Origin of the sequence: Embleya hyalina (assembly GCF_003967355.1) — a bacterium.
GTDB classification, from domain to species: domain Bacteria; phylum Actinomycetota; class Actinomycetes; order Streptomycetales; family Streptomycetaceae; genus Embleya; species Embleya hyalina.
In genome coordinates this window covers 588,784-639,333 of sequence record NZ_BIFH01000016.1, presented here as the reverse complement: position 1 = coordinate 639,333, position 50,550 = coordinate 588,784, and the positions used below count along the sequence as shown (strand labels likewise).

General features: G+C 73.8%; 40 protein-coding genes and 2 pseudogenes. 28 read left to right on the top strand and 14 right to left on the bottom strand.

All coding sequences use genetic code 11. The features are described 5' to 3' along the window. The 9 genes from EMA17_RS55320 to EMA17_RS13395 all read left to right on the top strand — a co-directional run. Positions 1 to 940: PucR family transcriptional regulator (locus EMA17_RS55320; RefSeq protein ID WP_174861352.1), on the top strand; the 940-nt coding region annotated here is incomplete at its 5' end. A 369-nt stretch (positions 941 to 1,309) separates the two neighbouring features. Continuing rightward, on the top strand, positions 1,310 to 2,089 hold the full coding sequence (locus EMA17_RS13430) for an LPXTG cell wall anchor domain-containing protein (RefSeq protein WP_126637148.1): 780 nt from the start codon (positions 1,310 to 1,312) through the stop codon (positions 2,087 to 2,089). 232 nt (positions 2,090 to 2,321) lie between these two features. After that, positions 2,322 to 3,248, top strand: a complete 927-nt coding sequence (locus tag EMA17_RS13425) for an SDR family oxidoreductase (RefSeq protein WP_126637147.1) — start codon at positions 2,322 to 2,324, stop codon at positions 3,246 to 3,248. Positions 3,249 to 3,337: 89 nt separating this feature from the next. Further along, positions 3,338 to 4,543, top strand: coding sequence for a CaiB/BaiF CoA transferase family protein (locus tag EMA17_RS13420; protein WP_218042782.1), 1,206 nt, complete (start codon positions 3,338 to 3,340; stop codon positions 4,541 to 4,543). Between the two features lie 26 nt (positions 4,544 to 4,569). Then, positions 4,570 to 6,120: a carboxyl transferase domain-containing protein gene (locus tag EMA17_RS13415; protein ID WP_443093113.1), complete on the top strand. Its 1,551-nt coding sequence runs from the start codon at positions 4,570 to 4,572 to the stop codon at positions 6,118 to 6,120. Positions 6,121 to 6,336: 216 nt separating this feature from the next. Beyond that, positions 6,337 to 7,380 (top strand): carbamate kinase, encoded by a 1,044-nt coding sequence (locus tag EMA17_RS13410; RefSeq protein ID WP_126637146.1) that lies wholly within the window; start codon positions 6,337 to 6,339, stop codon positions 7,378 to 7,380. Positions 7,381 to 7,533: 153 nt separating this feature from the next. Continuing rightward, positions 7,534 to 8,640 carry a barbiturase gene (gene bar, locus EMA17_RS13405; RefSeq protein WP_126637145.1) on the top strand — a complete coding sequence of 369 codons (1,107 nt, stop codon included), beginning with the start codon at positions 7,534 to 7,536 and terminating at the stop codon, positions 8,638 to 8,640. 252 nt (positions 8,641 to 8,892) lie between these two features. After that, positions 8,893 to 9,741, top strand: a complete 849-nt coding sequence (locus EMA17_RS13400) for an SAM-dependent methyltransferase (RefSeq protein WP_126637144.1) — start codon at positions 8,893 to 8,895, stop codon at positions 9,739 to 9,741. A gap of 88 nt (positions 9,742 to 9,829) precedes the next feature. Further along, the gene (locus tag EMA17_RS13395) at positions 9,830 to 10,771 is read left to right on the top strand and encodes a D-2-hydroxyacid dehydrogenase family protein (RefSeq protein WP_126637143.1); all 942 of its coding nucleotides are present in this window, start codon (positions 9,830 to 9,832) and stop codon (positions 10,769 to 10,771) included. A 174-nt stretch (positions 10,772 to 10,945) separates the two neighbouring features. Here EMA17_RS13395 and EMA17_RS13390 read toward each other — a convergent pair whose 3' ends face one another. Together EMA17_RS13390 and EMA17_RS13385 are read right to left on the bottom strand one after the other, a co-directional pair. Beyond that, on the bottom strand, positions 10,946 to 11,392 hold the full coding sequence (locus EMA17_RS13390) for a hypothetical protein (RefSeq protein WP_126637142.1): 447 nt from the start codon (positions 11,390 to 11,392) through the stop codon (positions 10,946 to 10,948). 188 nt (positions 11,393 to 11,580) lie between these two features. After that, complete coding sequence (locus tag EMA17_RS13385) at positions 11,581 to 11,967, bottom strand: SPW repeat protein (RefSeq protein WP_174861351.1); 387 nt, start codon at positions 11,965 to 11,967, stop codon at positions 11,581 to 11,583. Between the two features lie 250 nt (positions 11,968 to 12,217). Between EMA17_RS13385 and EMA17_RS54010 the strand changes: the two genes are divergently transcribed. From EMA17_RS54010 to EMA17_RS13365, 4 genes are all read left to right on the top strand, one after another. Then, positions 12,218 to 12,529, top strand: a complete 312-nt coding sequence (locus EMA17_RS54010) for an ArsR/SmtB family transcription factor (protein ID WP_126637141.1) — start codon at positions 12,218 to 12,220, stop codon at positions 12,527 to 12,529. A gap of 114 nt (positions 12,530 to 12,643) precedes the next feature. Then, positions 12,644 to 13,822, top strand: coding sequence for an MFS transporter (locus tag EMA17_RS13375; protein ID WP_126637140.1), 1,179 nt, complete (start codon positions 12,644 to 12,646; stop codon positions 13,820 to 13,822). Between the two features lie 52 nt (positions 13,823 to 13,874). Continuing rightward, positions 13,875 to 14,207, top strand: coding sequence for a cupin domain-containing protein (locus EMA17_RS13370; RefSeq protein ID WP_126637139.1), 333 nt, complete (start codon positions 13,875 to 13,877; stop codon positions 14,205 to 14,207). A 116-nt stretch (positions 14,208 to 14,323) separates the two neighbouring features. Then, complete coding sequence (locus tag EMA17_RS13365; RefSeq protein ID WP_246126634.1) at positions 14,324 to 14,935, top strand: HutD/Ves family protein; 612 nt, start codon at positions 14,324 to 14,326, stop codon at positions 14,933 to 14,935. A 23-nt stretch (positions 14,936 to 14,958) separates the two neighbouring features. On the opposite strand, the gene EMA17_RS13360 is transcribed toward EMA17_RS13365, so the two are convergent. From EMA17_RS13360 to EMA17_RS52520, 5 genes are all read right to left on the bottom strand, one after another. After that, a complete protein-coding gene (locus EMA17_RS13360) occupies positions 14,959 to 16,710 on the bottom strand; it encodes a chitinase (RefSeq protein WP_126637137.1) in 1,752 nt (583 codons plus the stop codon). Between the two features lie 277 nt (positions 16,711 to 16,987). Beyond that, positions 16,988 to 17,785, bottom strand: a complete 798-nt coding sequence (locus EMA17_RS13355) for a TIGR03084 family metal-binding protein (protein ID WP_126637136.1) — start codon at positions 17,783 to 17,785, stop codon at positions 16,988 to 16,990. Positions 17,786 to 17,890: 105 nt separating this feature from the next. Continuing rightward, positions 17,891 to 18,685: a metallophosphoesterase family protein gene (locus tag EMA17_RS13350; protein WP_126637135.1), complete on the bottom strand. Its 795-nt coding sequence runs from the start codon at positions 18,683 to 18,685 to the stop codon at positions 17,891 to 17,893. An 81-nt stretch (positions 18,686 to 18,766) separates the two neighbouring features. Then, positions 18,767 to 19,966: a PucR family transcriptional regulator gene (locus EMA17_RS13345; RefSeq protein ID WP_126637134.1), complete on the bottom strand. Its 1,200-nt coding sequence runs from the start codon at positions 19,964 to 19,966 to the stop codon at positions 18,767 to 18,769. Positions 19,967 to 20,061: 95 nt separating this feature from the next. Continuing rightward, the gene (locus tag EMA17_RS52520) at positions 20,062 to 20,229 is read right to left on the bottom strand and encodes a hypothetical protein (protein WP_170222150.1); all 168 of its coding nucleotides are present in this window, start codon (positions 20,227 to 20,229) and stop codon (positions 20,062 to 20,064) included. A gap of 225 nt (positions 20,230 to 20,454) precedes the next feature. Between EMA17_RS52520 and pgfA the strand changes: the two genes are divergently transcribed. The 9 genes and pseudogenes from pgfA to EMA17_RS13300 all read left to right on the top strand — a co-directional run bounded on the left by pgfA (position 20,455) and on the right by EMA17_RS13300 (position 32,344). Next, entirely contained in the window at positions 20,455 to 21,519 is a 1,065-nt protein-coding gene (gene pgfA / locus EMA17_RS13340) for a cell envelope lipid trafficking protein PgfA (RefSeq protein WP_126637133.1), read from the top strand. A 245-nt stretch (positions 21,520 to 21,764) separates the two neighbouring features. Continuing rightward, complete coding sequence (locus tag EMA17_RS13335) at positions 21,765 to 22,937, top strand: glycosyltransferase family 4 protein (protein ID WP_126637132.1); 1,173 nt, start codon at positions 21,765 to 21,767, stop codon at positions 22,935 to 22,937. 4 nt (positions 22,938 to 22,941) lie between these two features. After that, entirely contained in the window at positions 22,942 to 23,667 is a 726-nt protein-coding gene (locus EMA17_RS13330; protein WP_126637131.1) for a class I SAM-dependent methyltransferase, read from the top strand. Between the two features lie 87 nt (positions 23,668 to 23,754). Beyond that, positions 23,755 to 28,362, top strand: coding sequence for an alpha-(1->3)-arabinofuranosyltransferase domain-containing protein (locus EMA17_RS13325; protein ID WP_246126633.1), 4,608 nt, complete (start codon positions 23,755 to 23,757; stop codon positions 28,360 to 28,362). Further along, complete coding sequence (locus EMA17_RS13320) at positions 28,359 to 29,750, top strand: condensation protein (protein ID WP_126637130.1); 1,392 nt, start codon at positions 28,359 to 28,361, stop codon at positions 29,748 to 29,750. Before EMA17_RS13325 ends, EMA17_RS13320 begins: the two co-directional genes overlap by 4 nt. Next, positions 29,750 to 30,469, top strand: coding sequence for a class I SAM-dependent methyltransferase (locus EMA17_RS13315; protein ID WP_126637129.1), 720 nt, complete (start codon positions 29,750 to 29,752; stop codon positions 30,467 to 30,469). The genes EMA17_RS13320 and EMA17_RS13315 overlap by 1 nt, the downstream gene beginning before the upstream one ends. A gap of 2 nt (positions 30,470 to 30,471) precedes the next feature. Continuing rightward, a pseudogene (locus tag EMA17_RS54005) lies at positions 30,472 to 31,375 on the top strand (hypothetical protein); the annotation flags it as partial. After that, on the top strand, positions 31,368 to 31,577 hold the full coding sequence (locus EMA17_RS13305) for a Trm112 family protein (protein ID WP_126637227.1): 210 nt from the start codon (positions 31,368 to 31,370) through the stop codon (positions 31,575 to 31,577). The pseudogene EMA17_RS54005 and the gene EMA17_RS13305, both read left to right, overlap by 8 nt. Beyond that, positions 31,574 to 32,344 carry an FkbM family methyltransferase gene (locus EMA17_RS13300; RefSeq protein WP_126637226.1) on the top strand — a complete coding sequence of 257 codons (771 nt, stop codon included), beginning with the start codon at positions 31,574 to 31,576 and terminating at the stop codon, positions 32,342 to 32,344. The genes EMA17_RS13305 and EMA17_RS13300 overlap by 4 nt, the downstream gene beginning before the upstream one ends. An 11-nt stretch (positions 32,345 to 32,355) precedes the next feature. Here EMA17_RS13300 and EMA17_RS13295 read toward each other — a convergent pair whose 3' ends face one another. Both EMA17_RS13295 and EMA17_RS13290 read right to left on the bottom strand, forming a co-directional pair. Further along, on the bottom strand, positions 32,356 to 33,102 hold the full coding sequence (locus tag EMA17_RS13295; RefSeq protein WP_126637128.1) for a response regulator: 747 nt from the start codon (positions 33,100 to 33,102) through the stop codon (positions 32,356 to 32,358). Next, positions 33,099 to 34,340, bottom strand: coding sequence for a sensor histidine kinase (locus tag EMA17_RS13290; protein ID WP_126637127.1), 1,242 nt, complete (start codon positions 34,338 to 34,340; stop codon positions 33,099 to 33,101). The genes EMA17_RS13295 and EMA17_RS13290 overlap by 4 nt, the downstream gene beginning before the upstream one ends. A 236-nt stretch (positions 34,341 to 34,576) precedes the next feature. On the opposite strand from EMA17_RS13290, the gene EMA17_RS13285 reads away from it, so the two are divergent. After that, positions 34,577 to 35,956, top strand: a complete 1,380-nt coding sequence (locus EMA17_RS13285) for a tannase/feruloyl esterase family alpha/beta hydrolase (RefSeq protein ID WP_246126632.1) — start codon at positions 34,577 to 34,579, stop codon at positions 35,954 to 35,956. Between the two features lie 123 nt (positions 35,957 to 36,079). Here the strand turns inward: EMA17_RS13285 and tatA are convergent, their stop codons facing one another. The 3 genes from tatA to EMA17_RS13270 all read right to left on the bottom strand — a co-directional run bounded on the left by tatA (position 36,080) and on the right by EMA17_RS13270 (position 39,705). Continuing rightward, positions 36,080 to 36,379, bottom strand: coding sequence for a Sec-independent protein translocase subunit TatA (tatA, locus tag EMA17_RS13280; RefSeq protein WP_126637125.1), 300 nt, complete (start codon positions 36,377 to 36,379; stop codon positions 36,080 to 36,082). Between the two features lie 115 nt (positions 36,380 to 36,494). Beyond that, positions 36,495 to 39,332, bottom strand: a complete 2,838-nt coding sequence (locus EMA17_RS13275) for an HAD-IC family P-type ATPase (protein ID WP_126637124.1) — start codon at positions 39,330 to 39,332, stop codon at positions 36,495 to 36,497. Continuing rightward, a complete protein-coding gene (locus EMA17_RS13270; protein ID WP_126637123.1) occupies positions 39,316 to 39,705 on the bottom strand; it encodes an ArsR/SmtB family transcription factor in 390 nt (129 codons plus the stop codon). Before EMA17_RS13270 ends, EMA17_RS13275 begins: the two co-directional genes overlap by 17 nt. Before the next feature lie 395 nt (positions 39,706 to 40,100). On the opposite strand from EMA17_RS13270, the gene EMA17_RS13265 reads away from it, so the two are divergent. The 3 genes and pseudogenes from EMA17_RS13265 (at position 40,101) to EMA17_RS13255 (ending at position 44,498) form a co-directional block, all read left to right on the top strand. Then, positions 40,101 to 41,738, top strand: coding sequence for a sensor histidine kinase (locus EMA17_RS13265; protein WP_126637122.1), 1,638 nt, complete (start codon positions 40,101 to 40,103; stop codon positions 41,736 to 41,738). Beyond that, positions 41,735 to 41,992, top strand: a pseudogene (locus tag EMA17_RS13260) (response regulator); the annotation flags it as partial. The gene EMA17_RS13265 and the pseudogene EMA17_RS13260, both read left to right, overlap by 4 nt. 274 nt (positions 41,993 to 42,266) lie before the next feature. Beyond that, a complete protein-coding gene (locus EMA17_RS13255) occupies positions 42,267 to 44,498 on the top strand; it encodes a protein kinase domain-containing protein (protein ID WP_160161394.1) in 2,232 nt (743 codons plus the stop codon). 22 nt (positions 44,499 to 44,520) lie between these two features. On the opposite strand, the gene EMA17_RS13250 is transcribed toward EMA17_RS13255, so the two are convergent. Continuing rightward, complete coding sequence (locus EMA17_RS13250; protein ID WP_246126631.1) at positions 44,521 to 45,453, bottom strand: polysaccharide deacetylase family protein; 933 nt, start codon at positions 45,451 to 45,453, stop codon at positions 44,521 to 44,523. A 278-nt stretch (positions 45,454 to 45,731) separates the two neighbouring features. Between EMA17_RS13250 and EMA17_RS13245 the strand changes: the two genes are divergently transcribed. Together EMA17_RS13245 and EMA17_RS13240 are read left to right on the top strand one after the other, a co-directional pair. Then, positions 45,732 to 46,337 carry an acyl-CoA-like ligand-binding transcription factor gene (locus EMA17_RS13245; RefSeq protein ID WP_126637120.1) on the top strand — a complete coding sequence of 202 codons (606 nt, stop codon included), beginning with the start codon at positions 45,732 to 45,734 and terminating at the stop codon, positions 46,335 to 46,337. Positions 46,338 to 46,526: 189 nt separating this feature from the next. Continuing rightward, on the top strand, positions 46,527 to 49,196 hold the full coding sequence (locus EMA17_RS13240; RefSeq protein ID WP_126637119.1) for a helix-turn-helix transcriptional regulator: 2,670 nt from the start codon (positions 46,527 to 46,529) through the stop codon (positions 49,194 to 49,196). 25 nt (positions 49,197 to 49,221) lie between these two features. Here the strand turns inward: EMA17_RS13240 and EMA17_RS13235 are convergent, their stop codons facing one another. Beyond that, the gene (locus EMA17_RS13235; protein WP_160161393.1) at positions 49,222 to 50,292 is read right to left on the bottom strand and encodes an acyl-CoA dehydrogenase family protein; all 1,071 of its coding nucleotides are present in this window, start codon (positions 50,290 to 50,292) and stop codon (positions 49,222 to 49,224) included. Between the last annotated feature and the right edge of the window lie 258 nt (positions 50,293 to 50,550).

Below are 50,550 nucleotides of genomic sequence, written 5' to 3'. Positions count from 1 at the left end.
CGCCGCGGCCAGGGCCGCGCGCAGCGCCCGCACGCCGCGTGCCGCCTCCGCCGAAGGCCCCTGGTCGACCGCGGGAGCGGCGATCGCGCGGGAGGTGGCCGAGCACGCGGCGCAGGTGTTCGCGCCGGCGCTGTTGCGGCTCGCCGACCGTGGTGGCTGGGTGGGCCGAGAGCGGCGGGAGCTCGTCGAGGGGCTGCTCGGCGACGCGTTGCCCCCGCGCGAGGTGGCCGCTCGGCTGACGGTGTGCGGCCTCGTCCCGGCCGGGACCGCCGCGTGGGCGGCCATCGCGCTGAGTCGGCCCGACCCGGTCCAGGCGGTGACCACCCTGTACGAGGGACTGCGCGCGTGCGGCGGCCGCGGCCTGGTCAGCGACGGGCCGGGAGGCGCGTACGCCCTGATCGCCCTGGACCGCCCCACCCACATCGCCGAGCTCGCCGCCCGCCTCGGCCTGCCCACTGCCGCCGGCCACGAGCCGACCGCCGCCCTCGGCCCGCTCGTGCGGGACGTGGCCCGGGTCGGACACAGCCTGCGCGCCGCGCGCGACACCCTGCGCCTGGCCCGCCGGGTGTACCCGATCCGGCCCACCGGCGTCGCCGAAACCGTGCTGGCCGACGACTGGGCCCTGGAACGCCTCCTGGAGGGGCTGCCCCCGGAGGAACTGGCCGACCTGGTCGAGGACCAACTCGGCCCGCTCCTGGCCGCCGACGCCACCCGCGGCACCGGCCTGGTGGACACCCTCGAGGCGTACCTGCGCTGCGGCTGCTCCAAGACCGAGACGGCCGGCGTCCTGTTCCTCCGCCGGCAATCGGTCCACCAGCGCCTCGCCCTGATCGAATCCCTGCTCCACGTGAGCCCCGACGCCCCCGACCGCCAGGGCCCCCTACGCGCCGCCCTCACCGCCCGCGACCTCCTCACCACCCGAGGCCCGAACCCGACCTAGCGTCGCCCCGGGAGAAGTCCATTTCCGGCCACCGTCCCCGCCCCCGTCGACGGCCCGCGACCCCTTGATCACCATGAGTTCATCCCGACTTGGGCCGACCATCCCGACTGTGTCGTGATGGCGGAAATTGTTGTATCCCAGCCCGGTGGCAAAAGCGGAAATCAGCCGCCATTGTGGACAGTTCGATCTTGACGGGGAACTCGCCGGAGTGGGAATCTCGGCTGCCCTCATCGAGGGTCTTTTTCGGTCCTGGGGGGGACGAAGCGGTCTTCGGGCGAGTGCGGCGAACCGTCTCGGCGGCGATTCTCGTTTCGGGTGACGCGAGTGATCCTCCGGGATGCGATTCACTCCTGCCCAAGAGGTATCACCATGTCTTCGTCCTCCACGCTCGCCCGCTGGGCGGCCGTTTTGGCCATACCGTCACTGGCCGTGGCGGTCGGCGCGGCGCCCGCGCTCGCCTCCGGCAACACGTACACCGTGAACCTGCACCAGAAGACGCCCGTGTCCGCCACGGACCCCGGGGTCTCGCACGAGGGCGGATGCCCGGCCTGGATTCCGACCGACCAGGACGGCTGGCACTTCGTACTGCCCGGGAACAGCACGGCCTTCGTCAAGCTGACCGTGACGTTCGCGCCCGGTGGCCAGCAGGTCGTCACCGCCTTCGGCCCGCCCAGCGACAAGCACGCGTACGTGGCGTCGCCGGCGGGCGCCAAGCTCACGTCGGCGGTCGCCCAGGTCAAGGGCGGCGGCGTGGACTGGTTCAACCTGTCCCACACCTGCCCGGCGAAGTCGACGCCCACGAAGCCGCCGACGACCCCGCCGACCACCACTCCGCCCACCACCCAGCCGCCCACGACCGCCCCGCCGACCACGGCACCGCCCACCACCCAACCCCCGACGACGGCACCGCCCACCAGTGGGACGCCGACCACGGCCCCGCCGACCGGCACCCCGTCGACGTCCGCGTCCTCGTCGCCCGCCACCTCGGCGACCGCGACCGCCACCCCGCCCGCGACCACCGGCGGCGGTGGCGGCGGCTCGCTCGCCAGCACCGGCGGCGTGGCGGTGGGCGGCCTCCTCGCCACCGCCGCGGCCCTCGTCGGCGGCGGCATGATCCTCCGCAAGCGCCGCGGCAACCGCGCCTCCTGACCCGAAGCGCGCCCCGGGTCCGCACCCTCGTGTGAGCCGACCCGCGGCAAGGGGGGTGTCCCGCCGAGCCGAGGCCCGGCGGGACACCTCGCGTTCCGGGTGTGGTCGCGAGCGGTCGGCCGGATCCGGGGACGTTTCGGGACCGGCTTCGGCACTTTCTGCCCGATTCACCGGGTCCGCGTTGGCGAGGGCGCACCGTGAACCCCGTGCCCCCGCTGCCTAGCGTGGGTGCATGATCGTGATTACCGGGGCCGCGGGGAAGACCGGGCGGGCGTTGACCTGGGCGTTGGCCGAGCGTGGGGTGCGGGTGCGGGCGTTGGTCCGGCGGCCCGAGCAGGTCGCGGTGGCGGTCGCGGCCGGGGCGAGCGAGGCGGTGGTGGGCGACGTCACCGAGCCGGCCGACCTCGCCGAGGCGCTTGCCGGGTGCGAGGCGATCTATCACATCGCGCCGAACGTGCACCCGGACGAACCGGCCATCGGGCGCGCCGTGATCGCCGCCGCCGGGCGGGCCGGGGTGGACCGGTTCGTGTTCCATTCCGTGTTGCGGCCCCAGTTGCGGGCGATGCCGCATCACGAGGCCAAGGCGCGGGTCGAGGAGGCCCTGTTCGAGTCGGGCCTCGCGGTGACCGTGCTGCAGCCCGGGCCGTACCAGCAGAACATCCTGGACGCCCGCGACGCGATCGTGCGGATCGGCGACTACGTGGTGCCGTACCGGGTGGACGCCCCGTTCGCCGCCGTCGACCTGCGTGACGTGGCCCAGGCCGCGGCCGTCGTGTTGTGCGAGAGCGGCCACGAGAACGCGGTGTACGAACTGGCCGGCCCGGAGGCGCTGACGCCCCGACTGATGGCCGCGCACCTGGCCGCCGTACTGGATCGCCCCGTCACCGCACGCCGGATCGACCCGCGCGAGTGGTGCGAGAACGCCCGCGCGGGCGGCCTGTCCGGCTACGCCCTGGACACGCTGACCGCGATGTTCGCGTTCTACGACCGGCACGGCCTGACCGGCAATCCGCGCACCCTGGCGATGCTGCTCGGTCGGGCGCCGACCCGCTTCGAGGACTTCGCCCGACGGGTGTTCGCCCCCGACGACGCCCAGTACGCACCGGGCTTCCAACACCAAGTATTGCCAAGCGAGCGCGATTCCTTGGGCAGTAACTGACGGCGAGCAGCGCCCCGAAGCCGCCTAGCTTGGACGCATTCGACGCCGGACTGCGCACCGCCGCACACATGCAGAAAGGGGGGTTCGACGTGAGCGGACCGCTCTGCGATCTCGTCGTGCTCGACCTCTCCCGCGCCCTCGCCGGCCCGCACGCCGCGATGATGCTCGGCGACATGGGCGCCCGGGTGATCAAGGTGGAGAACCCCGACGGCGGCGACGACACCCGGGGTTGGGGCCCGCCGTTCGTCGGTGCCGAGGACGCCCGCGAGTCGACCTACTTCCTCTCCTGCAACCGCAACAAGGAGTCGATAGTCCTCGACCTGAAGACCGAGGACGGCCGGGCCACCCTCGCCCGGCTGATCCGGCACAGCGACGTGCTCGTGGAGAACTTCCGCACCGGCGTGCTCGACCGGCTCGGCTTCCCGATGGAGGAGCTGACCCGGCTCAACCCGCGCCTGGTGGTGTTGTCCATCACCGGCTTCGGCCACGACGGTCCGCAGGGCGGCCGGCCCGGCTACGACCAGATCGCCCAGGGCGAGGCGGGCCTGATGAGTCTGACCGGCCCCGGCCCCGACGACCCCACCCGCATCGGCGTACCGATCGGCGACCTGCTGGCCGGGATGTACGGCGCCTACGGCGTGGTCGCCGCGCTGCACGAGCGCGAGCGCACCGGCCTGGGCCGGGTCGTGCGCACCTCGCTGCTGTCCGCGATCGTCGGCGTACACGCCTTCCAGGGCACCAACTACACCGTGGCCGGCCAGGTCGGGCGCGCGCAGGGCAACCTGCACCCCTCGCTCCAGCCGTACGGCTCCTACCGCTGCAAGGACGCGATCATCCAGGTCGCGGTGGGCAGCGAGAAGTTGTGGGCCAGGTTCGCCCCGATGGTCGGCCTGGCCGTGGACGACGCCCGGTTCGCGGTGAACGCCGACCGCGTGGTCAACCGGGCGGAGCTCGCGGAGGCGATCAACGCCGCGTTCGCCGCGCGCGACGTGGACGACCTGCTGCCCGAGTTGGCCGCCGCCGGCATCCCGGCCGGCGAGGTGCGCACCATCGACCGGGTCTACGACTGGGACCAGACGAAGTCGCAGGGCCTGCTGCTCGACGTCATGCACAGCACCCTCGGCCCGATCACGCTGCCCGGCCCGCCGATCCGCCTCGACGGTGTCGACGGTACGAGCGACGACGGCCGTCGGCGGCACGACGCCCCGCCGACGCTCGGCCAGCACACGGACAGCGTGCAGGCCTGGCTCGACGCCGAGGACGCCCGCGCCCTGCACGCCGCGCGGCGCGCGTGAGGGCCGAACCGGTGGGAGCCGAACCGGTGGGGACCGAACCGGTGGGGGCAAAAGCGGTGACGGCCGAACCCGCCCCGCCGCACCGCCGCCCCCGTGTCGGCGCGCACGACCTCATCCGCCTCGTCCTGGACCCCGACTCCTGGACGAGCTGGGACGCCCCGCCGCACCGCCCCGAACGCCTGGACCCCGGCTACCGCGACGAGTTGCGCGCCGCCGAGGCCAAGAGCGGCGTCGACGAGTCCGTGGTCACCGGCGAGGGCCGGATCCGGGGCCGCCGGGTGGCCGTGGTGGCCTGCGAATTCGGCTTCCTGGCCGGGTCGATCGGGGTCGCCTCGTCCTCGCGCCTGGTCGCCGCGATCGAACGCGCCACCGCCGAGGGCCTGCCCCTGGTCGCCTCGCCGACCTCCGGCGGCACCCGGATGCAGGAGGGCACGGTCGCCTTCCTCCAGATGGTCCGGATCAGCGCCGCCGTCGCCGCGCACAAGAGCGCCGGCCTGCCCTACCTCGTCTACCTGCGCGGCCCGACCACCGGCGGCGTACTCGCCTCCTGGGGCTCGCTCGGCCACGTCACCGCCGCCGAACCGGGCGCGCTGATCGGCTTCCTCGGCCCGCGCGTCTACGAGGCGCTGTACGGCCGGCCGTTCCCGGAGGGTGTCCAGGTCGCGGAGAACCTGTACGCGCACGGCCTGGTGGACGCCGTCGTCGAGCCCGACCGGCTCGGCGACGTGGCCGCCCGGGTCCTGGACATCGTCACCGCGCCGCGCGAGAACCTGCCCGACGTGGCCCCGCTGCCCGTCGAGGACCTGGCGGACGTACCCGCGTGGACCTCGGTCGAACTCTCCCGTCGGCCCGAACGCCCCGGCGCGCGCGCCCTGCTGCGGCACGCGGCGAGCGCCGTGGTGCCCCTGCACGGCACCGGCCAGGGGGAGAGCGACCCCGGCCTGCTGCTCGCGCTGGCCAGGTTCGGCGGCGCGCCCTGCGTCGTGCTCGCCCAGGACCGCGCCCGCCAGTCCAGCCACGGCCCGTTCGGCCCGGCGGGCCTGCGGGTGGCCCGCCGCGGCATGCGCCTGGCCGCCGAACTCGACCTGCCGCTGGTCAGCGTCGTGGACACCGGCGGCGCGGCACTCAGCCCGGAGGCCGAGGAGGGCGGACTGGCCGGCGAGATCGCCCGCTGCCTGGCCGAACTGGTCACCCTGCCGACGCCGACCCTGTGCCTGCTGCTCGGCCAGGGCGCCGGCGGCGGAGCGCTCGCGCTGCTGCCCGCCGACCGGGTGCTCTGCGCCCAGCACGGCTGGTTGTCCCCGCTCCCGCCCGAGGGCGCCTCGGCGCTGCGCTACCGCACGCCCACCCGCGGCGCCGAGATCGCCGCGGCGCAGGGCATCCGCTCGCTCGACCTGCTGCGCGACGGCGTGGTGGACCGGATCGTCGCGGAGCGGCCCGACGCGGCCGACGAGCCGATGGCGTTCCTGGCCCGGCTCGCGCAGGTCCTGGAGTACGAACTGGTCGGCCTGCTGCGCCGACCGACCGAGGAACGCCGCGCGGCGCGGCTGGAGCGGTACGCCCGCCTCGGCTGCTGAAACCGGCGCGCGCCCGGCGTGGACCCCCGAACCCGGGCGCGCGCCACTCGGCAATTTCTGCCAGATCGATCGGTGTTTGTAGTCAAATGACTCTCAAGCCATCGACCCGGTTCCCCACCTAGAGTCCCAATTCCCGGACGGACGACGGCCCAACGGGCCGAACCGCGACGGGTGCATCGGGACTCCCGCGTACGACAGGACAGGAGAGTTCGACACATGACAACTCCCCGCACCGCGAACGGCACCCGGAGCGCGAACGGCACCGGGAGAGTGCTCATCGCCCTCGGCGGCAACGCCATGACGGGGCCGGACGGGAGCGCCACCCCCGACGCCCAGCGGGCGGCCGTCGCGGTGGCGATGGAGGCGGTGGCCGACCTGATCGTCTCCGGCGTCGACGTCGTGCTCACCCACGGCAACGGCCCCCAGGTGGGCAACCTGCTGGTCAAGAACGAGTTGACCGCGCACGTCGTGCCTCCGGTGACCCTGGACTGGTGCGGCGCGCAGACGCAGGGCACCCTCGGCTTCACCGTCGTCTCCGCCCTGGAGGCCGCGCTGCGGCGCCGCGGGCAGCCGGCCCGGGTGGCGGCCGTGGTCACCCGGACCCTCGTGGACCCCGCCGACCCGGCGTTCGAGCACCCCACCAAGCCGGTCGGCCGGCATCTGCCGCAGGCCGAGGCGGAGCGCTTCGTCGCGCTCGGCCAACACTGGGAGGACCGGGGCGCCAAGGGCTGGCGTCGGGTGGTCCCCTCGCCGAATCCGCTGGAGGTGGTCGACGCGCCGGCCATCCGCACCCTGGTCGCGGCGGGCTTCACCACGGTCGCGGCCGGTGGCGGCGGCATCCCGGTGGTGCGCGACGCGGACGGCGCCGAGCGCGGCGTGGAGGCGGTCCTGGACAAGGACCTCACCGCGGCCCTGCTCGCCGCGTCGGTCGACGCGGACGTGCTGGTGATCGCCACCGACGTACCCAACGCGATGCTCGACTACGGCACCGCGAACCAGCGCGAGCTGGGCCGGGTCACCCCGGAAGAGCTGCGCGGGCACGCCGCGGCCGGGCAGTTCGCCGGTGGCAGCATGGGACCCAAGGTCGAGGCGGCGGTGCGCTTCGTCGAGGCGGGCGGCCGACGCTCGGTGATCACGTCCCTGGACCGGATCACCGCCGCGGTCGCCGGCGAGGCGGGCACGGTGGTGGAGGCGAACCCGGTCGCGGCGGTCGAAGCGATCGCGGCGGCGGCCCCGGCCGTGGCGGCGGACGCCGGGTAGCGCCCCGACCCCCCGACGCGTGGGCGTGTGCCGCGCGGGTGTGCGCGACGGGCGACGCGTCCGGCGCAGCCAAAGCGTCCGAAGCGACCGCAACGGTCGCGATATCGGTCAGTATCGGTAATTCAGCGAACTCCAATGAACGAGGTGGAACGAGTGCCCAGGCCGATCGAGGTTCACAAGGTCGCCATCGAGAGCGTCACCGACGCGTCCGGATTGGCCAAGCTGATCGACGACGGCGTGTTCGCCGCGGACGACGTGCTCGCCGTCATCGGCAAGACCGAGGGCAACGGCGGGGTCAACGACTACACCCGCATCCTGGCCGACCGCGCCTTCCGCGAGGTGCTGGTCGCCAAGGGCAAGCGTTCGGTCGAGGAGGCCGGCAAGGTGCCGCTGGTCTGGTCCGGCGGCACCGACGGCGTGATCTCCCCCCACGCGACCGTCTTCGCCTACGCGCCGGAGAACCGGTACGAGCCCACCGACGAGCCGCGCGTTTCGGTCGGCGTGGCGATGAGCGAGACGATCCTGCCCGAGGACATCGGCCGGGTGCCGATGGTGGAGAAGGTCGCCGCCGGCGTGCGTGCGGCGATGGCCGTCGCGGGCATCACCGACCCCGCCGACGTGCACTACGTACAGACCAAGACCCCGCTCCTGGTCCTGGACACGATCAATGACGCCAAGTCGCGCGGGTTCGACGTATGGACCGAGGACACCCTCAAGTCCATGGACGTCTCCAACTCGACCACCGCGCTGGGCATCGCCGTCGCGCTGGGCGAGATCGACCTGCCGACGGCCGAGCAGATCCACCGCGACCTCTCGCTGTACTCGTCGGTGGCGTCCTGCTCCTCCGGCGTGGAACTCGACTGCGCGCAGATCGTGGTGGTCGGCAACGTGCGCGGCGTCGGCGGCCCGTTCCGGGTCGGTCACGGCGTGATGAAGGACGCGCTCGACGCGGACGGCATCTGGTCGGCGATCCGCTCGGCCGGGATCGACCTGCCGGAGCGTCCGCACACCTCCGACCTCGGCGACCGCCTGGTCAACGTGTTCCTCAAGTGCGAGGCCGACCCCAGCGGCAGCGTGCGCGGCCGGCGCAACATCATGCTGGACGACTCGGACGTGCACTGGCACCGGCAGATCAAGGCCACCGTCGGCGGCGTGACCGCGGCCGTCACCGGCGACCCGGCCGTGTTCGTCTCGGTCGCCGCCGTGCACCAGGGCCCCTCGGGCGGCGGTCCGGTCGCGGCCATCGTCCGGATGGACTGACGCACCCGCGCTCCCGGTACCTCACGCCGACGGCCACCGCTCCCCGTTCCGGGCGGTGGCCGTCGGCGTGTGCGGATGCCTCCGCAGACGCCACCCGGTCCGGTCGCCCGGCGCCGCGCGGCCCCACCCGGCCGGCGCCGATCCCCGCACGTGTTACGGAAGTTGCCGGTCGCTGAGGGAGGGACTCGGATAGGCTCCGTACGCCCGTACGACGCCATGGGTGAGCGCGCGAGACATCGACGAGGAGCAGCCGTGGTCGAGCGGGAGCAGGACGAGTGGGGCTTCGACGCCCTGCCGGAGGGGGAGTCGCCCGAGGACTGGGCGCCGACCGGGATCGACGTCACCGTACCCAGCGTCGCGCGGGTCTACGACGCCATTCTGGGTGGCAAGAACAACTTCGCGGTCGACCGCAGGATCGCCGACGAGGCGCTCGCGAACCTGTCCAACGAGGGCGCCTGGCACAACCGGCACATCCTGGCCCGGGGCGTGCGCTACCTCGCGGCCCAGGGCATCGACCAGTTCGTCGACCTGGGATCGGGCCTGCCGACCGTGCAGAACACGCACGAGGTCGCCCAGGAGGTGAACCCCGACGCGGCCGTCGTCTACGTGGACAACGATCCGATCGTGCTCGCACACGGGCGGGCGCTGCTCGCGGACAATCACCGCACCCGCGTGGTGACCGCCGACCTGCGCGATCCGGCCGACGTGCTGGCCCGCCCGGAGTTGCGCGAACTCGTCGACCTCACCCGCCCGGTCGGCCTGCTCCTGGTGGCCGTCCTGCACCATCTCGGCGACGACGAGGACCCGGCGGGCGTGGTCCGCGCCTACCGCGACGCGCTCCCGCCGGGCAGCTACATCTTCATCACCCACTTCTGCGACTCCACGCCGGAGGGCCGCGCGCTCGAAAAGATCTTCCTGACCCAGTTGGGCAGCGGCCGCTTCCGCCCCCTGAAGGAAATCGAGGGCTACTTCGACGGCCTCGAACTCGTGGAGCCCGGCGTGGTCCTCCTCCCCCTGTGGCACCCGGACGAGCCGACGACCCGCCCGCTCACCCCCGAGGGCCACCTGTCCGTGGGCGGAATCGGCCGCCTCCCGGGCTGACCCTCGGACCCGCCCGGGCCACGCGGGGCGCCCGGCCGGGGCGCGTCGGGGATGGTCGGGGGTGGGCGCGGTACTAGCCTCGGGGGTCATGAGGATCGCCATCATCGACGACTATCAGGGCGTGGCACTGGGGCTGGCCGACTGGGGCTCGCTCGACGCCGAGCCGCACGTGTTCACCGAGCCGTTCGCCGACGGTGACGCGGTGGTCGCCGCGCTCGCCGGGTTCGAGGTGATCGTCGCGATGCGCGAGCGCACCCGGTTTCCGGCGGAGGTGTTGGCCCGGTTGACCGGGCTGCGGCTGCTGGTGAGTACCGGGCCGGTGAACGCGGCGATCGACGTGGCGGCGGCGCGGGAGCGTGGTGTGGTGGTGTGCGGGACGGGCTATGTCGCCCATCCGACCGCCGAGCTGACCTGGGCGCTGATCCTGGCGGCCGCCCGCAACCTGCCGGCCGAGGAGCGCTCGATGCGGGCCGGCGGCTGGCAGGTCGGGCTCGGCGTCGGACTGCGCGGCAAGGTGCTCGGCGTGCTCGGCCTGGGCCGGCTCGGCAGCGAAGTGGCCCGGATCGGCCACGCGTTCGGCATGGAGTGTGTGGCCTGGAGCCCGCACCTGACCCCGGAGCGGGCCGCGGCGCACGGCGTGACGGCGGTGACCGAGGAGACGTTGTTCGCCCGGTCCGACGTACTGTCCATCCACCTCGTCCTCGGCTCCCGCACCCGGGGCCTGGTCGGCGCCGCCCAACTGGCCCGGATGAAGCCGACCGCGATCCTGGTCAACACCTCGCGCGGCCCCATCGTCGAGGAGTCCGCCCTCCTGGACGTCCTGCGCCGCGGAGCCATCGCCGCCGCGGCGCTGGACGTGTACGACGTCGAACCGCTGCCGGCCGACCACCCGTTGCGCACGCTGGACAACGTCGTGCTCACCCCGCACATCGGCTACGTCACGCGCGAGCTGTACGAGACCTTCTACCGTGACGCGGTCGAGGACATCGCCGCCTACCTCACCGGCGACCCGATCCGCGTCATGAAGTGACGAACACCCCGGGCCCGGCGACATCCCGACGGACGGTCCGCCCCGAAGGCGACGGGGCGATGCCCGACCGGCGCGCGACGCCGCGGATCGCGCGCCGAGCAGGACGCGCCGAACCGGCCCGGGCGCGCCGAACCCGCTCGGGTCACGCCGCCGCGTGCGTCGACGCCGGATCGGTCACGGTTCGCGGCGCCGGTCGTCGCTGCCGCGACGCTCCGTGCCGTCCGTACCGCCCGCGCCGTCGACCCGATCGGCGCCGCGTGCGCGCAGCCAACCGTGCGTACGGGTGCGCCGGCCACGACGTACCGCACGGGCGCCCGCCGGGCCGTCCGCGCGCCACCTCAGGTAGGCGAAGGCGCCGATCAGGAGCAATGCCGGCATCGACACGGCCACCGCCACCAGGACCACCACGGGCGCTCCCGTGAGGATCGCGGCGATCAGCAGCCCGATCGAGGTGCCGGACAACAACAGCGCCGTCCACTTCAGGATCGTCGGCCAATGCGGCATGCCGATGCGCACGCCGATGCCGACTCGACGGCGGCGCGGGGCCGGTACGGAGGGCGGGTCGTCGAACACGCGCAGCAGTTCCACCAACTGCTCGTCGTGCGCCAGGGATTCCTCCATGCGCGCGAGGGTGCGCCGTTCCCGGCCCGAAAGCGAAGGTCCGCTCACCACATCCACCTCCCAGCCTGAGCCGAGGGTGGGACCTGCCGGCGGGGCACGCCGGGCGACAATCGCCGGGGCGAACCGTGCGCCGGCGGGACTCACCGGCGGCCCGGTCTCGGGCTCGGATCACTCACAGACGGGATCACTCACAAGCGGTGGATCCCGATGACACCCCTGAGCGCGAGAACCAGCGCCATCAGGCACGCCACCGCACCGACGATGACGTTGCTGGTGATGGTCCGCGTGGTGTCGAAGGAACCACTCACGGCCCAGGGCGCGACGATCGTCCACACACCGATGCCGAACGCGGCCCAGCTCATCGCGTGCGTGCGCTCGTAGGCGGACCCGAAGGCGCCCATCATCAGCAGCGCAAGCGCCACGCCGGTGATCAGGTTGTTCGTGGTCAAAGTCGTGAAGCCGTTGAACCCGACGATCCAGGGGGAGGCCGCCAGGTACACACCGCACAGCACGCCCAACGCTTCCGCGGCCTGCGCCACCGCGCCGGTGGTGGCGCGTTCGGAACGAAGTCGCATGCTGACTATGTCGGGGTGCTGTTCAATCGATGGCGCTGTCGATGTCGATGTCGACGTGGACACGTGCACCACCCTCTTTCCGAGAATCGCAGTCCCTTGGTTGATAGCCCTCCCACCTGCGGCTAACCCGTCCAAACCTCAATATTTACCGACATTTCGTTCGGCACGATTGACACAGCCACTACATATCGAGAAAACTGGATGCCTTCCCGCGCCTCTCGGCGCCCGTCCCCCCGGAAGGCGGCCCGCAGTGGACCCCCTGGCCGTACACAAGGCGCTCGCCAACCCGGCCCGGCTCCGGTTCATGCAGTGGCTGAAGGAGCCCGCCGAGTACTTCGACGAGGACTCCTACCGACAGCAGGGCCTGGGCTTCCACATCGGCGTCTGCGTCGGCGACATCCAGTCCCGCGCCGGCCTGGCCCAGTCGGTGGTGTCCGGCTATCTCCAGACCCTCAAGGACGCGGGTCTGCTCGAATCCGAGCGGATCGGCAAGTGGACGTACTACCGGCGCAACGAACGCACGATCGCCGAGTTCGCGGAACACGTCCGCACCGAGCTCTGACCCGGACGACCCGCCCGTCGCACGCACCCACACACGTGCGTACGCACGAGCAAACGCATCTACATATCTCGATATGTATCACCGAGATCATCGACACCGAACGACAAGGCCACGATGAGAACCACCACCGTCACGATCGCAACCCTCGCCCTCGGCGTATTCGGGATCATCACCACCGAGATGGGCATCGTCGGCGTGCTGCCGCAGGTGGCCGACCGGCTGCACGTCGGCACCTCGACCGCCGGTCTCCTCGTCGGCGCGTTCGCCCTGGTGATCGCGGTCTCCGGGCCGTTCATGACGCTGTTCGCGTCGCGGATCGACCGCAGGACCGTGCTGGCCTCGGCGATCCTGCTGTTCGCGGTCTCCAACGCCGTGTACGCGCTCACCACCCGGTTCGACGTGATGCTCGCGTTCCGGATCCTGCCCGCCGTCGTCCATCCCGTGTTCTTCTCCGTCGCCCTGACCACCGCGGCCCGCCTGGTCCCCGCGGCGGACGCGACGCGGGCCACCACCCGCGTGTTCGCCGGGGTCACCGCCGGCTTCGCCCTCGGCGTTCCGCTGACCGCCTACCTGGCCGAACATCCGTCCCTGGAGGCGGCGTTCTGGTTCGGCGCGGTGATCAACCTGATCGCCTTCCTGGGCATCCTGCGCTTTTTGCCCACCATGCCGGTGGAGCGTCGGTTGTCGTACGGCGCCCAGGTCGGGGTGCTGCGCGGTGGTCGGATGTGGCTGAGCATCCTGTCGGTGGTCTTCGTCTTCGCGGCGATGTTCTCGGTGTACGGCTACTTCGCCGAGTTTCTGGACGAGGTCACCGGGATGGACGGCTCGTGGGTCGGCGCGCTGCTGATGGTGTTCGGCCTCGTGATGATCCTCGGCAACTTCGCCTTCGGCGCGCTGCTGCGGCGTGACCCGATCCGCACCGCGCTCGCCTTTCCCGCCCTGTGCCTGGCCGTGTACGTCCTGCTCTACGCGGTGGGTCCGCACACGGCGCCGATGCTGGTGGCGATACCGATCTGGGGCGCGGTGCACTCCGGCGGGCTGATCGTCGGCCAGTACTGGCTCGGACGCGACGCGCGCGACGCCCCCGAGTTCGGGAACAGCCTGTTCATCTCCTTCTCCAACCTCGGGATCACCGCGGGTACCACGATCGGCGGTTGGCTTCTGTCCGTCACCGGACCTCGGCAACTCGCCTGGCTCGGTGCCGGTTTCGCCCTCGCCGCGCTGGCCTGCATGACGCTGCGGCTGAGCCTGGACCGGGTGCGGCCCGGCGCGGCGGCGCAACTTCCGGTGTGACGCGGGTGCGGTCGTCCGGGGTTTTGTGAGCGCTCGTGTGCACACTGTGGCTATGGAAAAGCTCTCCTTGGAAGCCCAGGTCCGCGAACTGCTCAAGCTGGCCGCCACCGCCTCTACGGGGCGCAGCGCGCACACCGTGTACGGGGGCCACGAACACGTGTTGCGGCAGACGCTGATCGCGCTGAACGCGGGGACCTCGCTGTCCGAACACGAGAATCCCGGCGAGGCGACCCTGCTGGTGATGCGGGGGCGGGTGCTCCTGATCGACGGCGAGACGTCGTGGGAGGGACGGACGGGCGACTTCCTGGTCGTACCGAAGTCCCGACACAGTCTGGACGCCCTGGAGGATTCGGCGGTACTGCTCACCGTCGCCAAACACGGGTGAGCGACGGCGTCGGGATCACGGCGCGCGCATGCCCGCACGGCGGCCGGCATCATGGCGGGCCCGGGCCCACCGCCCCGATCCCGCGCCCTCCCGGCCCCATGGAAGCAGGCCCGTACGTGACGCAGACGCATCTCTTCGACGTCGAAACGCTGCCCGTCGGCCCGTGGCGCAACGGGGGCGGCGACACGCGGGAGATCGCGTGCGCGGGGCCGGCGGGCCCGGGCGGCGGCGACCCGGCGGACTTCGGCTGGCGGGCGAGCATCGCCACGATCGCCGCCGACGGGCCGTTCTCGCCGTTCCCGGGGGTCGACCGCACCATCACCCTTCTGGCGGGCGACGGCGTGCGTCTGATCGCGGACGGCGGCGGTGCGACCGGCGCCGCGCCGCTCGATCATCGGCTCGACCGCGCCGCCGTGCCGTTCGCCTTCTCCGGCGACCGTACGCTCCGGGCCCGCCTGCTCGGCGACGGCGGCGCGGTCCGGGTGCTCAACATCATGACCCGGCGCGGCCGATGGACCGCCGACGTCCGGCGCGTCGACGCTCCCGTGCCGCTGCCCGCCGGGCACGCCGGTGTGCTGTACCTGCTGTCCGGGCGCGGCACGCACGGCGGCCCCGGCCCGGCGCTGCGACCGGGGCGGGGCCTGTGGTGGACGAGCGGCGCCGCCGACGGGACGGCGCCGCTCGAACCCGGCTCGGTGGCGCTGTGGGCGGACATCCGCCCGGTGTAGCGCCCGTCGCCCGTGCCCGACGATCAGGGCATCGTGCGCAGGTGGGCCGAGATGGTGTTGGCCAGGGCGTAGCCGGCGGTCGCGTCCCAGTTGACGGACCAGGTCATCGCGCCCCGGATGCCGGGCCAGGTGGTCGCGGGTCGGTAGCCGCCGCAACCGGTGCCCGACTCCAGGCAGTCCAGCGCGTTGTTCACCACGCCGGGCGAGACGTATCCGCTGCCCGCCGCGCGTCCGGTGGCCGGTACGCCGAGAGCGACCTGGTCCGGGCGCAGGCCGCCCTGGAGTTGGATGCACGCCTGCGCGGTGAGGAAGTCGACGCCGCCCTGGGCGTACAACTTCTGGTCGCAGCCGAACATGGTGCCGGAGTTGTAGTACTGCATGTGGACGATGGTCAGGATGTCCTTGATGCTCAGGGCGAGTTGGAAGTACGCGGTCTGGGTGGTCTGCATGTCCAGGGTCTGCGGGGCCATCGTGATGATCAGCGAGGTGCCCACCTGGGCCCGGATCGCGCGCAGCGCCGTGGCCATGTAGGTGGGGCTGACCCCGTTCTCCAGGTCGATGTCCACGCCGTCGAAGCCGTATTCGCGCAGCAGCGCCGTGGCGGTGCTCGCGAACATGTCGGCGGAGGCGTTGTCGCCGACCCAGACCGCGCCCAACTCGCCGCCGACGGACAGGATGACCTTTTGTCCCCGGGCGTGCATGGCGACGATGTCCGCCTTGAGGTCGGCGTTGGTGTAGCCGCCGAGCGCGGTGGACAGGCCCGGGTCCACGCCGAACGTGATCGCGCCCCAGCGGGAGCGGTCGGCCTCGGCGAACGCCACCGCGACCAGGTTGTAGGAGGTGGGCACGTCCCGCAGGCGCAGGTTCGTGGAGCCGTTGACGAAGTTGTGCCAGTAGCCGGTCATCACCCGTTCGGGCAGTCCGGTCGGGTCCTGACCGGTGGGGCCGTCCGGCGCGGTGGTGGCGGTGACGGGGGCGGAACGCGCCGACGATCCGGCGCTGTTGGTCGCGGCGACGGAGAAGGTGTAGCTCGTCTGCGGGGTGAGTCCCGGGATCTCGGCGGAGGTTCCGGCGACCGTGGCCACCTTGGTGTCGGCGCGGAAGACGTCGTACGAGGTGGCGCCGGGCACCGCGGTCCAGGACAGCGAGGCACTGCGCGCGGTGGTGCCGGCCACGGTCAGGCCGGTGGGTACGCCCGGGATCGTGGTGGATCCGCCCGGGCCGACGAGCGAGACGTCGTCGGCGTAGTAGGCGGGCTGCCCGTACCAGCCGTTCAGGTGGATGGTGACGCTGGTGGTGCGTGCGCCGGTGTGGAACGTGGTGGTGAGCTTTTGCCAGGTGGTGGCGGAGGAGGTCCAGGTGGACACGTCGGTGGTGCCGGTGCCGCTCGCGCCCAGGTAGACGTAGGCGCCCTGGACCCAGGCGGTTTGGGTGTAGTCGGAGTCGGGTTGCACGGCCACGGTCTGGCTGCAGCGGGCGTTGTCGCCGCCGGCCGGGGTGGCCTGGAGGGCGCCGGTTCCGGTGTGTACGGGGGTGGTGGTCGCGCGACCGGTGCCGCCGGAACAGGTCCAGCCGGAGAGGCCGGTCTCGAAGCCGCCGTTGACCACGAGTTCGGCGGCGCCGGCGGCGGGCGCGGACGGGGCCAGGACGAGCAGGCTCGCCGCGGCCGTGGTGCAGGCCGCGGCCGAGAGCGCGGCCCAGCGGCGCGGACCGTTCCGACGACGGCGCGAAGTCGAGCCGTCCGCGAGGGTGTTGGCGGGACGTGGTGGTGCCATGGTGGTGTGCCTCCCGTACCGGCCCGGGCGGTTGCCTGCGGGCGTGGGTGTGCGTGGAAGGTGGACCCGGATCGGCGCCGCGTCGCCTGATGGGACGTCAGGCTCCCTCGGTGCGGGACGTGCGCAGGCCGTCCGGGCGCACCCGGAGGTGCCGGGGTGCCTGTGTGCAGGACGAGTTGACCGCCGCGACGGCGGAACTGTCAATAGGTCTGGACCAATTCGGGTCGAGCGGGAGCCGGGTGGGCGCGTGGATTCGGGGGGCGAGGGCGCATCCGACTCAGCCGAATCCGCCGGGCGCGCGGCCCGCTCCGGGCGGGCCGGCGTAGGACTGGGAGATCGTCAGCCAGCGGTTCGCCTCGGCGCCCTCGGCGCGCACCGCGAGGTCGGCGGGATGCCGGCGGCGGGTGACCAGGAGGCAGAAGTCGAGCAGCGGACCGGTCACCCGCTCGACGGCGTCCTCCGGACCGTGCGTCCAGATGCCGCCCGGCTCGTCCGGGTCGATCAGTTCCACCCGGAACTCCCGCTCGGGCGGCCGCAGTCCGTGCACGGTGTAGGCGTAGTCCCGGGCCCGCACGCCGAGTCGGGCGACGTGCCGGAGGCGGGCGGTGGGGGTACGGAGCACGCCCAGCGTGTCGGCGATGTCCTGGGTGTGCGCCCAGGTCTCCATGATCCGGGCGCCGGCCATCGACGCGGCGCTCATCGGCGGTCCGTACCACGGCAGGCGGGCCTTCGCCGGCAGCGCCGCCAGCAGTTCCGGGACCGCGTGCCGACCGGCCCGCCATCGGGCCAGGATGTCCTTCGGCGGTGCCGTCGCGCCGTCCTCCGCACCTCGGTCGACGAAGCCGTCGGGGTCGGCGGCGGCCACCGCGACCGCGGCCGCGAAGGCGGTGGGATCGGTGGCGGCGAGCCGGACCTGATCGTCGGTCCAGGCCAGATGGGCGATCTGGTGCGCGATGGTCCACCCGGGCGCGGGCGTCGGCAACGCCCAGTCGGCCGCGGACAGCGAAGCGACGAGCCGGTCCGACTCGGCGCCCTCCGCGCGCAGGTCGTCCAGCATGGCCGCGAGATCCACCATCGATGCCGTCCTCTCGTCGATCGCAGCGTCGCATCGCCGCGGGGTCGCGGGCAAGCACCGGGGGATGGGCCCGCCTCCCCCGGCGGGCCGCATGACCGGGTCGGGTCAGACGGTCAGGAGGATCGCGCGGGCGTCCGTGTTGAGGGTGTGGCCGCCGGGGGCGGGGGCGACCGGGACCGGCCAGTGGACGTGGCCGCAGATGGTGAGGGCCGGCGGGGCGGCCCGGATGCGGGCGGCCGTCTCGGCGCGGCCCGGCTGGGTGGGCGCGGGGCCGCGGGGACCCTCGTGCAGGATCAGCACGTCGGGGCCGGCGCCGAGGACACGGTCGACGAGGGCGGTCTGCGCCTCCTCGGCCCGGCGGCCCGGCCGCTTCGGGTCGCCGATGATCCGGCCCACGCCCGCGAAGCGGACCCCGCCCACGTCGACGTGTGCGCCGTCGAGCAGCACGACGTGCGGGCCCGCCTCGGCCAGGTCCGCCGTCGACACCTCGTCGTGGTTGCCGGCCACGCCGACCACGAACGGGCAGCCGGCCGCCGCGAACGCCCACCACACGTCCCGGACCGCCCCGGTCGCGCCGCGCCGATCCGCCGCCGGCGCCGCGTACAGGTCACCCGCCAACACCACGCCCACCCGCTCCGGCATCGGCGCCGACCCCTCCTGCGCCCACACCGTCAGGAAATCGGCGAGCGCGACACCCAACAACACCGGCGGCCCGCCCCAGGGCGACGGCGCGACCCCCTGGAGGTCGCCCGCGACCAACACCGCGTCGCACCCCGTCGGCAGCCGATCCACCCGCAACCGCCCCACCGGCAACCGCGCCGCCTCGCTCCCACCCCCGACCCGCGCCCGGCGATACCCGACCTCGGTCACCGCCTCCATCCCACCGCCCACGATCCGCATCCCCGCACGGTAGTTCCCGGACGGCATCGAGGGCACGGCGGCGCACCGCCCGACCTCGGCCCCCCGATTCCCCGGTCCCCCTCAATCCCCCTCCTCCCGCAATCGCCGGGCCCGCAACACCAGTTCCAGTTCGAAGCGACGGTCCGGCTCGTTCATCTCGTCGCCGAGCAGGTCCCGGATCTGGCGCAGCCGGTAGCGGACCGTCTGGGCGTGCACGCCCAACCGGGCCGCGATCTCCGGCGCGCCGCCCCTGGTTTCCAGCCACGCCAGCAGGGTTTCCTCCAACCGGCGGGCGTGCGCCGGGGGGCAGGTGTCCAGGGGGGCCAGACAGCGGCGGGCCAGGTCCTCGATCAGTTCCTCGGGCGGAAGCAGCACCAACGCCTCGGTGTGCTCCGTACATCGGATCAGCCGCCCCTCGGGCAGGTGACCGCGCTCCACCAGCCGCAGCGCCGTACAGGCCCAGTGCAGCGATTTCGCGGCGTCGGCGATCGGCACCGACGGGCCGATCGCGCCCGACCAGCCCGCCATCGCCCGCCGCACCAGTTCGGGGCGCCCGGCCGCGTCCGGGTCGGGCAGGATCATCCGGGGCCGTTCGCACTCCATGTCCAGGAGCACGTCCCGCCCCACCGCCGGCGCCACCGCGTCGGGCGCGGGACGCAACAGCACGCCGACGGCGACCTGTTCGGGCACCGACCAGCCGATGCGGGCGGCGTGTTCGGCCAGCGCGCTCGCGGGTTCGGTGCCGTATTCGGTGAGCAGCAGTTTGATCAACCGCTTCTGCGCCCACAACCGTTCGCCGACCTGGCGGGCGGCGGCCTCGGCGTAGCCGTGTACGGACTGCGCGACCAGACCGTCCAGGAACTCGAAGCCCGCCTCGGCGAGTTCGTACATCGCGGGCGGCGGGATCTCCACCCCCTGACCGATTTCGGCCAGCCGCCGCCAGGCGAGCCGCACGCCGAGCCGATACATCGCCTGCAACGAGTCGAGGCTGCGGCCCTGGAGCACTTCGGCGCGGCCGAACAGCTCGAAGATCTCCAGGCGTTCGTGCCGCCGATCGCCGGTCGCGGCCAGGTGCTCGACGAAGTCGACGAGGGCGCGCCGGATGGCGACCAGCGCCATCGGCTCACCCGACTCGTCCGGCACCAGCGGCACGCCGGGGTATTCGATGCGGATGTCGCGCAGGATGCCCTGCGCCAGTTCGGGTATCTCGGCCATGGCCAGATCGGCGAACCGCCGCAGTTGCGGCCGGGGCACGTCCCGCCAGGCAGTGCGCACCGTCACCTCGCCCCTCCCTCGCGCCGGCCGGCCGGCGCCGTCATCGGGGACCACCGGCCGATGCCGGGGCCGGACCCGTCTCCCGGCGTGCGGGCTCGGCATCAGGGTTGCGCGGTCGGCGCCGGCGTCGGATCGGTACGGAACGAGACGAGCGGCGAATTGGGTTGGTCGGGAGTGGAGTTCAACGCGGCGACGATCCCGAGCCCGGCACCCACGGCGAGTGCGGCGGCGAGGATCACGGTCGACCCGGCGGCGAGCAGTCTGTGCATGCTTCGACGAGCCTCTCGATCGGAGGGCACCCCGCCCATTCCCATGCACCGGCTCTGTATGAGCACAGTGTGCGAGGTGTATTGACACTCCGTCAAGGGTGCGCCTACGGTTCCCGGCCTGGGACGGAACCCGAGCCCGACCTGCGTCGGAACCCATGCCGGAACCGCGCCAGACCCCAGACAGACGTGCACGTGCCCGAGGCCGAACGCCGTCAGGAGTGCCGGATGCGCCGCCCCACTTCGCCCCGCCCCACCTCGTCCCGCCCCTCGATCCCGTCCCTGCTCCTGCTCGGTGCGGGAGTGTTCCTGCTCGTGCTGGCCGCGATGCTGGCCTGGTACGTCGAACCACACGCGAAACGCACTCCCGTCGACATCGACGACACCGTCGTCTTCGCCGGTAGCGGCAGCTATTTCGACACCGCCACGCTGAAACCGGTGGACGCAAGCACGATCACCGTGACCCGCCGCGTACTCGGCGACGTGGCGGAGGCGAAACGCAGCGGCCGCGCGGTGTGGGACGTGTCGACGACCATCGACACCCCCGAGACGCTGGCCTGGGGGGACCCGCGCCGGTCCTACCAGTGGACGGTGGCCCGCTGGGTGACGGACCGCCGCACCAACGCGCCCGTGCACTGCTGCGGCGAGACGCCGCGGATCGAGGGCGAGGCGTTCCTGAAGTTCCCGTTCGGTCTGGAGAAGCGGCAATACCGCTGGTGGGACGAGACGTTGGGGGCGGCGATCCCGCTGGACTACGGCGGCACCACCAAGGTCCTGGGACATCGCGGGTATCGCTTCACCGGCACGGTGCGAGACACCCGGATCGGCGTACGCCAGGTGCCGGGCGCGCTGGTCGGCCTGCCCGGGCAGCCGCAGGTGCTCGCCGAGGAGTGGTACGCCAACGCGGGCGTCGAGCTGGTCGTGGATCAGCGCACCGGCCGGGTGATCGACGCGAAGATCGCCCCGCGCAAGACCCTGCGCGCGCCCGGCGCGGCGACCGCCTCGGTGGTCCTGCTGAACAGCGACCGGATCGCCTTCACCCCGCAAACCCGGCGCCACCAGGTCGACTTGGCGCAGCGGGACGACCGCAAGCTGATCGCCATCGGGCAGATCGCACCGTTCTCGGCGGCCGGACTGGGGGCCGTGCTGGTGACGATCGGGGTGGTATTCCTGGTCCGAGGCCCGCGCCGCGCGTCCGGCGGCGCCGCGAGCGACGGTCCGCCCGACGATCGCGACCCCGAGGGCGACACCCGCCCGCTGCCCGAACGGCACGCGGAACCGGCACCACATTGACGGTTCGCCGGCTCACCCGGGACCAAAGTTGTCACCTCGGTGAGTAGCCGAGCGGTGACGCGGTGGCGAAAACTACGAACTCACCCCGCACATCCCGCCCATCCCGCAGAACCGGCACCGCCGTCCCCACCTCGGCACTCGCGCGGCCCATCCCTCCCCCGGGTCCGGCCCGACCCCGCGCACCGAACGCTCGCTCGCTCCAGGACCGAGAACGAGACCGAGACCGAGAACGAGTTGGAGCTCACATGCCCCAGCACGTACCCGCGTTGCGTGCGGTGACGCCCGTATCGCCACGTCGCCCCGTTGCGCCCACCCGCTCGTCCGACCGATCCCCGCACCCCCATCGCATCGTCTTCCTGGCCCGCCGCGACCTGGCCAACCCCGCCGCCGGCGGCTCCGAGCTGCTGGTCGACCGGCTGGCCGACGGGCTCACCGCGCACGGCCACCGGGTCACCCTGCTGTGCGGCGGCCCCGCCGCCGACCGGGGTTACCGGGTGGTCTCGGCCGGCGGGGACACCGACCACTACCTGCGCGCCCGTCGGGCCCTCGATCGCCGGATCGGCGGCTGCGACCTGCTGGTCGAGGTGTGCAACGGCATGCCCTACCTCACCCCGCTGTGGCATCGCGGCCCCACCGTGTGCCTGGTCAACCATGTGCACACCGACCAGTGGGGCATGCGCTTCCCGGGCCCCGCGGCCCGGATCGGCCGGCGCCTGGAGCGCTGGGGACTGGCCGGCACCCATCGGGGCAACCTGATCGTCGCGGTGTCCGGCTCGACCGCCGCCGCGCTGCGGGAGATCGGCGTACCGCCGGAGCACATCCGGGTGGTGCACAACGGCGTCGAGGAGCCCGCCCCACCGGCACCCACCTCGACCGAGCCGCTGTTCGTGGCCGTGGGCCGGCTGGTCGACTACAAACGCGTCGATCTGCTGCTGCGTCTGTGGGAGCGGGTCCGGCCGGTGACCGGCGGCACACTGGTGATCGTCGGCGACGGTCCCGAACGGGATCGGCTGCGTGCCCTCGCCGGGCCGGGAGTGCGCTTCACCGGCCGGGTGACCGAGGCGGAGAAACACCGACTCCTTTGCGCGGCGTGGCTGTTGCTGCATCCCTCGCAGGTCGAGGGCTGGGGCCTGGTGGTCACCGAGGCCGCGGCGCGCGGCACGCCGGCCGTCGGCTTCGACATCCCCGGGCTGCGCGACTCGATCGACGACGGCGTCACCGGCGTACTGGCCCGCGGCGAAAGCTCGTTCGCCGCCGCGTGGTGTGCGCTGGCGCTCGCCCCGAGGCGCCGCGAGGCGATGGCCCGCGCCGCGAGACTGCGCGCCGCCCGCTACCGATGGAGCACCACCGTCCGGCGGTTCCGGTCGGTGGCCGCCGAGGCGGCGGCGTCGGGGACCGGACGGAGCAGCCGGTGGTGAGCGCGTGAAGGACCCGTCGCTGCACCGGTCCCTCGCGCTGTTCCGCGCCTTCCGGCACGAACGGAGCGACCCCGACGGCTGCTACGGGCTGCTCGCCCGGGACGCCGCCGACCAGGTCGAGCGGCATGTGCGACTGCGCGGGCGGGTGGTGGTCGATGTCGGCGGCGGCAGCGGGCACTTCACCCGCGAGTTTCGTCGACGCGGCGCGCACGGGTACCTCTTCGAGCCCGATCCCCGGGAGTTGGCCGCGCGCGGCACCCCGCCCGAGGGCGCGGTGCTGGCCGACGGCTACCTGCTGCCGCTCGCGGACGGGGTGGCCGACGTGTGCTTCTCGTCCAACGTGCTCGAACACGTCGCGGATCCGCGCACGTTCCTCGGCGAGTTGGTGCGGGTCACCCGCCCGGGCGGGTTGATCTACGTGTCCTTCACCAACTGGTACTCCCCGTGGGGCGGTCACGAATGGGCGCCCTGGCACTACGTGGGCGCCGAGCGCGCCCGCACCCGCTACGCGCGCCGCACCGGCCGCGCCGCCAAGCACATCCTGGGCGAGAACCTGTTCGCCGTACACGTCGGCCCCACCCTGCGGCACGTGCGGGCCCGGCCGGACGTGGTGGTGGTCAGCGCCCGCTCCCGCTACTGGCCCTTCCTCGCCGGCACGGTCACCCGGATCCCCGGGCTGCGCGAGGTGATCACGTGGAACCTGCTCCTCATTCTTCGGCGGTGCCCGTGACGGCGCGGCCATCGCCCGACGCATCCGTCGGTCCCGCCGCCGGCTCCCCCGACGCCGGGTATCGCGCGCGCCCCGCAGGAGGCATCCGTGGCTGAGACGACCCTGTCCCTCCCTCCGGCCCGGCCCGGTCGACCGCCCGCCGCGACGCCGGCCGCCGAACCACCGGCCGAGCGGGCGCGGTATCGGCTGTGGGTACCGGCGTTCTGGGCGGTCGTCCTGATCGCGTTCCTGGCCAAGTCCCCCGGCAAGACCACGTTCGAGACCAAACTCGGCGTGGCCACCGACCCCTGGGGCTTCATCGGCGACCTGGGCAGCCTGTGGCACGACCGGGCCGGCTTCGGCGGCCTCGCCGACCAGTACATCGGCTACGCCTTCCCGATCCTGCCCTACTACGCGCTCGCCGACCTGGTCCGGCTGCCGGTGTGGGCGGCCGAGCGGCTCTGGTTGTCGCTGATCGTCACCGCCGCCTTCTGGGGCGCGCTGCGGCTGGCCGAGGCGCTGCGGATCGGCACCGCGCGCAGCCGACTGCTCGGCGCGGCGACCTACGCGCTGTGGCCGACGTTCACCATCGTGATCGGCTCCACCTCGGCCGGCGTACTGCCCGGTGCGGCGCTGCCCTGGGTGCTGCTGCCCCTGCTGTCCGACCGGTCGAGCCCGCGGCGCACGGCGGCTCGATCCGCGGTGCTGATCCCGTTCATGGGCGGGGTCAACGCGGCCTCCACGCTGGCCGCGCTGCTCCCGGTGGGGCTGTACCTGCTCAGTCGACCGGCCGGGCCGCGCAAGTGGCGACTGATCGCCTGGTGGGTTCTCGGGGTGTCGCTCGCCACCGCGTGGTGGGTGATCCCGCTGATCCTGCTGGGTGTGTACGGCGAGAACTTCCTGCCGTACGTCGAACAGGCGGACACCACCACGACGACCATGTCGGCGACCGAACTGCTGCGCGGCGCGGGCAACTGGGTCGCCTATCTCGACTTCGGCGAGCCGTGGTTGCCCGCCGGTCGGACGGTGGTCGCCGCCGTGGTCACCATCGTGTGCTCCGCGTTCGCCGCCGCGCTGGGCCTGGCCGGGCTGGCCCGCCGAGACCTGCCCGAGCGGCGCTGGTTGACGCTGACCGTGTCGGTCGTGGCGGCGATCGCGCTCGCCGGGTACGCCGGCTCGTTCGGCGCACCGTTCCACGGCACGATCCGCGACTGGCTCGACGGCCCGATCCGGCCGTTCCGCAACATCTACAAGTTCCAACCCGGACTGGCCCTGGCCCTGGTGCTGGGCCTGGCCCACCTGGTCGGCACGACGAGCGGCGCCACCCGAGGCACCACCCCACCGGCCCGACACGGGCCGCGATCCGGGCGCCCCTACGTGCCGCTGATCGCCGCGGTGCTCGTCCTGCCCGGTCTGGCCTGGCCGTACCTCAACGGCACGATCCTCCAGCCCGGGGCCTTCGAGGAGTTGCCGCGCCACTGGCACCAGACCGCCGACTGGCTGAAGCACAACTCCGCCGACAGCCGGGCCCTGGTGGTGCCCGCCACCGCGCACGGGCTGTACACGTGGGGGTCGCCGATCGACGATCCGCTCGATCCGCTGGCCGATTCCCCATGGGCGCAGCGGGACTTCGTCCCGTTCGGCACGCCGGGGCAGCGCCGGGCGACGGACGCGATCGAGCAGGCGCTGCTCACCGGCGGTGAAGTACCGGGCCTGCGCGACTTCCTGATCCGCGCCGGGCTCTACAACGTGGTGGTGCGCAACGACCTCGATCCGGACCAGATCGGCTACGTCCCGCCGAGCGTGGTCGAACGCACCCTGGTCGCCTCCGGATACCACCGGGTCACCGCCTTCGGTCCGCGGATCACCGACGGACGCATCCCCGAGAACACCCCGATCCAGGTCCAGGGCCTGTTCGGCCGCCGGCAGGCGGTGGAGATCTGGGCGCCGCCCGCCGACACCCCGCGACCCGGCCGGGTCGGCGCGCGCGCCGTCGCGGACACCGCGATCCTCAGCGGCGGTTCCGAGGCGCTGCTGCAACTGTCCGCCGACCCCGGCATGCGCGACCGACCCACCGTGCTCACCGGCGACGACCACCCCGGCATCGACAGGCCGGGTGTACAGGTGGTCGCGGACGGACTGCGGCGCGCGGACACCCGGTTCGGGCTGGTGAACAACAACACGTCGTACACCTACACCGCGACCGAGCGAAACCCGTCCGGCAGCGCGCAGGCGGCCGGCGACGAACCCAAGCAGATCCTGCCGACGACCGGCGTCGAACACCAGACCACGGCGGTGTTCGCCGGCGCGAAGGCGGTGTCCGCCTCCAGCAGCGGCAACTGGCTTTTCCATCTGCCGCAATTCGACCCGGTGAACGCCTTCGACGGCGATCCGAACACCGCCTGGACCGAGGGCAGCGCGGACGGGCCGGTCGGCCAGTGGTTGCGGGTGGCCTTCACCGGGCCGATCGACCTGCCCGACACGCTGCGCCTGACGCCGCTCGCGGGCGACGCCACGCGTGCCGCGCCGACCCGGGTGCGGGTGGAGACCGAGCGGGGTTCCCGGGAGAGTTCGATGCAACCGGACGGCACCGCGCAGGACGTGCGGGCGCCGGCGGGCCGGGCGACCTGGTTGAGGATCACCATCCTGGGCGCACAGTCGCCGCGTTCGGGCCTGTCCGGCGCCGGGTTCGCCGAGGTGTCCGTCCCCGGGGTCCAGGTCTCGCGGGTGCTGCGTCTGCCCACCGACGCGGCCGGCGCCGACGCCTCGACCCGGGTCTACTCGCTGCACCGCGACGGGGATCCCGGCGGGTTGTCCCCCGTGAACGCCGAGAACGGGCTGCACCGCCGGTTCGACACCGCCGCCGACGACACGTTCACCGTCGACGCGCGCGCCGTCGGGGTCACCGGCGCCGAGTTGGACCGGATCGTGCAGAACGCGGTACCGGGTCGGCCGCCGGGCATCACGGTGACCGCCGAGTCGACCGGGCACACCGGCAGTCGACTCGACGCGCGCAATCTCGTGGACGGGGACCTGACCACCGCGTGGGTCGCGGGAGACCGACCCGTACTGCACCTGAAGTGGGAGCAGCCCAGGTCCGTCGACCAGATCGTGCTCGGCGCGGCCGGCGGCTTGTCCGCGCGTCCCGAACGCATCGAGATCTCCACGCCGTTCGGCTCGGCCACCGCCTCGGTGGACGAGAACGGCACGGCCCGGTTCCCCGCGATCCGCACCGACAGGTTGACCATCACGATCAGCAAGGTCGCGCCGCTGACCCTGCACAACCCGCTCGCCGGCCGGCGGCTGCAACTGCCCGTGGGATTGAGCGAGGTCTACATCCCGGCGGTGGCCGACCTGCGGCAGCGGCCCGCCGACCCGGGGCAGACCTTCCGACTGCCCTGCGGTCAGGGCCCGACGCTGACGGTCGACAACGTGCCGCACCCGACGAGCGTGTCGGGCACGGTGCGCGATCTGACGGAACGCCGGAGTGTGCGGGTGCGACTGTGTGACGGCGACGCCCCGGGGGCCACGCTGTCCCTGCCCCGGGGCACGCATACGGTCACGGCGGACGACCGGGGTCCCGTCGAGATCACCGACGTGACCCTGGTCAGTGAGCAACTACCCTCCACCGACCGGCAGTCGGCGCGTGTCGCCACCGCCGTCGACTGGAGCGGCGACCACCGGACGGTGCGCGTGGGGGCGGGCGAGGCCACCTATCTCCAGATGTACGAGAACCGCAACTCCGGCTGGAAGGCCACACTCGGCGGCAAGAAGCTGCGCCCGGTCCGGATCGACGGCTGGCAGCAGGGCTGGCTGGTCCCGGCGGGCGCGGCCGGCACCGTGCGGCTCGACTACGAGCCGGGCGGGATCTACCGGGGCGCACTGATCGGCGGCGCGGTGGCCCTGGCCGCGCTGCTCGCCCTGGCGTTGATCCGGCGGCGCGGCGAACTCCCGGCCGGGGACGCCGAGTCGCGGGTCGAGCCGCCCGCGCCCGGCTCGATCCAGGGCGTGGTCGCGCCGACGGCGGTGATCGTGCTGATCGCGGGGCCGTTGGCGCTGCTGGTGCCCGCGGTGGCGCTGGTCGCTCGCCGCCGGCAACACCTGCTGGTGCCGGTCGCGTTCGTGGCGATGGCCGGGGCGGGCGTCGCGGCGGCGATCGGGGCGGGTGAGCCCGTCGGCGCCGGCGAGGGCGCGTTCGGACCCGCCGCACAGATCCTGGCGCTGATCGCCCTGATCGCGGCGCTGGTGACGGTGGGCGGGGCGGATCGGGACGGCGCGGGGGACGGTGATCGGCAGGCCGGCGGGTCCGATGGCGAGGGCGCCGCGCACCACGACTCCGGGGAGGGGTACGGGAGTTTCGGGCTCTTCGCACCGCCGGAGCGCGTGCCGGCCGAACCACCATCGGCCCACGGCGGAAGCGTCTCCACGACCGAATCCGAGGCTCCGCCGCCCGAGCGGGACACCGGCGACGACCGGACCCGACAGGACCCCGCCGTCGATCCCACGCACCGGATCACCGGCCCGACGCCCGCTCGCGAAGACCCCGGCGGGCCTCCCGATCGCCGGGCCGATACGGCGGCACCGCCCACCGTGGCAGCGGACTCGCGGCGGGCCGAACCCGGGAAGGGCGATGACGCGAAGCCCCGGCACGAGAAGACCGACCCCGGGGCGACCCACCCCGACCAGTCCCACGCCGAGGAGACCGACCAACCATGAGCACGGTGCGCCCGGCTCGGCGCGAGCACCCGGCCGGACCGGGCCCGGCCCGGATCCCGTTCCCGGTCGTCGACGAGGTGTCCCGGCAGTGCCTACGGCCGGGCGAGGCGATCTCGGTGCACATGGAGATCCGGCTGCCCGGGCAGCCGGATCCGGCCCGGCTGCGGGCCGCGTTCCGCGCCGCGCTGCGCACGCACGCCCGCGCGCTGGTCCGTGCGGCACCCGCGCCCTGGTACGCACGCCGCTACGCGTGGGAACTCGTCGACGCCCCCGACGTGGAGCCGGTCCGCTTCCCGCCGCCCGGGCCCGACGCGCTGGCCCGGGCCCGGGCGGCGGCGCTGACCGAGGCGCCGCCGCTGGACCTGGCACCGCCGATCCGGATCGAGGTGATCCGCTCGTCGCCGACCGCCGCCGGGTGTGTCCTGCTGTGCACGATCCACCACACCGCCCTGGACGGCCCGGCCTTCCTGCGTGTGCTGGCGACGGCGGCGGAACTCTACGGCGGCACCGGCGACAACCCTGCCGGGCCGCCCACGACGAATCGGGCCGCCGCCGGCACGTCGACCGACGGGCCCGGCCTCGACCCCGGGAGCGCGTCGGCCCGCTCCGCCCGGGTCGCGCCCGCGCCCGCGTCCGACCCGACCCGGCGCACGGGCAACGGCGTCCTGCTCGGCGAACTCCCCCTGCACGCCCGCCCCTCCGGCGCCGACCACACCGTCAACGACCGCCTGCTGGTCGCCACGTGCCTGACCATCGCGCACTGGAACCGGCTGCACGACGCACCGCCCCGCCCGATCCGGATCACCATGCCCGTGGACGACCGACCGCGCGGCCCGGACATGCCGATCGGCAACGGCACCCGCCTGGTCGACGTCTGCTTCGGCCCGCGCGAATACGCGCCGAAGCACGACGGCGGACCCGCCTCGTCCCCGAGCCCCGACCACATCGCCGACCTGCTGCGCCGTACCGCCCGCCGCACCCGCGAGCTCCGGGCGGCGCGGCGACCCCCGCTCGGTCGCGGCGCCGCCCTGCTGACCGCGCCGGTGCTCCCGGTCGGCGTCCGCGCCGCGTTCACCCGGAGTCTGGGCCGCGCGGTCGGGCCCTGGACCTCGACCACCCTGCTGAGCAACCTCGGCCGCATCCCCTACCCGCTGGACTTCGGCGACGCGGGCCGGGCGAGCGCGGTGTGGGTGTCCGCGCCCACCCGGATGCCCAGGGGCCTGACCCTGACCACGACCGGCACCGCCGACCGCCTGCACGTCGGCCTGCGCTGGTCCCGAGCGCTGCTCGACGACGCGGCGGCCCGGCGGCTGTACCGCCTCCTGGAGGCATGCCTGGCCGCCGTCGCCGCCGCACCGAACCAGGCGCCACCCGGCGGTGGTTCGTGATGACCGCCGCCCGACCCGCCGGCCTGCGCGCGTTCTACGAGGACCCCGCCGTCCCGGTCGCCTCGGGCCCGGAACGCGGCCGCCGGCAGGCCGCCATGCTGGCCCGCGCGCTCGGCCCCGAACCGGCGCTGATCGTGGACGTCGGCTGCGGCGACGGCTCGGCGGCGGCGATCGCCGGGCCGCTGTTGGCCCGCCATACGCTGGTCGGCCTCGACTGGTCCCAGGACGCGCTGCGCCGCGCCGCGCCCCGGTTGGGCCATGTGGTGCGCGGCGAACTCACGGACGGCGGGCTGCCGTTGGCCGACGGCGCGGTGGACGCAGCGGTGTTCGCGGAGGTGCTGGAACACCTGGTCGATCCCGACGCCGCACTGGACGAGTTGCGCCGGGTGCTCAAACCGCGCGGCCATCTGATGGTGTCCACCCCGAATCTGGCCGCCTGGTACAACCGGGCGTTGCTGCTCGCGGGTGTCCAGCCGGTCTTCTCCGAGGTCAGCCTGCGCGGCGTGCACGGCCGCCCGGGCACCGAGGTGGTGGGCCATCTGCGGCTGTACACCGCCCGCGCGCTCCGGGAGTTCCTGGTCGCGGCCGGCTTCGAGGTGGTCCGGGTCGCGGGCGCGCCCTTCCACGGGGTGCCCCGCCCGCTGCGCCCGCTGGACCGGATCGCCTGCGCCGCCCCCTCGCTCGCCTCAATCCTGCTCGTGCACGCGCGGCGGCGGTAGCCGTGTGGTGGGGCGTGGCCGCGGCGCTGTTCGCCAACGTGCTCTACAGCGGCGGATTCGTGGTGGAGAAGCGGGCGTCGACCGGACTGCCCGCGCTCACCGCGGGCCGCCCGCTGCGCACGATCGGGCTGCTCCCGCGCAGTCCGCCGTGGCTGGTCGGCTCGCTCGCCCTCACCGCCGGATTCGCCGCCCGGCTCGCCGTCCACCGCGCCCTGCCGCTCGCCGCCGCGCAGGGCATCCTGGTCGCCGGCCCGGTGCTGCTGCTCCTGTCGTCCTCGGTGGTGCCGGGCGAACGGCCCTCCGCCCGGGAGCGCGCGGGCGTACTCGCCGTCCTCGTCGCACCGGCGATGGTGGTCGGCTCACTGCGGTCCTCGGACACCGTCGGCGACCACGCCCCGGCCGGCCGGCTCCCGGCCGTGTGCCCGCCGGCCCTGGTCGGGTCGGCGTGGCTGTACACGGCGGCGGGCCGCCGAGCCCGGGATCCGGATCGCCCGCCCGCCACCGGCGTCGAGTACGGCGTGGCGCTGGGCCTGCTGTACGGGGTGAGTTCGCCGGCGATCAAGGGCGTCTCCGGCCGGGAGGACGCACGACCCCGGCGGCCGGATGGCGGAACTGCTCCGCTCGCCCTACCCGTACCTGCCGGTCGATACCGGCGCGGCCGGTCCGGCGTTGTCCCGGACCGCGCTGCAACGGTGCCGGGCGTCGCCGATCGTGCCGGTGTGCACCACGGTGTCCGCGCCGTTCACCGCCGTGCTCGGCAGTGTCGCCTTCGCCGAGGCGCCGCCACGCGATCCGGCGCGGCCGGCCCTGCGCGTGGCCGGCACGGTCCTCGTCGGCGCCGTCCTGCTCGTTCTGCCCCGGCACGACCCAGTCCCCGTCCCGGAAGAGGAGTCGCCCGATGGAACCCGACAATCCGCTGCTCCGGATCCTGGCCTGCCCGCTGGACAAGGGGCCGTTGACCCTGCTGGTCCCGGAGGACGCGTTGTACAACCCGAGGTTGCGCAGGCGCTATCCGATCCTGGAGGGCATCCCGCAGTTGCTGCCGTCCTCCGGCGTCGCGGTCTCCGACGACGAGCACGCGCGGATCACCCGCCGGAGCGCGCCGTGACCATCGCCGCCCGGCTCGGACCCCGGGTGCCGCCGAGGCTGGTCACCGCCGCCGTCGACGTGCTGTATCCGCGCTTCGAACCGGAGTTGCGCCGGCTCGCCGACTTCGTCCCGGCCGGTGGCACGGCCGTGGACGTGGGCGGCTGGTACGGGCCGTGGTCGCGGCGGCTGGCGCGGCGCGCGAACCGGGTGGTGACCGTCGAACCGGTGCCGCACCTGGCCCGGCTGCTCGCCGAGGGCGCCCCGGCCAACGTGCGGGTGGTGGCCGCCGCCGCGGGCGATCGGGCCGCGGACACCGTGTCGTTGTGGCTGCCGCCGGGCGACCGGGGCGATCGGGGCGTGTCGTCGCTGGTCCGCCGGGAGATCCACGACCGGGCGCTGGAGGTGCCCTGCGTACGGCTCGACGATCTGGGGCTGACCGAGGTGGTCTTCGTCAAGATCGACGTGGACGGCAGCGAATCGGCGGTACTGCGCGGGGCGCGGGAGTTGCTGCGGCGGGATCGCCCGGCGCTGTTCATCGAGGTGGAGACGCGCATCGGGTCGACGGCGCCCGTGCTCGACCTGCTCGCCGAACTCGACTACGCGGGATGGGTATTGCCGGGTCGGCACTGGTTGCCGCTGGCCGGGTTCGACCTGGCCGGGCATCAGTCGCGGACCGCGCATGTGGCCGAACGCGGGTTGTTGCGTCGGACGCTGGCCCCGTTCGGTCGCCGCTACGTCAACTCGGTGCTGTTCCTGCCGAAGTCGCGCCGGCCCGGGAGCGGTTGACGCCCGCCCCGTCACAGCAGGCCGTGGTCGTGGGCGTGGATCGCCGCGTGGGTGCGGTCGCGCAGGCCGAGGCGGGACAGGATCCGGGAGATGTGGTTCTTGACCGTGCCCTCGCTGAGGTGGAGCCGGGAGGCGATCTCGCGGTTGGTCGACCCGGTGGCGATCAGCCGCAACACCTCGGTCTCCCGCTCGGTGAGCACGCCGGGGGCGGGGTTGGATCCGGGTCGCGAATCGGGCGGCGCTACGCCGGCGTCGGCCGGACTCGGTCCCGGTCGGGCCTGCGATTGCGGTCGCGGTTCCGATTTCGGTCGCGGTTTCGCGCCGGCCGGGTCGGCCACCAGCCGGCGGGTGATCGAGACGTCGAGTTGGGCGACGCCCGCCCGGGCCAGGCGTACCGCGGCGGCCAGTTGCGCCGAGGGCAGGTTCTTCAGCAGATAGCCCACCGCGCCGGCGCGCAGCGCTTCGGTCACGTACTCGTCGTCGTCGAAGGTGGTCAGCATGATCACCCGGCAAAGCGGCGCCCGTTCGCGGATCCGCGCGACCGCCGCGACACCGTCGAGGACGGGCATCCGGACGTCCATCAGGATCACGTCGGGGTGTTCGGCCACCGCGGCCGACACCGCCTGTCGGCCGTCGGAGACCGCGCCGATCACGGTGATCCCGGGCTGGATGCCGAGCAGCGACGCGATCCCCTCCCGCACCAGTTCCTGATCGTCGACCACCAACACCCTCACGGGGTCCGTCTCGGGCCCGCTCATCGGCGCACCGCCTCGGCGCCGACCGGCTCGCGCGGCACCGTCACGGTGACCCTGGTCCCGCGTCCCGGGGCCGCCTCGACCTCGACCCGCCCGCCGAGCCGGTCCACCCGCTCGCGCATGCCGCGCAGCCCGAACCCGCCGTCCTCCTCCCGCCCGACCGCGAACCCGCGTCCGTCGTCGGCGACCACCAGACACGCCTCGTCCTCGCCGTACCGCGCGCGGACGCTGACCAGGTGGGCGTCGGCATGCCGGTGGGCATTGGTCAACCCCTCCTGGGCGGCGCGATACAGCGCGGTGAGCGATTCGACGTGGTAGCCGCGTTCCTCGCCGGACACATCGAGGGTGACCCGGGCGGGCCCGCCGTCGACGTGCCGGACCAGATCGGCGAGCGCCGAGGACAGCGAGAAGGGCGTGTCCTCGTCGCGCAACGCCCGTACCGACACCCGGACTTCGTCCAGCGCCCGGCCCGCCGACCAGCGCGCGTCGGCGATCGCCCGCTCGGCGATCCGGGCGTCCAGGTCGCGAAACGCCGCCGCCTTCTCCAACTGGACGGCGATCGCGGTGAGATGGTGGCCCAGCCCGTCATGGAACTCGCGGGCCAGCCGGTTGCGCTCGCGGGCGGTGGACAGCCGCTCGACCCGGGCCGCGTAGTCGGCCAACCGGCCATGCGATTCCCGGAGTTCGTCGAGCGTGTCGGCCAACCGCACCCGCCCGGCCTGCTCGCCCACCGCGATCGCGGCCATCGCCACCGCGAGCGCCAGGCCCAGTCCGGACATGAGCAGGTCCGTGACGACATCGGTGCGCAGGTACCAGCGGGGCACCCACAACACGTTCCCGAGCAGGATCGCCGCCGTGCAGGCCACGGTCAGCGCCACGCCGACCCGGCGGCCGAACGCGAGGAACGCGGTGATCGGCACGAGCACGAACAGCGCCCGGGACACCCCCGAGCGGTCCAGGGCGACGGCCGCGGCGAACAACACCAGACGGACCGTCAGGAGCAGCGCGGCCGGACGGGGCGGGGTGCGCGGCGGACAGCGGCGCTGTTCGATCCGGTCCAGGGCGATCAATACCAGCAGGCACGCGGCGAAGCCGGCCAGGCGCGCCGGCCGGACGGTTCCGTCGGTGACCAGGCCGCCGTACAGCCCGCCGAGCAGCACGGCCGCATGCACCGCGGGCGGCAACCACGGCAGGGGTCGGGACGCCCGCGCGGTCGGGGCCGATGGTGGCGACGCGATCATCCGGTATCTCCGTTCGATCCCCCGGGTGCGGTGCGCCGAACGATACCCGCGGGTCGGCGGGCTTGGCGGGGTCGGGACGCAACCTTGGCCGAAGGTCATGTGCCGTTCGGCCGCGGGTGTTCCCACATGGTGGGCCGCGAATGGCCGTTCGGCATCTGGGGCCGGGACCGCGGGCGTTCCTAGGCTCGGTCGGGCCGGATCCCGGCGCTCCCATCCACCCCACGAAGGGCAGTCCCTTGTCGCTATCGACCACCCGCCCACTGGCCGTCGCCGCCGCACTGCTCCTGACCACGACGCTCGGTTCGACCGCGGCGAACGCGGCGACCGAGTCGGGCCGGGGCGACTCCTCGTCCTGCACGACACGGGTCCCGGGTGCCGAGTACGTGATCGGCGCCTGCCTGGCGGATCTGACCACCAACGGCACGCGGAACACCGGGCACACCGACACGACCGACTGGCTCGGCCTGGAGGCGCCCGGCACGGTGACCCCGTCCGGCGTCGCGGGTGTGCAACTCGACGGCTACTTTCCCGACAGTTCCACCAGTAATCCCACACACGGCTGGAATCACGACAGCCAGTTCGTCATCCGCCTGCCGAGGAAGTGGAACGGCGGACTGGTCGTGGCCGGCCCGCCGGGGCTGCGCGAGCAGTACGCCAACGACCGGATGATCTCCGATCAGGCCCTCGCCAAGGGGTTCGCCTACGCGGCCACCGACAAGGGCAACACCGGAACGAGGATCTACCGGGACGGGGTGCGTCCCGGCGATGCCGTCGCGGAATGGCACCGGCGGGTGGCGCAGTTGACCGTGGCCGCCAAGAAGGTCGCCGGGCGGCACTACGGCCGGGCGCCGAGGACCACCTACATGGCCGGCGCCTCGGCCGGCGGATACCTCGTCCGTTGGCAGTTGGAGAACAACCCGGGATTGTTCACCGGCGGTGTCGAGTTGCACGGGCTGCTGTTCACCCCCGACTCGCCCAACATCCTGGACACCGCACCGGCCGCGCTGCGGGCCTATCCGCGCTACCGGGACAAGGTGCCGGGCGCGTACGAGGAGATGCTGGCCGCGGGTTATCCGAAGGGCTCCGAGCAGACCTGGGAGTTCCACTACCAGAAGTTGTGGGACTCGCTGCAACGCACGATGCGCGAGGAGATCGACCCCGACTACGACGGCTCCTTGGAGGCCGGTATCCCGTTCTGTCCGCCGAACACCATCGAGGGGTGCGACACCGACTACGTCTACGCCGAGCGGCCGGCCGCCGTGCACGAGGCGGTGGCCCGGTTGTCCCTGACGGGAAGGATCCGGCGCCCGCTGATCACCCTCCAGGGCACGCTCGACGCGCTGTTGCCGATCAGCCGCAGCGGTGACGTGTACGCGAAGATGGTCGACGACTCCGGGCGCGGCCGGATGCACCGCTACTACCGGGTCACCGACGGGACCCACGCCGACGGGTTGTACCAGGGGCTGGAGCAGTTGGTCCGGCCGATGTCACCGTGCTTCGCGACCGCCTTCGACGCGCTGTCCGCCTGGACCACGCGGGGTACGCCCCCACCGCCGAGCCGGACCGTTCCGGCGCCCGCGCCGGGCACCGACAAGGTCAACGGCTGCACGCTGTAGGCGACCGATCCCGATCCCCGCGCGGTACCGGGCACATCACCACGGGCCACCCGTGCGGCGTCGTCGACGCGGCACGGGTGGCGTCGGGGTGCGCCCTGTGCGGCGGGCGTCGCGGCCGGCGCCTCAGCGGACGTTGGGGTTGGCCGGCTCGCGCTCGGGGGTCGTGCGGACGGTGTCGGGGGCGCCGCCGGGCGCGCTCCGTACCGCGCGGGCGGGTTCGGGTGCGGCGGAGGCGGTGGTGGTGGACGCCGCCGACGTCCGCGCCGTGTCGTCCTCGCGCATCGCCTTGGTCTCGCTCTTGAGGATGCGCATGGACCGGCCCAACGCCCGTGCGGTGTCCGGCAGTTTCCGGGACCCGAACAGGACGATCACCACGATCGCCAGGACCAGCAGGTGTCCGGGCTCCAACCCGTTGCGCAACATCGCCACTCGCCTACTTCCACGTCGCGGGCCGGCGCCGCGCCCGACGTCGGGCAGCCCGATGCGGACACCATACTTGCTGTCTTGCGCAACTGTACAACCTCCGTGTCGGCGAAGGTCAGCCGCGCTCCGCCCGGCGCCGGTCGTAGCGCCGCCGCACCAGCGTCAACGCCCCCGCGTACAGCGCGAGCACCCCCGCGAGCACCGGGTAGTAGCCGATCGGCAGCGACGCCATGCCCAGCGCGGGAGCCGCCGGGGTCAGCGGCAACAGCACGCCGATCGCGGCCAGTCCGGCGGAGGCGATCAGGATCGGCGTGGACGCCCGGCGCACGGCGACGCCGCGTCCGGTGCGCAGGAGCAGGATCACCAGTGCCTGGGTGAGCAGATTCTCGGTGAACCAACCCGCGTGGAACGCCTCCTGGTCCACCTCCCCGCCGTGCCGCACCATCAGCACCAGAACGGTGAAGGTGGCGAGGTCGGCGACCGCGTTGAGCAGGCCGAAGCCGGTGATGAAGCGCAGCAGGTCGCGCGGGCGCAGCGCGCCGGGGCGGCGCAGCGTGCCGGCGGCCGGGTGGTCGAGCACGAAGGCGGCCTGGGCGGCGTCGAAGCACAGGTTCTGCACCAGGACCTGCGCGGGGAGCATCGGCAGGAACGGCAACAGCAGTCCGGCCATCAGCATCGCGATCACGTTGCCGAGATTGCAGGACAGGGTGATCCGCAGGTAGCCGGCGATCGTGCCGGTGCCGCGCCGACCGGTCACGATCGCGTCGTCGATGGCGCCGAGGTCCTTGGACACCAGCACCACGTCGGCCGCCTCGCGCGCCACGTCGACCGCGTCCCGGGGGCAGATCCCCACGTCGCAGGCGTGCAGCGCGGGCAGGTCGTTGACCCCGTCGCCGAGGAATCCGGTGGTGTGGCCGGCGGCCCGCAACGCGCCGACGATGCGCGCCTTGTGCGCGGGCGTACAGCGGGCGAACACGGTGTGCGCGGCGGCGAGCCGGCCCAGTTCGGCGTCGTCGAGCACGTCGATCCGCTCGGCGGTGACCACCTCGCCGGGGTCCAGGCCCAGGTCGCGGCAGACCCGGGCGGCGGTGCCGGGCAGGTCGCCGGTGAGCACCTTGACCGCGACGCCGCGATCGGCGAGGACCGCGAGCGCGTCCGCGGCGGTGTCGGCGAGCGCGTCGCGCAGGCCGACGAAGCCGATCAGGGTCAGTGCGCTCGCGTCGAGGGCGGCCTCGGGGTCGGTGTCGGCGGGCCGCTCGGTCAGCGCGACCGCGAGCAGTCGCAGGCCGTCGGCGGCCAGCTCCGCGGCCACGCGCTCCGCGTCGGCGCGGGCGGCGGCGTCCAGGGGCTGCTCCCGGCCGTCGAGCCGGACCCGCGCGCAGCGGTCGAGTACGTCGTCCACCGCGCCCTTGACCACCACGGTCAGCGGGCCCCGACGTCCCGGGCGCCGAACCACCGCGCACGAGGTGCGGCGCACCGGGTCGAACGGCGACGCGGCGAGGCCGTCGTGGTCGGCGGGGTGGTCCGGGTCGGCCGGGTGGTCCGGCAGCGCGACGAGCCCGGTCCACGGCACGTCCGGCTCGCGCCCGACGACCTCCGCCTCCCGCGCGCCGGCCTCCTCGTACCCGGTCAGGACCGCCTCGTCCAGCGCGTCCGGCACCGGCGGATCGGCCAGTTGGAGCGTCCACCAGCTGTTCAGCGCGGCTTGGTGCAACACGTCGGGGTCGGCTCGGCCGGCCGGGTCGACGTGGCAGTCCAGGATCGGCCGGTCCCGGGTGAGGGTGCCGGTCTTGTCGGTACACAGCACGTCCATCGCGCCGAGGTCGTGCAACGCGGGCAGCCGCTTGACGATCACCTCGTGCTCGCGGGCGAGCAGACGCGAGCCGCGGGCGAGGGTGGTGGTCACGATCACCGGCAACATCTCGGGGGTCAGCCCGACCGCCACGGCCACCGCGAACGGCAGCGTCGCCAGGCCCCGCCCGCGCACCACCGAGTCGGCGAGCAGTACGAGCGCCGGGGTGACCAGCATGAAGCGGATCAGCGTCCAGGAAATCCCGTGCACCGAGCGATCGAACGCGGTCTCCCGGCGGGGTGGGGCGAGGCGGGTGCGGGTGGCGCCGGCCCGGGTGACGCGGGTGCCGGCGAATCGGGTGTCGGCGCCGGTCGCGTAGACCACCGCGGTGCCGCTGCCGGCCGCCACGCTGCCGCCCTGGAAACACAGGTGGGGCCGCTCGAACGGATCGTCGGCATCGAGGTCGGCCCGCGGCACGTCCACGGGGTGTTTGGCCACCGGCGCGGAGGCCCCGGTGAGCGCCGACTGGTACACCGTCAGGCCGCTCGCGCGCAGCAGCCGCAGATCGGCCGGGATCAGGTCGCCGGGGCCGAGCCGGACCACGTCGCCCGGGACCAGCTGGTCCACCGGCACCTCGCGCGGCGCCGGGTCCGCGCGCGGCGGCCCGCCCGGGTGTTCCCGGCGGCGGACGGTGGCGGTGCCGGCGACGAGCTCGCGCAACGCGGCGGTGGCCCGCTCGGCCCGGTGCTCGCCGGTCGCGCGCAGGGCACAACTGACCACCACCAGGACCACGATCACGCAGGCGGTGGTCCAGGCGGTGACCGCGGCGGACACCAGGCCGAGGCCGAGCAGGACGGCGGTGAACGGGTCGCGGGCGCTGCGGGCGAAGCGGCGGAGCGGGCCGGGCGGACGTCGGCCGGCGACGGTGTTCTCGCCGTACCGGGCCAATCGGGCGTCGGCCTGCGCCTCCGTCAACCCGCGCGGGCCGCTGCCGAGCAGGCGCAGCACCTCCAGCGTGGGCGCGTCGGCGGCGGCGCGGGCGAGCTCCGGTCCGGTGACATCACGCCGCCGGGGGCCGGGTACCCCGGCGGCCGGGTCGTCGAGGTCGGCGGACGGGCCCGCCGCGCCGGATCCGGGTACGACCTCAGGCGCCCAGGCCACGGGCCCGTCCCCGCACCGCCCCGGAGTCGGTGCGTTCGGCGAGTCGTTCGATCAACCAGCGCACCATGGTCACCACGTCGGGGTGGTCGACGAGGTACACCACGCGCCGACCCTCGCGCCGGGAGCGGACCAGGCCGGCCAGTTTGAGCTTGGCCAGGTGCTGGCTGACCGCGGGCAGCGCGCCGCCGACCCGCTCGGCCAGCGCGGTGACGTCGCTCTCGCCGGCGGCCAGCGCCCACACGATGTGCAGGCGCGCGGGCGAGGCCAGCAGTCCGAAGGCCGCGGCGGCCTCGGCCAACACCTCGGCCGGCGGGTCCTCGAAGTCGTGGACCGCTGAGGCCACAGTCGTACTCCCGTCCACGTGAGCGGCCATCGGGTCATCGCCGCCGCGCGGCGCCCGGGTCCCGCGAATGAACACCCAGTCTAGGGTCGCACCGCGTCGTGGAGGGGGCCCCGGGGCCGACCACCACGACGCCGACGGCGTGCCGGGCGTACCGGCGGCGTGGTCGGATGTGGTGGCCCGGGCAGCGGGGGCCTCCCGGTCGGGGACGGGTGTTGCGCCGCCGGCGGTCCGGTGCGCTCCCGGTCGGGGCTCGGACACATCGGCATGTCGGCGCGATACGCGTCGTAGCGTGGCGCGGTCGCGGCGCCGCCGGGGACGCGCATTGCGCGCATGGCGAGAATTCCGCCGAATGCCGCCGAAGCGGATGAAACCTCGGTAATGGACGTCTTGCCCCGGGCCCGGGACGTCCGTCGATAATCTCCGGCATGGCCAACCAGAGCATCGCGCGGCAAGTCCTGCTGTGGCAGCTCGCCCTCGTCCTGCTCCTCGTCGCGGCCGGCTCCGGCGTGGCGCTGCACGCCGTGCACCGGTCGGGCGCGCAGACCGCCCGGGAACGCGCGCTCGACGTGGCGCGCACCCTGGCCCGTTCCCCCGGTCTCGCCGAGGCGGCCGGCTCGGCGGACCCGACCGCCCGCCTCCAGCCGATGGCCGAGACCGTCCGCAGGGAGAACAAGGTCGACTTCGTGGTGGTGATGAGCGTCGAGGGCATCCGGTACACCCACCCGGATCCGACCCGGATCGGCAAGACCTTCCTCGGCCACATCGACGGCGCCGCGCGCGGGCGGACCACCACGGAGACGTACACCGGCACCCTGGGCCCGTCGGTGCGGGCCGTGGTCCCGGTCTTCGGCGGCCCCGACGGGCGGCCGGTGGCGCTGGTCTCGGTCGGCGTGACCAATCGCCGCGTCGACGCGCTGGTCGGGGCGGAGATCCCGCTCGTACTCACCGTCGCGGCCGGCGCGCTGGCCCTGGCCTGCGCGGCGAGCATGGCGGTGCACCATCGGCTGCGCCGGCAGACGCTGGGGCTGGGGCCGGTCGAGCTGCGGCGGATGTACGAGCACCACGACGCGGTGTTGCACGCGGTGCGCGAGGGGCTGGCGGTGGTGGACGCGGACGGCCGGCTGGTACTGGCCAACGACGAGGCGGTCCGCCTGCTCGCGCTGCCGGCCGACTTCGAGGGCCGGCACGTGGGCACCCTCGACCTGGACGAGTCGCTGGCCGACACGCTCGCCGCGGGCCGCACCGTGGCGGACCGGATCCACCTGTGCGGCACCAGCGCGCTCGCGGTCAATGTCAGCCCGACCGGGCGCGACGGGCGGATGGTGGCCACCTTCCGCGATCACACCGAACTCCGGGCTCTGGTCGGCGAGTTGGATCAGGTACGCGGCTTCGCCGACGCACTGCGCGCGTCCGCCCACGAGGCGGGCAACCGGCTGCACACGGTCGTCGCGCTGGTCGAACTGGGGCGCGGCGAGGAGGCGATCCGGTTCGCCACCGGGGAACTGGCCGCCGCCCGGGACCTTGCCGACGAACTCACCAACGCGGTGTCCGAACCGGCCCTGGCCGCACTGCTGTTCGGAAAGCACGCGCAGGCCGCCGAGCGCGGCGTGCAGTTGACCGTGACGGGTGGATCGGCCGCCGACGGCACGACCGCCGTCCCGTTGCACGCGCCGGCCGCCCGCTTCGATCCGCACGACCTGGTCACCGTGCTCGGCAACCTGGTCGACAACGCGATCGACGCCGCGGTGTCCGCGCCGCCGCCGCGCACGGTGCGGGTCACGGTGGGCGTCGATCCGGACGCCGACGGCGCGTTGCTGCTTCGGGTGGCGGACAGCGGGCCCGGGATCGACGAGCCGCTCACCACCCGGGTGTTCGAGCGCGGCTGGAGCACCAAGGAGGCGTACGGATCGCAGGGGCGCGGGCTCGGCCTGGCCCTGGTCCGGGCGACGGTGGCCCGGCACGCGGGCAGTGTGGAGGTGGCCCGCGGCCCCGACGGCGGCGCGGTGTTCACCGTCCGGCTGCCCGCGGCCGTACCGCGACCGCGAGCGGAGGAGGACGCGTGATCGGCACCCTGGTGGTCGAGGACGATCCCGTACTCGCCGACGCACACGCGGTGTTCACCGGCCGTGTCCCCGGCTTCGAGATCGCCGGCGTCGGCGGCAGCGGTACCGAGGCGCCGCGGTTGTTGTCCACGCGCCGGGTCGACCTGGTCCTGCTCGACCTGTACCTCCCGGACCTGCACGGCCTCGACCCGTGCCGGAGCATGCGCGCACAGGGCCACGAGGCCGACGTGGTCGCGGTCACCTCGGCGCGCGAACCCCGCTACGGCGGTGCCGGCCGCCCGGAGTACGTCCACCGCCGGCACACCCCGGGGACGAGCGGACAGGCGGCCGGCGACGACGGCGATGCGGAGCGCCCCGGAGGTGTTCCGCCGGGGGCGAACCCGTAGCCGTGCGGGTGGTCCGTCCGCGTGTCCCGCGCCGACGCCCGGGCGGCGGGGGTTGGGGCGAGTCGCGTGTGGGCTGCCGGTTCGGGTGACACCATGGTGCCGCTGCGACATCACGGGTGGGGCGCGTGACGGGGGAGAGACGATGGAGGTCGGGCGCTACGTCCTGGGTCCCCTGCTGGGCCGAGGCGGGATGGCGCGGGTGTACCGGGCCAGGGACACCCGACTCGGTCGGTCCGTCGCGGTCAAGCTGCTCGCCCCCGAACTCGCCCACGATCCCGTCGTCAGGCGGCGGTTCCTCACCGAGGCGCGGGCGGCGGCCGGGCTGAACCATCCGGGCATCGTGATCGTGCACGACCACGACGAGGTCGACGTCGCGGGCGAACCGGTCGTCTACCTGGTGATGGAGCTCATCGAGGGCCACACCCTCGCCCAACTGCTGGCGGATCGAGGTCCGTTGTCGGCCGAGGAGGCGCTGCCGACGGTACGGGCCGTGCTCGCCGCGCTCGACCACGCGCACCGGCACGGCGTGGTGCACCGCGACATCAAACCGGCCAACGTCATGGTCCGCGCCGACGGCGGCCTCAAGGTCACCGACTTCGGCATCGCCCGGATCACCGGCGCCGACACCGGTCGACTGACCGCCACCGGCACCCTGCTCGGCACGGTCGCGTACATGGCCCCCGAGGTCATCCGCGGCGGCGAGGCCGGCCCGTACAGCGACGTCTACGCGGTCGGCTGCCTGTTGTACGAACTGCTCACGGGCCGACTGCCCTACCCGGGCGCGAACGCGGCCGCCATCCTGTACGGGCATCTCAACGCACCGGTGCCGACGGTGACCGACGCCGATCCGCGACCGTCCCCGGAACTGGCCGAGTTGGTGGCAACGGCGATGGCGAAGGAGGTCGCCGACCGGTATCCGGACGCGGGCTCGATGTTGGAAGCGGCCATGGACCTCGGCAGGCCCGCCGGTGACCGGCCCTCGCCGCGACCGCGGGCTCCGGGGGAGGTGCGCGGGGCGCCCACGAAGGACGAGGCGAGGACCGCGGCGGACACCGACGAGACGGCGGACCCGCGGACACCGGGCGAGGCCGGCACCCGGACCACGGGAATGCTGCCCGGGCCGCGAAGCAGGGACGACACGCCACGAGTTCGGCCCGCGGACGAGACGGCGGAAACCCCGACGGCGGGCGAAGCGCCGGGGCAACGGCCCACCGCCGGCACGCCCGACCCGTCGGCACCGGACGAGGCACCGGATGTTCCGGCCACGGACGAGGCGGCGGGAATACGACCCGTGGGTGGGACACCCGGGCCGCACCCGGGCGCGCCGCCCGTCCCGGATGAGCGGCCGGAGGCTCCCGTCCCGCCGTGGCTCCGGCATACGGCGACGAAGACGGGCTTCGCCGTCGTGGTGGTCCTCTCGCTCGTCGTCGGCTTGATCCTGGCGCTGCACAATCGTGGCTCCGGTGGCGGCGGAACACCGGGCCGCGAGACTCCGGGGGGTGCGGCGACCGGCTCGGAGTCCGACCGCCCGACCCCCGGCGGCCGTTCCTCCCCCAACGCGCAAGGCAGCGCCGGCCCGTCCTCCCACGACCCGCGGGTCCGTTCCGGGGTGTTCCTCCCCGACTCGCCGGTGTTCCGGGCCGCCACCGCACGCGGCCGGCTCGTCGTCGGCGTCGCCGAGGATGTGCCGCAGATCGGCTTCCGGGACGAAGTCAACGGATCCTATTCGGGGTTCGACATCGAGATGGCCAAGATCGTCGCCGCCTACCTGGGCTTCGGCGCGGATCGCATCCAGTTTCGAACGGTCGCCCCCGCCGAACGCGTGAACGCCGTGCTCCAGGGCCGGGTGGACTACTACGTCGACCTCTTCACCATCACCGACGAACGCCGCGAGCGCGTCGGCTTCGCCGGCCCGTACCTGTCGGGCGGCCAGGGCGTGCTGGCCCGCACCGACAATCTCACCCTCACCGGCTTCGACTCCTCCCTGGCCCACGCCAACGTGTGCTCGGTCATCGGCAGCACCCCGTACCTGAAACTGCGCCACGACTTCCCCCAGGCCGGCGCGCTCGCCCTGGACACCTACGGCCAATGCGTGGACGCCCTGCTCGCCCGCCGGGTCGACGCCGTCACCACCGACCAGGTCCGATTGCAGAGCTACGTGACGAGCCATCCCGGCCAACTCCGCATCGTCGGGGTCTCCGTCACCGCCGAGAAGTACGGCATCGCCGTGCCCTTGACCGACCCGGCCCTGCGCGGCGCCGTCAACGACGCGCTCCAGGACGCCTTCGCGACCGGCACCTGGAAGTCCGCCTACGAGCGCACCCTCGGCATCGGCGGCACCCCCGCGCCCCCGCCCCCGGCTCTGGAACGGTAGTGATCCCCGGGTCGGTCCCGGCTCAGGACCGCGGGGCGTCGGACAGCCGGACGAACCTGTAACCCTGCTGGAGGAGTTCGGGCACGGCCAGGCGGATCCCGGCCGCCGTGCCGCCGCGTGGGTGATTGAAGTGGCCGATCACGACCGAGCCGGGGCGTACGTCGCGCATGGCCTTGCGGACCTGCTCGGGGGTGAAGGTGGCCCCGCCGTCGGCGTTCACGTGGAAGCTCGCGAACCGCTCACCGAGGTCGGTGACGATCCGCGCCGCCACATCGTCGCAATACGCTGTGCCGGAACGAAAGAACTTCGGTGGGTGGCCGAGGAGTTCGGTGAGCCTGGCCCGGTTCCCGGAGACCTCGTCGTACACCTCGCCCGCGTCCCGGGTCCCGGGGATCCCGTACGCGGAGCGCCCGGACACGGACAGTGGCAGATGCCGGGTACCGTGATTGGCGATCTCGAACAGCGGATCGGCGGCCAGTTCCCGCAGTACGGCCGGATTCTCGTCGATCCACCGGGAGTTGACGAACAGCGTCGCGGGCACGGAGCGTTCGTGCAGGAAGTCGATCAGGGCCCGATCGTATTCGCCGCCGCCCTTGCCACCACAGGCGTCGAAGGTCAGCGCGGCGACCTTGGCGTTGCCCGGCAGCCGGGACAACGACCCGGGCACCTCGAGGCCCCAGCCGCTGGGCGTCTGCTTGCCGTACCGGGCGACGATCTCCGCACGCGTCGGACCGGCGGCGGCCGGCGTGGTCGCGGCGGGCCGGGGCGTATCGCCGCCGGGCGGCGCGGGCCGGCCGGCGGCGGGCGGGGGCGGAGTCGTCGTCGGCGCGGCGCTCTTCCCCGACTCCGAACACCCCGCCAGCAGCCCACCGAGCGCAGCCGCCAACACCACCCGCCGGCCCACGTCCATCGCGCCGCCCTCCACCCGACCCACCCGCGCGACGCCACCCGCCACACAGCGCTCACCCTAGAAGACCACGCCCAGCGGAACGCCCCCGAACCACCCCACCCACCCGAGTCCCGACCCGGCCCGCACCCGACCGCGTGCGCGCGAACGGCACCGGGACGGCGAGCGCCGCGCGCGGCTCGCGCGTCATCCGGGCGGCCGGTGTCGTCGCCGCCCGAACGGGTGATCGCGCCTCCGGGCCGAGTCCGCGCGGGCGGTCGGGGCGGGCGGCCGGGACACGGACAGTACGCTGGTCGGACGCCGAGTATCCGAGCATGAGGTGTCCGATGACGTCGTCCTCCCCCGCAGCGCCGACGGTCGGGATCCGGGAGCGCAAGAAGGCCCGGACGCGCGCGGCCATCCAGCGCGCGGCGCTGCGACTGTTCGACGAGCGGGGCTACGACGCGACCACGGTCGAGCAGATCGCCGAGGTGGCCGAGGTGGCGCCGAGCACGGTCTTCCGCTACTTCGCCACCAAGGAGGACCTGGTCCTCTCCGACGCCTACGACCCGGTGTTCCTGGAGTCGTTGCGCAGCCGGCCGGCGGAACTGCCGCCGATCCCGACGCTGCGGGCGGCACTGCGCGAGACGCTGGCCGCGCTGACCCCCGACGAACTGGCCGAGGCGCGGCGGCGAACCGTACTGATGTTGTCGGTGCCGACGCTGCGCGGACTGAGCTTCGCCAACTTCGTCGAGGTCATGCGCACGGTCACGGCGCTGCTCGCGGAGCGAACCGGGCGCGGCGCCGACGATCCGGCGATCCGGGCGCTCACGGGCGCCGCGTTCGGCATCATGCTGGACACGATGGTGCGCTGGGCCGACGAGCCGGACCTGGATCTGGTCGCCGCCCTCGACGACGCCCTCGGCCGCCTGGAGGCGGGCCTTCCGCTCTAGACCGCGTGCACGGGAACTCGGCGGGCCGTCGCGGGCATTCCGGGCGTGGGCGTTTCGGGTGTGGGCGTTTCGGGCGCGGACCTTCCCGCCACGGATGATCTCCCCTACAGTCACTACGGGTCAGTGGCCGGTTACCGATGGTTGACTTGTTCCACGTGACCGGGGTTTCATGCACCGGTGGGAGAACGTGTGCAGGCCGACATTTGGGGGCGCGCGGAGGCCATGGAGTTCATCGAACGAGGTCCGGAACTCGGCATGTTGCGCACCGCGCTCGAGGAGTGCGCCGAGGCCCGGGGCGGCGTCGTCCTGGTCGAGGCGGGCGTCGGCTGCGGCAAGACCGAGACGTTGTCCTGGGTCGGCGAACGAGCCGGCGACATCGGCGCGCTGCTGCTGACCGCGACCGGATCGCGCACCACGAGCGGGCAACCGCTCGGCGTGCTGCGCCAGTTCCTGGACGGTCCGGGCCTGCCCGCCGGACTCGCGACGCCGCTGGCCGAGATGCTCGACGACGGCGACGCGCCCCGCGCGGCCCGCCGACTCACCACCGCGCTGCACGACGTCGCGCGTCGGCACCCGGTCGTGGTGTGCGTGGACGACCTCCAACACGCCGACGCCGCGTCCGTCCAGTGCCTGCTGCACCTGGGCCGCCACTCCGGCCGGGCCCGGGTCCTGGTGCTGTTCGCCCGCTCCCCCGGCCCGGCACTGCAAGACCCGCAACTGGACACGGAGTTCCTGCGCCAACCGGCACTGCGCCGGATCCGACTCGCCCCGCTGAGCCCGGCCGGCGTGGCCGAGTCGTCGGCCGCGGCCTTCGACCCGCCGTGGCGGGATCATTCCCACGCGTTCCACGAAATCACCGGCGGCAACCCGCTGTTGCTTCGCGCCCTGGTCGAGGAGTATCGGTCGGCGACCGACCGCGCCGCGACGATCGTGCCGCGGCCCGCACCCGGCGGCCCGTACAGCCAGGCCGTACGCGCCTGCCTGCGGCGCGGCGGCGCCGGCATGTGGCGGGTGGCCAAGGCGCTGGCGATCCTGGGCGCGCCCGCGTCCGCCGAGGTGTCGGGCGCGCTCGCCGGCACCACCCCGGTGACCACCGCACAGGGTCTGGGCGCGCTGGCCGCCGCCGGCCTGATCGAGGACGAGCGCCTGCGCCGGGCGGCCCGAACCGCGCTGCTGGACAGCCTGGATCCGGCCGAGCAGGGCGCGCTGCACCGCCGGGCGGCCACGATCCTGCGACACGAGGGCGCCCCGGCGGCGCGGACGGCCCGGCACCTGCTCGCCGCGCGCGACGCATCGGACCCGTGGGCGGTGGGGGTGTTGCGGGAGGCCGCCGAGGAGGCGCTGTCCCGGGACCGGGCCCGACGCGCCGTCGACTATCTGGAGTTGGCCGCCGAACAGTGCCGCGACCGCGCGGTCCGGGCCGAGATCCATGTGCGCCTGGCCGAGATCTCCTGGCGGCTGAACCCGAGCGCCGCCGAACAGCGCTGCCTGGGCGAACCGTTGGCCGCGCTCGCGGTCGGCGACCTGCCGGAGTCGAGCATGGCCTCGGTGGCCCGGCAACTGCGCGCCCACGGGCGACTCGACGCGGCGCGCGAAGTGTTCGACCGGCTCCGCAAGCGCACCGACCCCCGAGCCGAGTGGGTCGAACACGTCGAGTCGGACGTGCCGTTCCCGTGGTCGGACGGTCCCGACCCGAGCGCGGCGGCGGCGGATCCGGCCGAGCGGCTGGAGGTGGCCGAACGGCTCCTGCGCGTGTCGGGGCTGACGGACGTGACGCTGTTCCCGATCGTGACGGCCGCGCGGTTGTCGATCGCGCGCGACCGGGCGAGCGTCGCGGAGGCGCACTGCCGGGACTTCCTTGCCGAATCGATCCGGCGCGAAGCCCCCGGCTGGGCGGCGGTGTTCGCCTCCGCGTGTGCCGAAGCGGCGCTGCGTCAGGGGCGGTTGCCGGACGCGGAAGGGTACGCGCACCAGGCGATGGCGGCGATGCCCGAGCACACCGGCAGTCTGTACCTCGGCGGCCCGCTGGCCGGGCTGATCTCGGTGTACACCGCGATGGGCGACTACGAGGCCGCGGCCCGTCAGGTGAACCGGCCGGTCACCAAGGCGCTGTACTCCAGCCTGCACGGCCTGGCCTACCTCCGTGCCCGGGGCCGGTTCCACCTGGCCACCGACCGGGCCCGCGCGGCGCTCGCCGACTTCCTGCACGTGGCCTGGCTGGTCCACACCTGGCGGGTCGACCAGCCGTTCCTGATCCCGTGGCGGACCGACGTCGCCGAGGCGCTGCTGCGCCTGGACGAGACCGAGCGGGCCCGGCGGTTGGTGATCGAGCAGTTGCGGCTGTGCGGTCCCGGGGGCGGCCGGGTCCGAGGCACGGCATTGCGCCTGCGGGCGATGACGGTGGACGTCGCCGAGCGCCCGGAACTGCTCACCCAGGCGGTCGAGGCACTGCGCCGCTCCGAGGATCCCCTGGAACTGGCCCGTACCCTCGAGGCCCTGGCCGAGTCGTACCGCGCCCGCGCCGAACCGGCCCGCGCCGCGACGCTCCAAAGCCGCGTCTGGCACCTCACCCGCGACTGCGGCGCCCGCCCACGCCACCGCGCCGTCGCACACGCCTACACCGACCTGCTCACCGCCTCCACCGGCACCCCCACCGCCGGCGACACCAACCTCAGCGAATCGGAGAAGCGCGTGGCCGCGCTCGCCGCCTGCGGGTACAGCAACCGAGGCATCTCGGAGGAACTGTTCATCACGGTCAGCACCGTCGAACAGCACCTCACCAGGGTCTACCGCAAGCTCGACATCAAAAACCGCCGCGAACTCCCGTCCCACCTCCGCACCGGCCTCCACAGAGTCTGATCGTCCGACCCGGCCGCCCTCCGCGTCAGGCGCGGGCCGGTAGGCCGAGGGAGTGGGCCAGGAGGTCGTGGCGCAGGTCGTCGGTGTCGCCGACGGGGGTGTAGGGCGGGGCGGGCCACAGTTCCGGCTCGAAGCCTCCGGCTCCCGGCGCGCCCGGGGCCCCGGTGCCCAGAACCGCCGCGGGGCCGAGCAGTTCGAGGCCGACCGGACCGAAGTCGGCGGCCAATTCGGCCCCCAGTACCCGAGCCGCCGAGGCATGCAGACTCCGATGTTCCGCCCGGCCGCCCGGCGCGGGCACCGCCGCCGCGGTGGCCAGGAGCCGCACGGCCTGGGTGCGCACGGCCAGTTCGGCCAACGCCGCTCGGGCCGCCGACCCGCGGGTGCCCGCCGGCGGCCGCGTCCCGGCGCCCGCACGCAGCAGTGCGATCAGATCCGTCAGGCGACGATGCAACGTGGCCGCGACGTCGCCGAGCAGGATCGGCTCGGCGGCGAACGTCTCGGCCACCGGTGCCCAACCACCGCCCACGGCACCGATCCTGGCCGAGTCCGACACCCGGACCTCGTCGAGCAGCACGACGCATCCGCTCTCGCCCGCCGGCGAACGATGCGGTCGCAGCAGTACACCCGGCGTATCGGTGGGCACCAGAAAGACGGTGAGCCCGGCACGCGGCGACTCGACGTCGGCGTCGGTACGGGCCACCAGCCACATCCGGTCGGCGCGATGTGCGTCCACCGTCCATATCCGCGCACCGGTGAGGATCCAGTCGTCCCGCTCGCCGGCGCCGGCCCGAACCGCGCTCGCCCGCACCGCGGCCGGATCGAAGTCGGCCTCGGACCACCGGTATCCCAGCGCGATCCGGATCGTGCCCTCGCGCAGCGCCGGCAACAGTCCCGCCCGCTGCTCCGCCGAGCCGTACCGGGCGATCGCCGGGCCGAACACGGTGGCGGTGGTCAGCGCATCCAGGATCGGCAGCCGATGCCGGCAGATCTCCTGCCGAAGCGCGAACCGCTCGGCGGCGGTTCCCCCACCCCCACCATGCCCATCCGCCCACCCGAGCGCGAACCACCCATACCCGGCCGCCTCGGCCACGATCACGGGATCGTCCCCACCGTCACCGCCCGGCGACGAGGAGGAGAACCGACGATCAGACCACGAGGCAACACCCCACACGGAATCGCACGCAGCCGAGGCGGACGTGAACACGGCGGAAGTCGGCGCAACCAAGGCGGGCGCGGCGGACACAGGCGCGCTGGACGCGAGTGCAGCCGCAACGGACGCAGCCGACTCGGACGCGCCTGAAGCGGACGCCGGCGCAGCCAAGGCGGGCACACCGGACACAGGCACGGCCGACGC

Excerpts from the sequence above, each read along its gene's own strand:
- EMA17_RS52520 (WP_170222150.1), bottom strand. The coding sequence starts at position 20,229 with ATGCACAGACTGCTCGCCGCCGGGTCGACCGTGATCCTCGCCGCCGCA.
- tatA (WP_126637125.1), bottom strand. The coding sequence starts at position 36,379 with ATGTTGCGCAACGGGTTGGAGCCCGGACACCTGCTGGTCCTGGCGATC.
- EMA17_RS13355 (WP_126637136.1), bottom strand. The coding sequence starts at position 17,785 with ATGGTGGATCTCGCGGCCATGCTGGACGACCTGCGCGCGGAGGGCGCC.
- EMA17_RS13350 (WP_126637135.1), bottom strand. The coding sequence starts at position 18,685 with ATGCGGATCGTGGGCGGTGGGATGGAGGCGGTGACCGAGGTCGGGTAT.
- EMA17_RS13255 (WP_160161394.1), top strand. The coding sequence starts at position 42,267 with ATGGAGGTCGGGCGCTACGTCCTGGGTCCCCTGCTGGGCCGAGGCGGG.
- EMA17_RS13430 (WP_126637148.1), top strand. The coding sequence starts at position 1,310 with ATGTCTTCGTCCTCCACGCTCGCCCGCTGGGCGGCCGTTTTGGCCATA.
- EMA17_RS13270 (WP_126637123.1), bottom strand. The coding sequence starts at position 39,705 with ATGGCCGCTCACGTGGACGGGAGTACGACTGTGGCCTCAGCGGTCCAC.
- EMA17_RS13245 (WP_126637120.1), top strand. The coding sequence starts at position 45,732 with ATGACGTCGTCCTCCCCCGCAGCGCCGACGGTCGGGATCCGGGAGCGC.
- EMA17_RS13315 (WP_126637129.1), top strand. The coding sequence starts at position 29,750 with ATGACCGCCGCCCGACCCGCCGGCCTGCGCGCGTTCTACGAGGACCCC.
- EMA17_RS13360 (WP_126637137.1), bottom strand. The coding sequence starts at position 16,710 with ATGGCACCACCACGTCCCGCCAACACCCTCGCGGACGGCTCGACTTCG.
- EMA17_RS13385 (WP_174861351.1), bottom strand. The coding sequence starts at position 11,967 with ATGCGACTTCGTTCCGAACGCGCCACCACCGGCGCGGTGGCGCAGGCC.
- EMA17_RS13305 (WP_126637227.1), top strand. The coding sequence starts at position 31,368 with ATGGAACCCGACAATCCGCTGCTCCGGATCCTGGCCTGCCCGCTGGAC.
- EMA17_RS13375 (WP_126637140.1), top strand. The coding sequence starts at position 12,644 with ATGAGAACCACCACCGTCACGATCGCAACCCTCGCCCTCGGCGTATTC.
- EMA17_RS13290 (WP_126637127.1), bottom strand. The coding sequence starts at position 34,340 with ATGATCGCGTCGCCACCATCGGCCCCGACCGCGCGGGCGTCCCGACCC.
- EMA17_RS13320 (WP_126637130.1), top strand. The coding sequence starts at position 28,359 with ATGAGCACGGTGCGCCCGGCTCGGCGCGAGCACCCGGCCGGACCGGGC.
- EMA17_RS13370 (WP_126637139.1), top strand. The coding sequence starts at position 13,875 with ATGGAAAAGCTCTCCTTGGAAGCCCAGGTCCGCGAACTGCTCAAGCTG.
- EMA17_RS13410 (WP_126637146.1), top strand. The coding sequence starts at position 6,337 with ATGACAACTCCCCGCACCGCGAACGGCACCCGGAGCGCGAACGGCACC.
- EMA17_RS13390 (WP_126637142.1), bottom strand. The coding sequence starts at position 11,392 with ATGGAGGAATCCCTGGCGCACGACGAGCAGTTGGTGGAACTGCTGCGC.
- EMA17_RS13395 (WP_126637143.1), top strand. The coding sequence starts at position 9,830 with ATGAGGATCGCCATCATCGACGACTATCAGGGCGTGGCACTGGGGCTG.
- EMA17_RS13335 (WP_126637132.1), top strand. The coding sequence starts at position 21,765 with ATGCCCCAGCACGTACCCGCGTTGCGTGCGGTGACGCCCGTATCGCCA.
- pgfA (WP_126637133.1), top strand. The coding sequence starts at position 20,455 with ATGCGCCGCCCCACTTCGCCCCGCCCCACCTCGTCCCGCCCCTCGATC.
- EMA17_RS13425 (WP_126637147.1), top strand. The coding sequence starts at position 2,322 with ATGATCGTGATTACCGGGGCCGCGGGGAAGACCGGGCGGGCGTTGACC.
- EMA17_RS13265 (WP_126637122.1), top strand. The coding sequence starts at position 40,101 with ATGGCCAACCAGAGCATCGCGCGGCAAGTCCTGCTGTGGCAGCTCGCC.
- EMA17_RS13295 (WP_126637128.1), bottom strand. The coding sequence starts at position 33,102 with ATGAGCGGGCCCGAGACGGACCCCGTGAGGGTGTTGGTGGTCGACGAT.